Below are 56,769 nucleotides of genomic sequence, written 5' to 3'. Positions count from 1 at the left end.
ACCGACGAGCGCGGCGAGGTCGCGCAGGCGGACCCCGCGCCACCACTGGTCGGAAGTCGACCATCCTTCCACGCAGGCGATCGGCAACGCCGCGCTGTGCTGCGTCATGGCCAGGAGCTCCGCGCGGGACAGGCGGACCTCCCCGGCCGGCCCGACGACGGTGAGCCGCCAGCGTCGCCCTGTCCAGGCCGGGAGGATCCCCGCCTTCGCGGCGGTCTTGTTGATCTGGAAGCCGTTGGGCCCCGGAGCCGGTTCGGCACCGCCGCGCGGGGTCAGCACAGCCGTCCGCCGCAGTCCGCCGTCGAAACTCCGGCCGGCGGAGGTGACCAGGAGGAGCAGCGACCCCGCCCCCACGACGGCCAGGGCGCCACGGCGCGAGACCGTCGGCGCGGCGGGCTCCGGCGAGGCCAGTCCGTCCCTCTCCGCCGTGGGAAGGCCGTGGCGCAGCACCCGTAGCGCCCGGGGGAGTCTGAGGCAGGTGTGGGTGAGGAACGCGGCGAAGAAGACCCACGCCCCGTAGAAGTGCAGCGGATAGAAGGATCCGGGGAACAGGTACTCCAGCTGGATGTTGAGCAGGCCGGTGACGAACTGGAAGAGCGCCCCGCCCACGAGCAGGAGCAGCGAGAGACGCTCCAGGGCGTGTCCGGCCGACCTCACCGGCGGCAGCGCGAAGAGCTTCGGCACCACCGACCACAGCTTGGCCAGCAGGACGGGCACGAGAACGATGCCCAGGGTGACGTGAACCCCCTGGGTCAGCCGGTACAGCCAGTGGGGGTCCGTGGGCCAGTCGAACAGGTAGAAGCCCAGCAGGCCCTTCGCCGGGGTCTTGTCGTTCGCGGCGGTGAGGTCCGGGTTGTACGCCGCGTACGACAGCAGGCCGGTCACGAACAGCAAGGGGATACCGGCGAGGAGGACCAGGCCGAGCACGGCCGTGAAGCGGACCCCGCGCACCGGACTGCGCCAGAAGGCGGGGTCGGTGGGAAGGGGAAGGGAGGTGCGGAGCGCACCGGTTCGCTGACGTCTGTCGCCCATGGGGCGACGTTATGCCGGGGACACCGGTGCGAGGGCGGTACGACTCCTGACGGAAGTCTGACGTGGGCGCCGCCCGTCGGGCGCACAGGTCACCCGACCCGCACACCGGGTGCCTCCGGCCGGGGGATCTGACGGTTGTGTGACGCGGCGGCGTCGCACCGCCCGTGGGAGCCCGCGTATGCGTAGCGTGCCTGCGTGACGACCGAGCAACGCGGATCCCGCGCCCGCACCATCGAACCCGACCCCTCTCGCCGTGCCACCGGGCCGGCCGGCCGCCGGAAGGACCTGACGGCCGCAGGGGCGGGGGTGCTGCTCGTGGCGGTGGCGATGGCGGTCGGATGGGTGATCCAGGAGGGTGACGGCAGCCTGCAGGTCCACTGGCCGCCTCTCCTCGCCTCCTGGGACCCGCATCTCGGTCCGGGCACCCCGGCCGCGGTGGCGGTGGCGGTGGCCGTCGTCGTCCACGGCCCCCGGGCCGCGGCCGCACTCCCCTGGCGGAAGCTGCTCCTCACGTGCTGGGCGGGCTCGGTGGCCTGGATCCTCTCGCTCGCCCTCATCGAGGGCTGGTACCGGGGGGTCGCGCGCAGGCTGACCACCAAGCACGAGTACCTGCGGGTGATCGACCGTTTCGACGACATCGGCGCCGCCCTGCGCGGGTTCACCGACCACATCGTGATCGGTCCGCCGGGCAACTGGCCCGCGCACGTCGCCGGACACCCGCCGGGCGCCACCCTCACCTTCGTCGGCCTGGACCGCGCAGGGCTCCAGGGCGGCGGCTGGGCGGGTATGTGGTGCATCGTGCTCGGCGGCTCCGCCGCGGTGGCCGCCCTGGTCGCACTGCGTGCGCTGACGGATGAGCACCTCGCGCGGCGCGCGGCCCCGTTCCTCGTCCTGGCCCCCTTCGCCGTCTGGACCGGCACCTCGGCCGACGGCTATTTCGCCGCTGTCGCGGCATGGTCCGTGGCGCTGCTGGCTCTCGCCGCGACCCGTACGGCCCGGCGCCCGGCGGCCACCGCGCTGGGTGCCGGGCTGCTGTTCGGGCTGACCTGCTACCTGAGCTACGGCCTGACGCTCGTCGCGGTCATGCTGGCAGCGGTCCTCGTCGCGGCCCGTACGGCACGGCCCCTCGGCCCCCTCGTCATCGGCGCGCTGGCCGTGCCCGTGGCCTTCACCCTGGCGGGCTTCAACTGGTGGGAGGCCTACCACCTGCTGGTGGAGCGCTATCACCAAGGTGCCGGCGGGACCCGCCCCTACTCCTACTGGGTCTGGGCGAACTTCGCCTGCACCACGCTGGCCGCGGGGCTTGCCGCCGTCGCGGGCCTGCGCCGTACGGCGGCCTCCGCCCCCGCCGCCCTGCGCGGACTGCGTTCCGGCACGGCGACCCCCGCTCATCGACTGGCGCTCCTCACCCTGGCCGCCCTCCTGGCGCTCGCCGTCGCGGATCTGTCAGGGATGAGCAAGGCGGAGACGGAGCGCATCTGGCAGCCCTTCGTCGTCTGGCTGATGCCCGCCGCCGCTCTCCTCCCGGACGTGGACCGGCGCGGCTGGCTGGCCGCCCAGGCTGTCGTCGCCCTCCTGGTCAACCACCTGCTGTGGACCGGATGGTGAGCGACCCGAGAGGCGCCCCGCCGCGTCCCGCGTGACGGGCGGGGCCGCCGCCGGGGCGTGGCTTCAGCCGCGTACACAGAGGTCGCGGTCGCTGAGCCACCGGCCGAACCACTCGCCCAGGGGAAGGGTGACGCACCATCCGGGGTCGTTGGTGTCCGGGGCGGGTGCCGACGGCGTGGGCTTGCCGGGCTCGGGCGCCGTCGGAGTCCCGCTCGGGTCGGGAGCGGGCGCGGAGGGCTCCGGCGCGTCCGGCAGACCGCTCAGTGCCTCGCGGAACACCTGGGAGGAACGGGGATTGTCGGCGCACTGCCACACCCCGTGCGGGCAGTAGTCCGTGATCGTCTGGTAGAGCGGCTTGTGCCGCTCGATCCACTCCAGCATCCGGCGCATGTACTCGGGATTGTCACCGTTGCGGAACAGCCCCCACTCCGGGAACGAGATCGGCTTGCCGTGTTCCGCCGCGAAGTCGACCTGCTTCTGCAGGCCGTACGGTTCGGCCACCTGCTCGTCGAAGGTCCGCGCCGGAGGCTGGTCGTAGGAATCCATACCGATGACGTCCACGACGTCGTCGCCCGGATAGCACTCCGTCCACGGCACGGCGTCCCGCCCTCTGCTCGGCGCGAAGTCGAAGCGGAACCGCTGCCCGGACACGGACCGCATCGCGGTGACGATGCGGTTCCAGTACGCCTTCCAGGCGACCGGATCGGGCCCGCACCGGTGCGTGTACGTCGTCCCGTTCATCTCCCAGCCGAGAACGATCACGGTGTCCGGCACGCCCAGCAGGACCAGACGCTCGGCCAGCCTGCGGAAGTGCTCGTCGAACCGGCCCTCGGCGCCGGCCCGCAGCAGCCCGCGCACCTCGTGGTCGGGGACTCGTTCCTCGTTCCGTTCCAGCATGGGCGTGTTGAGCACGAACATCCGGTCCTCGTCCGCTTTCCGCCACGCCGCCCACGCGGCGAGGAAGCCGGGACGGCCCTCGATGTTCTCCCACAGGTCGCCGGGCAGATAGCTGTGGCCGACACGCAGTTCCGTACCGCCCAGCCAGCGCGACAGCTCCTCCATCCGCTGCGCGCCCTGCGGCCCGTAGTCCAGATAGGCGCCGATCGCGGTCGTCCTGACCGGCTCCGGCGCTCCCCGGGCGGCACCCTTGCCGGCCTGCGTGTCCGTGGCGTCGTGGTCGGCGAGGACCGCGCCGCCGACGAGCAGGCAGAGCGCGGTCGCTCCGATGCCGAATTTCATGAGACGGCGCTGTACGGGCACGGCTGCTCCTTGGATTTCGGCCTGTCCGGCCCTGTCGACCCTAAGGAGAAAGACCTGACGACGGGCTGCGGGACCGTCCGTGAATAGCCCATTCGCGACACGCGGAGGTTCAGAGCGGCCCGTTCGGGTGAGGCTTCCCGAAGGTGAAAGGAAGGGAACGTACCCGGTTGTCGAAATTCGAATCGACAAGAACCGCGTCGCCCGAGACCCGGACGCCCCCCAGTCGCGTGAGCATTTCCCTGAAGAGGGCCTTCATCTCCAGTTTCGCCAGATGAGCGCCAAGGCAGTGATGAGGACCCCCGCCGCCGTAGCCGAGGTGCGGATTGGGGGACCGGGTGATGTCGAAGGCGTCGGGGGCGTCGAAGACGGATGCGTCCCGGTTCGCGGAGGCGTAGAGGAGAACGACCTTTTCCCCCGGCAGGAAGGTGGTGCCGCCCAGCGCGCACTCGGCCGCCACCGTCCTGCGGAACTGGATGATGGGCGTCGAGTGCCGGACGATCTCGTCGACCGCCCCGTCGGCGTGACGGTCGAAGTCGGACTCCAGGAGGGCCCTCTGGTCCGGATGCGCTGTCAGCAGGGCCATCCCGTGCGCGATCGCGTTCCGGGTGGTCTCCACACCGGCCACCAGCAGCAGCGAGAAGAAGGCGCCGAGCTGGCGGGAGGAGAGGGACTGTCCGCCGACGTCCGCGCGGACGAGCGCCGAGATGACGTCGTCCGCCGGGACGCGGCGCCGCTCACGGGCGATGCCCGACATCTCCCACTGCATGCGCGCCAGCGAGCGCAGTCCGCGCCCCGGTACCCGCAGCCGGGCGCGGCCGCGTCGCTGTACTCCGACGTACTGCGACGCGTGGTCGATCCGTGCGGCGATCCCGGCCCGGTGGCGAGCGGGAATGCCCATCAGGTCGCAGATGACCTCGAACGGCATGCGGGCCGGGGCCGAGCGCATGAAGTCACCGGGGCCCTCGGTGATCACCTCGTCCACCAGCCGCCGGGCGACCGCGCCGATGTTCTCCTCAGCGGCGGCCAGCAGCCTCGGCGTGAAGGCACGGGAGATGGTCCTGCGCAGTCCCGCGTGCTCGGCGCCGTCCAGGTTGACCATGGAGTTGCCGAAGACCGCCTTGGCCCAGGGAGCCGGTTCCGGAACGGTGACACCGGGGGCGCTGGCGAAGAACTGCGGCTGCCGGCTGGCCGCTTTCACGTCCGCGTACCTGACCAACGCGTGGAACGGCGTCCGCGACCCCGTCCGAGGAGTGAACCGCGCCGGTGCGTCGAGCTCCCTCAGCCGGGCGAACGCGGCCAGCCGCTCGGACCGTGGCAGCCGCCAGAACGCCGGATCGGCCAGGTCGGCGCCTGCGGTCACCTGTACGCGGTCCTGGGGCACCTGGGCCGGCGCTTCCATGCACAACCTCCGGTAGCTCGGGAGACCATGCTGGGCCCGGCGGGAGGTACCCGGCGGCCGACACGACCGGAGGGGCCGGACAATTCCCACCGTCGCGTGATGTCCTCGGACGAGAACCGTTCGCCCCCGGTCTCGTTGCCCACTCGAGCGAGAGACCTCGCTGGAACGGACGAGAGGGAGGTCCACCCACCATGAAGCCCGACACCCGCACCCCGTCGCCGGCCCGCCGCGCGGTCCTGCGCACCGCCTTCACCGCGGCTGTGGTCGCCGGCACCGGCGGCGCGCTCGTCCCGGTCCTCCTCGGCGGGCAGGGGCCCGTAGGCGGTACCCAGGAACGCGACGCCGTGGGACCCGAGCGCTTCTCCGAGCTCTACAGGGGCCGGCGCATCCGGGGCACCTCGACGGCCGTCGTGCAGGCCGGCGCGCGGCCGCACACCGAGGGGGACGGAGCCGTCGCCGGGACGCCCGGCATCGACGTGAGCATCGACGGGAGGGCGCTGCACGTGATGAGGCGCGCCGACGGGAGCTATCTCAGCTCCGTCAACCACTACGAGTCGTTCCCGACACTCGTCGAGACGGCCCGCGCGGCGGTCGACGAACTCGGCACGGCCAGGTTGCCCGCCGTCTCTCCGCACACCATCTGAGGACGGAGCACGGGTGTACAGCCGCAAGAACCAGCGCGACCTCACGCGTACCGAGAAGAAACGACTGGTCGACGCGATCCTCGAGCTCAAACGCTCGGGGCGCTACGACGAGTTCGTCGCCCTGCACCGGCAGTACTACGTCATGGACAGCGAGAACAGGCCACGGCCCGCTCACATGACCCCGTCCTTCTTCCCCTGGCACCGTCAGTACCTGCTGGAGTTCGAGGGGGCGCTGAGGGCCGTCGACTCCCGTGTGTCGCTCCCGTACTGGGACTGGACGCGGGACAACACGGCGACCGCCTCCCTCTGGGCGGACGACTTCCTCGGCGGCAACGGCAGGCCGGGCGACCGGCAGGTCATGACCGGGGCGTTCGCCTACCGGCAGGGGAACTGGCGTATCCGCGCCGGAGTCACCGACGACCCCTTCCTGCGGCGCAATTTCGGCAGGCCCTCCGCGCCGGTCACCCTCCCCGGGCCGGCGGAGGTGGACCGGGCGCTGCGTGATCCGGTGTACGACGCCGCGCCCTGGAACAGCGTCAGCACCACCGGCTTCCGGAACCGGATCGAGGGCTGGGGCATCAGAGGGGGCCGCGGGGTGGCCAACCACAACCGGGTGCACCGCTGGGTCGGCGGGTCCATGGCGGGTGCGGCATCACCCGACGACCCCGTCTTCTGGTTGCACCACGCCTTCATCGACCTGCTCTGGGCCCGCTGGCAGAAGGCACACCCGCGCTCCCGCTACCTGCCCGCCCGAGCGCTCCCCGCCGACGACCCGCAGCGAGGGCGCGTCTTCGCGTCCGGTCAGCCGATGCCGCCGTGGGATGTGGCACCCTCCCGGCTGATGGATCACAGCCGGTACTACCGCTACGTCTGAGCCGCACCGGTCGCCCCGGGACACGGCAGGGCCTCCCCTCCCCGCGTCAGGCGGAGAGGGGAGGCCCTGGGACGCCTTGGATGATCAGTGGCCGTAGCCGCTCTCGCCCTTGGTCTCGTGGTTGTCCGACACGTTCGCGCAGGTGTTGCCGAACGCCGGGTTCAGCAGCGCGATCACGTTCACCGTGTTGCCGCACACGTTGACCGGGATGTTGACGGGCACCTGGACGACGTTGCCCGAAAGGACACCGGGGGAGTGCGCGGCGACGGCCTCCGCACCGGCGTCGGCGACGGCCATGCCGGCACCGCCGGCGATCAGGGCACCGGTACCTGCCATGACGGCGGCCACCTTCGAGATACGCGACATCAGTTCTCCTTGGGAGGGTCGGGACCGGCCGCCGAGCATGCGGCCGGTATGCCCTGACAACGCGGTAGCCGACAGACGGTAACGGATCGGATCAAAACTCATCATCCCGGCTCAACTCCGTCTCAAGACCGCAAGCCCGGCGTCCGGGAGCTCACTCAGCATGCCGCGCCAGTCCCGTGCGGCCGGGAAGCGGGACTTCACCGTCTCCGCCGCACGTTCCCGCGCGGCCAGCTGCGTCTCACGCAGCCGCAGCATCGGCTCCAGCGCCGGACGGGCCAGCAGCAGACGCCGGTTGACGACCGGCACGGGGGCCCAGTGACTCTTGTACTGCTCCGAGCCGCGCAGCAGACTCAGCACACCGCGATCCGGGCCCTCGCTGTCCCGGGCGATCTCGCGCAGCAGCATCGAGGAGACGTCGACCTTCCTCTCCCTCAGCCGGGGGTCGGCGCCGTACAGATAGCCCCCGGTCAGCCGCGCGGAGCGGAACGACAGGTCGGCGGCGACGACCTCCCCGTCGAGCAGGAACTCCCGGACCGAGGCCTCGCCGTCGCGCACCATCCGGCGGGTGGAGCGCACCAGGTGCGCGCAGAAGCGCGGCCGCAGGTGTTCCGGATTGACGCCTCTGCCGAGCCACTGCTGTTCGTGCAGCCGCAGCAGGGTGCCGATCGCGCCCGCCACCCGGTGGACGGGCGCCGTGCGGCACTCGATGCCCAGCGCGTCGATCCTGCGCAGTTTGGCCCGGGCCCGCTGGGCACGCGATCCGGGCATCCGCCCGATGAGGGCCTCGATCGGCTCGGCGGGCAGCTCCATGCAGGTCGAGTCCGTCCGACTGCCCCGGGCGCCGGACCACGCCTCGTACAGCAGGTGGGCGGAGGCGTCGGGCCGTACCTCCCTCAGGTCGAGGACCGTGTGGGAGGCCGCCCGGTGGAGGCCCTGCCGCAGCGCTGTGACGGCAGCCCTGGTGTCCTCGCCGTCCACCAGGATGTCGAAGAAATCGGAGATGGCCCCGCCCATCGGCACGAGCAACGGCATCGGGCGGTGCACGAGCATCAGCGGCGCAGCGCCGATCAGACGTCCGCCCCGGCGTACCAGAACGACCCTGAGCCGACCGGGGATTCCGTAGGAGAGCCACCACGAGTGGAGCCACGCGTGGCTCTGGAACGGCGTGGCGGTGGGGCAGCGGCGGTGGAGCGCGTCCCACTCCACGGCGAGGGCGGCGAAATCGGGCAGGTCGCGGCAGAGGGTGACGGTGAGCCGCCCGTGACGGTCAGGGCTCATCGAACGAGCTCCCGTTCGCCGGACGCGCCGCCCTGGGCGGGGCCCGGTACCTGGGCCGTGGTCCCACGGCGCCCCGGGCGGGGCCGGACGAGCAGGACGAGGCCCCCGGTCAGTCCGCCCGCGGCGGCGCCCACGGCCGTGCCGAGCGGCACGGAGGGGGAGACCGGGTCGACGGGCGGCACCGCGTGGGAGAACTTGATCAGCTTCACTCCGGTGTCCTTCGCCACGTGGCCGCTGCTGACGACCACGGCCTCGGTCACCGCGTTGGCGATGTCCGCGGCGCGGTCCCGGTCGGCCGACGTGCCGGTGACCGCGATCATGGGCGAGTCGGGGGAGGTCTCCGACCGGACATGCGTGCGCAGTTCACTCACGGGCTCCCCGGCGGCCCCCTTGGCGTAGGTGAGGGTGGCGTCACTGGTGGCCAGGCGGCCGTACGACTGCGCGTACCCCAGCGCCGCGGCCGGATCGATGTCCTTGCCGGCGGTGACCACGGCGTAGCTGGTGGCCGCGAACTCGGGCCGGGCGAGCACTCCGTGGAGGAGTCCGCAGACGGCTCCGAGGAGGACGCACGCGGGCAGGGGCCACCAGTCGGGCCTTGCGAATGCGGGGCGCAGCCTGCGGAACCGTCCGGGGACGGCCGGCCGCTGCTCGGGCGAGTCGGTCATGGGTGAGCTCTCTCGGTCGGGGGGAGGGGCGGGGCGCCGACGGCCTGCGCGTAGACGTCCATGAGGCGCCGGCTGCTGAGTCCGATGTCGTAGTGGTCCACGGCGGGAGGCCGCGGCAGCCTGCGGGGGCCGTCCGCCATGTGGTGGCGCAGCGCGGCCGTCAGCTCCCGCGTGGCATCGGCGGCGCCGGGTGCCGAGCCGATACGGGTGGAGCCCGGCACCCGGCCTCCCGGAAGGTCCTCGATGGCGGGGCAGGCCGCGTGCACCACGGGCAGTCCGGCGGCCAGGGCCTCGACGACGGCAAGGCCGAAGGACTCCTCACGGGACGCCGACACGAACGTGTCGACGGCGCTGAGCACCGCCGGGACGCCGGGGGCGCCGCCCGCCGTGCCGCACTCGCCGAGGAACCTCACACGGCCGGCGACACCGAGCCGGGCGGCGAGCGCGCGCAGCGCTCCGGCTTCCGGCCCGTCCCCGGCCAGTACGAGCCAGGCGCCCGGGAGGGCGGCGACGGCGCGGATCAGGAGGTCGAAACGTTTGCCGGGGACCAGCCTGCCCACACCCCCCACCACGAAGGCCGTGTCGGGAAGGCGCAGCAGAGCCCGCGTGACGCGCCGTCGCGTGCCGTCGAAACGGAATGCCGCCGCCTCGATGCCGTTGGGCACGGTGTGGATCCGGGCGGCGGGCACACCCCAGTCGCGCAGTCTGCCCGCCACGGTGTCGGAGACGGCGACCGTCGCCGCCCCGAGCCGCTCGGTGCGCAGGTAGAGCTCCCGGGTGCCACGGGTGAGCGGCCGTCCCTCGATCTCCGCGTGCCCCAGGGAATGCTCCGTCGCCACCACCGTGGTCCCGGCGAGGCGCGCCGCGATCCGGCCGTAGACACAGGCCCGGTAGAGGTGCGTGTGCACGAGGTCGTACGAGCCGCGGCGGATGAGGCGGGCCAGGCGCGCCACGGCGAAGAGGTCCCGGTTGCTCCTCATCCCCAGGTTCCGGACCCGGACGCCGTCGGCGCGCAGGCCGTCGGCGACCGCTCCGGGGTTGGTGAGCGTCACGACGTCGCAGCGCACCGGCAGATGGCGCAGCAGCAGGCGCAGCTGCTGCTCTGCCCCGCCCACGCCGAGGCCGGTGATGACGTGCAGCGCCTTCATGCCGCGTCACCCGGCGCCGCCGTGCCCGTCCGGCGGTGCCGCAGCCGGTGCCGCACCTCCTTGGCCCTCAGGCGGGCCCCCCGGTCGGCGTGGCTGACATGTGTGCGGGGGAGGGCGAGCGGCCCCGCCAGCGGACCGGGTGCCAGGGCGCACCCGTAGGCGTAGCCCGCGTCCCGCACGGACTGGGCCACCCTGCGGTCCGCCGTGCCGTACGGGTAGCAGAAGCCGGACGGAGCCTGCCCGGTGATGCGGTGGAGAGCGTCCCGGCTGCCGTGCGTCTCCCTGTGCAGCTCGTCGTCGGAGAGCGCGGTCAGGTCCCGGTGGAGCATCCCGTGCGACCCGACCTCCATCCCCGCGGCGACGGCGGTGCGGATGCCCTCCTCGGTCAGCAGGGGCCTGCGCGGGCCGAGCGGATCCCAGGCGTTGGACCCCCCGGGACGGCCCGGCAGGACGAACACCGTGGCGCTGCATCCGTGGGCGAGCAGCACGGGCAGGGCCTCGTCGAGGAAGTCGGCGTACCCGTCGTCGAACGTGAGTCCGACCATCCCCCGTTCTCCCGCGGCCCGCGCGCTCAGCAGCGCCGCGATGCCGGTACCGGTCAGTCCCCGGCGTCGCAGCCAGGTCAGCTGCTCGTCGAGACGGTCGGCGGAGACGGCGATTCCGTAGGGGTCGTCCGTGGGATCGCTCACCGAGTGGTAGGTGAGGATCCACGGCAGTGACCGGAGCGGGAGCGTACGGGCGCGGGGTGCTGAGGTGTCAGCGGCCATGCGGGAACCTCCGTCGGACGAGTGCCAGCAGGTGGACGGCTTCGGGGGCTCTGATGACGAGCCCGGTGAGAAGGAACGACAGGGGGACGAGGACACACCCGGCCGCGAGACCCGGCACCGGTCCGGGCACCAGGTCCGTGGCCAGCCGTCCCGTGGCAGCGGCGACCGTCGCCGCGGCCACCGGCCGGGCGAGCGAGAGGGCGACGGCCCTCGCCCGTACGGCGACCGCTCGCGAGCCCAGACCCAGCAGCATGAGTGCGGCGGCCGTGCTGATGCCGACGGCATTGGCGGCCGCGATGCCGCCGACACCGAACGGGCCCGTCAGCAGCAGGCCGGCGGCAGTGGTGACCAGGAGCCCGGCTCCCATCGCGCAGAGCGGGTACCAGGTGGGCCGGCCGACGGCGAAGAACGGCCTGCACAAGGCGCCGACCAGGGTGTGTCCGAGGAGACCGAAGGCGTAGACCCGCATGACACCGGCCGTGGCGGTGGTGTCCGCCGCGTCGAAGGCGCCGCGCTGGAACAGGACTTCCACGATCGCGGGCGCACAGCCGAGCACCATCGCCGTGCCCAGCAGCACCACGGTGCCGGCCAGGGCGAGGTCACGTTCGACCCGCCGCCGTGCGCCTTCCCGGTCCCCGGCCGCCATGGCCCGGGCGACGACGGGGAAGGTCACCGTGCAGATCATCATGGACAGCACCATCGGCAGCTGCGCGACCTTCTGCGCGTAGTTCAGATGGGAGATCGCCCCGTCCGGCAGGGACGAGGCGAGGAACCGCTCGACGAGGACCTGCGACTGGCGGCTCACCACGAACAGGACGACCGGTGCCAGGACCGTGGCGCCGAGCAGAGGGGGACCACCCGGCGGGCGCGCTACCCGGACCCCGCCACGGCCCGGCAGCAGGCGCAGACACGTGGGCAGCAGGGTGATGATCATCAGCAGACTGCCGACGGCGACCCCCGCAGCCGCCGCGCGCACCCCCCACACGGAGTGCAGCGCCAGTGTCATACCGATGATGCCGAGGTTGTACGCGATGTAGACACCGGCCGGCGCCAGGAACCGGCCGTGCGCCCGCAACGCCGCGCTGCAGTACCCGGTGATGCCGAAGGTGAGCACCGTGACCGCCGTCAGACGCGTGCAGTCCACCGCCAGCCGGGGATCGTCGAGTCCGGGCGCGAGCACACCGACGGCCCAGGGGGCGCCCCACACCAGCAGCCCGCCGGCGCACGCGAGCGCGGCGGACAGCCGGGGGAAGGTGTCGGCCACCAGGGCGCGGACCGGGTCCTGCGTGTGGCCGCCGGAAGCCCGCCGGGTCAGGGCCAGGCTGAACGCGGGCACCAGCAGCAGCGCCATGCCGTCCTCGATCAGCAGCGTGGCCGCCATCTCGGGGACGGTCCAGGCGATCAGGAAGGCGTCGCTGGCATGACTGGCACCGAAGAGACGGGCGATGGCCTGGTCCCGTACGAGTCCGAGCAGCGCGGCGATCACGGTCAGGCCCGCGGCGCCGCCCGCCGCGCGGGCCAGGAACCCCCCGGGCCGCGCCTGGGTTCCGTCCGTGGACGGCGCGTCGGCCGTCGGCCCCGCGGCCGGGCCCTTGGCGGTCGCCCTCACGCGGCGTTCGCCTCCTCCGGCCCGGCCAGCGCCCACCACGCGGCGAGACCGAGGACGATCCCGGTCAGGACGGTGGAAGGGCCGCCGATGTCCGCGTACAGGAAATCGACCGTCTGCCAGGTCATCAGCCCGACGGCGACGAGGCCGCAGTCGACGGTCGCGGCCCCCCGGGCCCGTGCGCGCACCAGCCTGCGCACCCCGCCCACCAGGAGTGCCGCCCAGGAGCCCACGAGCGCGGTGCAGCCGATGAGCCCCTGCTCGCTGAGCACCAGGAGATACATGTTGTGAGGGGAGAGGAGCGGCTGCCTGCGGAACTCCTGCCCCGCCCCCGCCGTGTCGCTGCCGGCCGAGAGCCCGATCGAGGCGTGCCCGTCCCGGTGCGCCGGGAAGGCCTTGAGGCCGACACCGGTCGCCGGATGTTCCCGCCACATGCCTGCCGCGGCGGCCCACATGGTGTAGCGGTCGTTGACCGACCGGTCGGGGGCGCCGGCCACCTCGGTGATGCTGGTCAGACGCTGCGAGATCATGTCGGTCCCGACGCCGAGACCGCCGACCAGGACGACGCCGGCCGCGCCCAGCACCGCCAGGACACGGACGGCCTGCCGGAGCCCGGTGAGCGCGGTCACGGCGAGCACCGCCCCCGCCGTCGCGATCCACGCTCCCCGGCTGAAGGACAGAGCGAGCGGGACGGTGAGCAGCGCGGCCGTCGCCGGGGCCCACAGCGCCAGCCGGCGGGATACCCCGGCGGGGGCGCGGAGCGCGAACGCGGCGGCCGCGACGAGGCCGTAGCCGACGACCGTGGCCATGCCCATCACGTCGCCGGGGCCGAACGTACCGACGGCGCGGATGTCCTCCCCCCTGTAGGAGGCACCGGAGCCGGTGAGGTACTGGTGGACGCCCGTGACGCCCTGGACGGCCGCCAGCAGCACGAGCGCACCCGCGACGGCCCGGAATCCCCGGGCGTCCCGCACCAGCAGGAGGACGGCGGCCGGTACGAGGACGAAGACCTGCAGGTACCGCACGGATCCCGGCAGCGCCGCCGACGGGTCCGAGGCGGTCACCGTGGCCACGGCGATGCCCACGACGGGCAGCCCCAGCACCACCGCCGCGGCCGGTGTGAGCGGGCGCCGCCGCAGGAACAGCAGACGGCCCACGCAGACGAGGACGGCCGCACCCGACAGGACGTCGGCCGCCGGCACGCCCGCCACGCCTCCGGCTCCCGGTACGGCCACGAGCAGGACGGTCGCGATCAGAGGCAGCGACAACCACCGGTCGCCCCGTCCGGCGGGGGACGCCTTCTCCTGGGCGGCCGGCACGGCGGGAGCCGCGGTCACGGTGAGCGTCACGGTTCAGCTGCCTCCGAGCCGGAACACCGAGCCGGCGGTGCGCACCAGCACGCACATGTCCTGCCAGAGCGACCAGGTCTCGATGTACCGGTTGTCGAAGCGCGCCCGGTCCTCGATCGAGGTGTCACCGCGCAGGCCGTGCACCTGAGCCAGACCCGTGATGCCGACCGGCATCCGGTGCCTCGCCGGGTAACCGGGGTGGATACGGCTGAACTGCTGGACGAAGTAGGGGCGTTCCGGGCGTGGGCCGACCAGGCTCATGTCCCCGCGCACGACGTTCCACAGCTGCGGCAGCTCGTCGAGCGACGTCCGGCGCAGCATCCTGCCGACGCGGCTCATGCGCCCGTCCGCCGACACGTTCCACCGGGTCGCCGACTCGTGGAGGTCGGCCGGGCGCAAGGTGCGGAACTTCAGCAGGACGAACGGACGTCCGTACCTGCCGATCCGTTCCTGGCGGAACACGACCCCTGGGCCGTCACTCACGCGTACGGCGAGTGCGCAGGCGGCCATCACCGGCGACGCCACGACCAGGGCGGCGGTGGCCAGGACGACGTCCATGGCCCGCTTCACCCGGTGAGCCACCGGCCGGTGCGGGCCGCTGTGCAGCGCGTGGGCCGCGAAGCCCCACACATGGTCCGGGCGGGGCACGGTCCGGAACTGAGCGACCGGCTCCTGATCGGTGATCAGCCACACCCGGCAGCCGTGCCGGGCGAACAGCGCGAAGAGCTCGGCGCCGTCGGACGTCGACTCCGGCGCCACCGTGAAGACGGCGTGCCGTACGGAGTTCTGCACGACCGCCCGGCCGGCGTCCCGCACCGACGAGAGGACGGGCAGCGGAGCTTCACCGGCCGGCGCGGCCGCGTCCGTGCCGGGGCCCACGACCCGGCCGACCGGTCGCATCCCGTACCGCGTGTGCTCCTGCAGGACGGCGATCACCCGGTCGGCGACCGGACCGCCACCCACCACCAGGGTGGACTGCGGACTGCGGCGGGCCGACCGGAGCAGGGACCGGTGCACGACGGCGCGGGCGCCGAAGCTGAGCAGGGTGTGCAGGCCGGCCGCGCAGCCGAGCGCGACCCACCCGGCGGTGTGGCGCGGGTCGTACGCGGACACCGCCTCGGCGACGACGTACCACTGCACCACGGCCAGTCCGGCCACCGCGGGCAGCTCCGCCGCCGCGGACGGGGAGAGCCCGGTCCGGTAGAGGCCCCGGTAGCCGTTCAGCAGCAGCTGGACGGCCACCTGCAGGAGGACGGCGACCGGCGGCCACGGAGCCGGGGCGGCCAGGGCCACGGTCAGGCCGAGCGAGAGGGCGTCGGCGGCCACGAGCGCCGCCGGTGCCCGGCCCCGCGCGGAACGCTCGGCGGTCCACGGGGCCGGCCCGTCCTCCCTGCCGCTGCGCGGGGGGCGGATCGTGGCAGCCGCACGCCGTACGGCGGTTGCCTGGGCGGCTCCGGGGCCAGGTGCACTATCCGTCGTCATCGCTCGGTGCGCCTCCTCGTCGTGGGGCGGGACTGGCCGACAAGTTCCTGGTAGAGGCGCAGGACCGCTCCGGCGGTCTTCGTCACGTCGAAGAGCGACCGGGTGCGGTCCTGCGCCGTACGGCCCAGCTCCACCCGCAGCGCCGGGTCGCCCAGGAGCGTCGTCAGCGCCGCCGCGAGCGCCGCGGGATCCCCCGGCGCGACGAGGCAGTGGGGCAGGTGCCCGGGCGGCAGGCTCTCCCTGGCCCCGTTGACGTCGGTCAGCAGGACCGGTGTGCCGCAGGCCATGGCTTCGAGGGGGGCCAGCGCCATTCCCTCCCAGCGCGAGGGCAGCACCAGGAGATCAGCCGCCTGGATCCAGGGCCGCACGTCCGGGGTGGCCCCCGCGAACACCACGCCGGGCGGTGCGGTGCGCCGCAGCTCGTCCCGGCACGGCCCGTCGCCGACCAGGACCAGCCGCGCACCGCCGACCGCCGCCGTCCGCCAGGCGCGCAGCAGCACGTCCTGGCCCTTCTGCCGGCTGAGGCGGCCCACGCACACGACGACCGGCACGCCGGCCGGGATCCCCTCGGACATCGGCGGCGGCAGCGAGGCGCGGAGGGCGGCGGTGGACTCGCGGGCAGGCCGGAAGCGGCTCAGGTCGATGCCGTTGTGGATCACCGACCAGCACGCCTCGATGCCCGCGCGCTGACCTGCCAGGCGCTCCGACTCGCTGACGCAGAGAATGCGGTCGTTCCACCGGGCCCCGAAACGCTCCCAGGACGCGGCCATGCCGGCGGCCCTGCCCTCCAGCGCCTCGAACGACCAGGCGTGCGGCTGGAACACCGTCGGCACCCGGCCCCGCACGGCCAGGCGGCCGGCCAGTCCCGCCTTGGCGCTGTGGGCATGGACCACATCCGGAGCACACTCCCGGATCAGACGGCCGGCCGTGACCACCTCCCGGCCCAGCCGGGGGCCGGGGGCACGCTCCGCCGGCCAGGCGCGCACCCGGGCCCCGGCGGTGGACGCACCGGCCGCCAGCGGCCCGTCGGGAGGGCACGCCACGACGGTCCGCAGGCCTTCCCGTACCTGCGCCGCCACGAGGTCGGTCACGACCCGCGCGACTCCCCCCTCCACCGGCTGGACCAGGTGAAGGACTGTCAGTCCTCTTTCTTCGGTGCAACTCTTCTGCAGCATTGCACGCTCTCTTTCACATGCCCCCGAAGAGCCGGGTCGGGTGAAACGCCGGCGGCAAGGAATATGGCGGCGGGAATCAAGTAGGTAAAACCGAAATGCACTGTGGCAGACCATGCGTGGGAAAACACGTATGACTCGCGAACGTGTCCACCAGGATTGTCCCCGCCCGGTGCGGTGATCACCTGCTCACCGATCCAGCGGCGTGTCAGACGGCCATCGGCCACCTCGATTCGCGACCGTGCCGCATGATGGCCCGGATGTACGCGTCCGCCTGTGTCCCGGTGGCCCCGGATACGCTGACCGGAATGCGCCGCAATTCGCGTCGGGCCTGGCGCGGCAATTACCCGCGGACCGCGTTCCGGCCGTCCCGGGCTGTATTCTCCGGCCCCACCGCGCCGCGTCGCGCTTTCGCGTGAACCGGCCGGCTGCGAACAGACAGCCCTGCGGTCCGCCACGCGCCGGACGTACCGCTCGCCGGGCCGTGTACCCAGGAGCTCGGCCGACGAGGCAGTATCGGAGACGACTCGTGACGATCGTCCGCCCCGTGGCGGACCGCGAACGGCCGATGAGGACAGAGGAGAAGCGATGGTTCACGAACGGGCCGGCAAGCCGGCGCAGCCCGGAGACCTGGTCGACGTGGCAAAGCTGGTGACGGCCTATTACACGGTACGTCCCGACCCCGCCGAGCCCGGTCAACGCGTGGCCTTCGGCACCTCGGGCCACCGTGGATCCGCGTTCGCGGGGGCGTTCAACGACGACCACATCGCCGCCACGACGCAGGCCATCTGCGACTACCGGGAGCGGCAGGGCACGGACGGGCCCCTGTTCCTCGGCGCCGACACCCACGCGCTCTCCGAACCCGCCCGGATCACGGCCGTCGAGGTGCTGGCCGCCAACGGCGCCACCGTGCTGATCGACAGCGACGACGGCTACACCCCCACCCCCGCCGTCTCGCACGCGATCCTCACGTACAACCGGGGCCGCACCGGCGGCCTCGCCGACGGCATCGTCGTCACGCCCTCCCACAACCCGCCCGCCGACGGCGGCTTCAAGTACAACCCCCCGCACGGCGGGCCGGCCGGCTCGGACGCCACGTCCTGGATCCAGGACCGGGCCAACGCCCTGATCGAGGGCGGCCTGAAGGAGGTCCGGCGGATCCCGTACGCCCGGGCGCTCGCCGCCGGCACCACCGGACGGCACGACTTCCTGACCGCCTACGTCGACGACCTCCCGTCCGTCCTCGACCTCGACGCCGTACGCGACGCCGGCATCCGGATCGGCGCCGACCCGCTGGGCGGCGCCTCGGTCGCGTACTGGGGGCGGATCGCGGAGCGCCACCGGCTCGACCTCACGGTGGTCAATCCGCTCGCCGACCCCACCTGGCGTTTCATGACGCTGGACTGGGACGGGAAGATCCGGATGGACTGCTCCTCGCCGTACGCCATGGCATCCCTGATCGAGCGGCGCGACGCCTACGCCATCGCCACCGGGAACGACGCCGACGCCGACCGGCACGGCATCGTCACGCCCGACGGCGGGCTGATGAACCCCAACCACTATCTGGCCGTCGCGATCCGCTACCTGTACTCCCACCGTGAGGGCTGGCCGGCCGGCACCGGCATCGGCAAGACGCTGGTCTCGTCCTCCATGATCGACCGGGTCGCCGCGGACCTCGGGCGGCAACTCGTCGAGGTCCCGGTGGGCTTCAAGTGGTTCGTCGACGGGCTGTTCGGCGGCACCCTGGGATTCGGGGGCGAGGAGTCCGCCGGAGCGTCCTTCCTGCGCCGTGACGGCAGGGTGTGGACCACCGACAAGGACGGCATCCTGCTCGCCCTGCTGGCGTCGGAGATCACGGCCGTCACCGGCTCCACCCCCTCCCAGCACTACCGTGAACTCACCGCCCGCTTCGGCGATCCGGCCTACGCGCGGGTCGACGCCCCGGCGACCCGTGAACAGAAGGCGGTGCTGGCCAGGCTCTCCCCGGAGCAGGTCGCCGCGGACACACTGGCCGGAGAGCCGATCACCGCCGTGCTCACCGAGGCGCCGGGCAACGGTGCGGCGATCGGAGGGCTCAAGGTCTGCACCGAGAACGCGTGGTTCGCGGCCCGCCCGTCGGGCACGGAAGACGTGTACAAGGTGTACGCGGAGAGCTTCAAGGGTGCCGGACACCTGACCGAGGTCCAGGACGAGGCCCGCGGCCTGGTCTCCGACGCACTGGGCGCGAGGGGCTGAGCCCCAGGCCGTCCGGGGGCGGGAAGCGCTTCCAGGGCCGACCACGGACGGCGCACCCCGCCTGCCGGGGGGAAGGCGGCGTCGCCGGGGGCCGTTCACCTGGCCCGGGCAGCACGTCGAGCACGGCTGGAAAGCCCTTCGACCGCGGGGAGCGCCACGGCCCCGGACGGCGTTCCGTCCGACGGAGGGGACCTGCCGGACACCGCCCGAGCCGCCCTCAGCCATCCCCGCGGAAGGCGCGCAGGATCTGCTCGGCTGCCAGGGTCGCCGTCAGCTCACCCCCGCGCACGCGCTGTTCGAGCTCCGGGGTGAGCGCGCGCACCGCCGGGTGGCCGCGCAGGCTGTCCAGCAGCTCGTCACGGACCATCGTCCAGGTCCAGTTCACCTGCTGCTCGCGGCGCTTGGCCGCCAGCCGCCCGGTGGATTCCAGGAGCGTGCGGTGCTGCTCCAGCCGTTCCCACAGGGCGTCGAGACCGGTGGACTCCCTGGCGCTGCACGTCAGCACCGGGGGAGTCCACGCCGCGTCCACCGGGTGCATGAGCCGCAGGGCGCCCGCCAGTTCCCGTGCGGCGGCGCGCGCGTCACGCTCGTGCGGGCCGTCGGCCTTGTTGACCGCGATGGCGTCGGCCAGCTCCAGGACGCCCTTCTTGATCCCCTGGAGCTGGTCGCCGGTACGGGCCAGGGTGAGCAGCAGGAAGGTGTCGACCATGTCGGCGACCGCCGTCTCCGACTGCCCGACCCCGACCGTCTCCACCAGCACCACGTCGTAACCGGCCGCCTCCATCACCACGATGGACTCACGCGTCGCCTTGGCCACCCCGCCGAGGGTCCCCGCGGTGGGGGAGGGGCGTACGAACGCCCGCGCGTCCACGGCCAGCCGCTCCATCCGGGTCTTGTCACCCAGGATCGAACCGCCGGTGCGGCTGGAGGACGGGTCCACGGCCAGCACGGCGACCCGGTGCCCGAGGCCCGTCAGCAGGGTGCCGAGCGCGTCGATGAACGTGGACTTCCCCACGCCCGGCACTCCGCTGATCCCGATGCGTCTGGCCTGCCCGGTGTGGGGCAGGAGCTCGCTCAGCAACCGCTGGGCCAGCGCCCGGTGGTCGGGGCGTGCCGACTCCACGAGGGTGATCGCACGCGCGACGAACGCCCGCTTCCCGTCGAGCACGCCCTTGACGTAGGCGTCGATGTCGATCGCAGTCGCCGCCACCGTCAGCGGCTCACAGCTCGTGGCCGAGAGCGGCGGCGAGCCGCACGACCAGGTCATGGGCGGCGTCCGGGATGACCGTGCCGGGCGGGAACACCGCCGCGGCACCCGCCTCGTGCAGCGCGTCGATGTCCTGCGGCGGGATCACCCCGCCCACCACGATCATGATGTCCTCCCGGCCCTCGGCCGCGAGCTCCTCGCGCAGTGCGGGCACGAGCGTGAGGTGGCCGGCGGCGAGCGACGAGACGCCCACGATGTGGACGTCCGCCTCGACCGCCTGCCGGGCGACCTCACCCGGCGTCTGGAACAGCGGGCCGACGTCGACGTCGAAGCCCAGGTCGGCGAAGGCCGTCGCGATCACCTTCTGGCCCCGGTCGTGTCCGTCCTGGCCCATCTTGGCGACGAGAATGCGCGGACGCCGTCCCTCCGCCTCCTCGAACTCACCGACCAGGGTGCGAGTGCGGTCCACCGACGGGGATTCTCCTGCCTCTTTCCGGTACACGCCCGAGATCGTACGGATCTGGCCCGCGTGCCTGCCGTACACCTTCTCCAGCGCGTCCGAGATCTCCCCGACCGTCGCCATCGCGCGGGCGGCGTCCACGGCCAGCGCCAGCAGGTTGCCCTCGAGTCCCGGCCCGGGGTCCCGTTCCGCCGCGGCCGTCAGGGCGCGCAGCGCGTCCTGGCACGCGGCCTCGTCGCGTTCCTCGCGCAGCCGGCGGAGCTTCTCGACCTGCTGGGCGCGTACCGAGGAGTTGTCGACCTTGAGCACGTCGATCTTCTCGTCGGTCTCCACCCGGTACTTGTTCACCCCGATGACCGGCTGACGGCCGGCATCGATACGCGCCTGCGTACGGGCCGCGGCCTCCTCGATCCGGAGCTTGGGGATTCCCGCGTCGATGGCCTTCGCCATGCCGCCGGCCGCCTCGACCTCCTCGATGTGCTGCCAGGCCCGCCGCGCCAGGTCGTGCGTCAGCTTCTCCACGTACGCGCTGCCGCCCCACGGGTCGATGACCCGGCAGGTGCCGGACTCCTGCTGGAGCAGCAACTGGGTGTTGCGGGCGATCCGCGCCGAGAAGTCCGTCGGGAGCGCGAGTGCCTCGTCCAGCGCGTTGGTGTGCAGCGACTGGGTGTGCCCCTGGGTGGCGGCCATCGCCTCGACGCAGGTGCGCGTCACGTTGTTGAACACGTCCTGCGCGGTCAGGGACCAGCCGGACGTCTGCGAATGGGTACGCAGGGAGAGGGACTTGGGGTTCTCGGGGGCGAACTCCCCGACCAGCCTCGCCCACAGCAGCCGGGCCGCCCGCAGCTTCGCGATCTCCATGAAGAAGTTCATGCCGATCGCCCAGAAGAACGAGAGGCGCGGGGCGAACGCGTCCACGTCCAGGCCCGCCGCCTGTCCGGCCCGCAGGTACTCCACCCCGTCGGCCAGGGTGTAGGCGAGCTCGAGATCGGCCGTCGCGCCGGCCTCCTGGATGTGGTAGCCGGAGATGGAGATGGAGTTGTAGCGCGGCATCTTCTGCGAGGTGAAGGCGAAGATGTCGGAGATGATCCGCATCGAGGGGCCGGGCGGATAGATGTAGGTGTTGCGGACCATGAACTCCTTGAGGATGTCGTTCTGGATGGTCCCGGCCAGCTTCTCGGGCGCGACGCCCTGCTCCTCCGCGGCGACGATGTACAGGGCGAGTACGGGAAGTACCGCGCCGTTCATCGTCATCGACACGGACATCCTGTCCAGCGGGATGCCGTCGAAGAGCTGGCGCATGTCGTAGATCGAGTCGATCGCCACGCCCGCCATGCCCACATCGCCCGTCACCCGGGGGTGATCACTGTCGTAACCGCGGTGGGTCGGCAGGTCGAACGCGACCGACAGCCCCTTCTGGCCGGCCGCCAGGTTGCGCCGGTAGAAGGCGTTGGACTCCTCGGCCGTGGAGAAGCCGGCGTACTGACGGATCGTCCAGGGCTGGTTGACGTACATCGTCGGGTACGGCCCGCGCACATAGGGAGCGATGCCGGGGTACGTCCCGAGGAAGTCGAGCCCCTCGAGGTCACGCCCGGTGTACAGCGGCTTGACCTCGATGCCCTCGGGCGTCTCCCAGAGCAGCTCGTCCCCGGACAGGCCGGACGACTCCTTCACCGCCGCCTGCCACCGGTCCTCGGAGACCTCGTCGGCCGGCCCGCCTGTCAGTGCCACGCCGGAGAAGTCCGGCACGGGGGACCCGGTGGACACGGAGGTCTCGGGGGTCTCGGGGGTCTGCATCACGCCACTCCCATACGGTCGAGTTCGGACGAGAGGACGGCGACCACATCGCAGCCGGCGAACACATGGACGTCGGCCCCGGCGTACTCGCCCGGACGACCCGCCAGGAAGACCCGTTCGGCGCCCGCCGCCCGGAGGGCGGACGCGACGGCGTCGGCCTGTTCGGCGTAGAGCGTGTCCGTCGAGCACAGGCAGGCGATCGTCGCCCCGCTGGCCGTGAAGGCAGCGGCGGCGGTCGACGCGTCCACGGAAGCCGGTTCGTGCACGGGCTCGATACCACCCGACAGGAAGAGGTTCGCCGCGAAGGAGGCCCGCGCGGTGTGCGCGGACGCGGGACCCAGGGCGGCGAGGAAGACCTTCGGGCGGCTGCCCGTGGCCGCACGGTGCGCGTCCGACCTGGCTCGCAGCGTCTCGAACGCCTCATCGCGCCGGACCTGGGGCAGCCCGCCGCCCGAGTGAGCGGCGGGCGCGGGCTCCCGCTCCACCGGCCGCTCGTCCAGAGCGGGGAACTCGCTGACCCCGGTCACCGGCTCCTTGCGCCGCGCCAGATCCTTGCTCCGGGCCGCCCAGGTGGCGGCGATCCGCTCCTGGACCATGCCGGAGCGGAGGGCGGCGGCCTGACCACCGGCCCGCTCGACCTCCTGGAAGAACGACCAAGCGGCACCGGCGAGTTCCTCGGTCAGCCGCTCGACGTACCAGGAACCGCCGGCCGGGTCGGTCACCCGCGCCAGATGGGACTCCTCCATCAGGATCGTGGAGGTGTTGCGCGCGATCCGCCGGGCGAACGCGTCGGGGAGCCCCAGTGCGTGATCGAACGGAAGTACGGTGACGGCCTCGGCTCCGCCGACGCCCGCGCCCAGACAGGCCAGGGTCGTCCGCAGCATGTTCACCCACGGGTCACGGCGCGTCATCATCACCGACGAGGTCACGGCGTGCTGCCGCTGCGCCCCGGCACCGGGAGAACCGCACACCTCCGCGACTCGGGCCCACAGACGCCGGGCCGCGCGCAGCTTCGCGATCGTCAGGAACTGGTCCGCCGTCGCCGCGTACCGGAACTCCAGCTGTGCGCAGGCCTCCTCGACGGAGAGTCCCGACGCCGTCAGGGTCCGTAGGTAGGCGACACCGGTGGCCAGCGAGAGCCCCAGCTCCTCTGCGGCGGAGCCACCCGCCTCGTGGTACGGAAGGGCATCCACCGTCAGGGAGCGGAGCCCCGGGTACTCGCGGACGCACAGCCGCGCCCAGTGGGCGGCGGCGTCCGTCTCCGGCTCCGCGCCCGTCCGGGCGGCCAGCCCGAGGGGGTCCAGCCCGAGGCTCCCGCGCGCCGCGTGCCTCGCGACCCCCCGGGCCTCGTAGAGCCCGAGCAGCTCCCGGACGGCGGGGCCGGGATCGGCGTCCGCGTCGAGCACGAGGGGTGCCAGGTCGAGGTGGACACCCTCCAGCGCACGGGCGAGACCGGAGACCGGAACGCCGCCCGGCCCGCCCACGGACAGCCAGAGCGACGTGACACCGTTCTCCAGGTCGCCGAGGACGGCCTCGTTCAGACGCACGGGATCCGCCAGGGCGTGGCGCTGGCGCACGTCCCACCCGTCCGTGCTGTTGCCCGTCGCCCTGCTGCCCCGGGTGAAGGGCGCAAAGCCCGGCAGACCGGGGTCCGCAGACGCGTCGATGGAGGTGTACAGAGGGCGGACGGTGAGTCCGTCCCCGAGTGCGGTGGACAGCGCTTCCTCGGCGGCCGTGCCCGTGACTTCCTTGCCCGACCTGCGCAGTACACCTTCGACGAGGCTCTGCCACTGGTCATGGGAAGGGTCGGGGAAATCGGCGGCCGGAGAAAACCCGTCAGCAGGCAGGACCGTCATGCTCAGATGCTAGGTCAGCGCTCCGACGGGCAGCAGGGCCACCGGCTGTGACCTTGCACTCTCCGAAATGTGCCAGATGCTCAGGGTGGAGTGGCCTTGTCCCCGGGTGGGACCGGAGGCGAAGCCCGACGCCGCGCACGGGAGTGGCGTCGGGCCGCTCCGGTCAGTCTCCGACGTAGGCCGCGAGGTGCTCACCGGTGAGGGTGGAACGGCCGGCGACGAGGTCGGCCGGTGTGCCCTCGAAGACGATCCGGCCTCCGTCCTGACCGGCGCCCGGCCCCAGGTCGATGATCCAGTCGGCGTGCGCCATGACCGCCTGGTGGTGCTCCACGACGATGACCGTCTTGCCGGAGTCGACAAGGCGGTCCAGCAGGCCGAGCAACTGCTGGACATCGGCGAGGTGGAGGCCGGCGGTGGGCTCGTCCAGGACGTAGATGCCGCCCTTCTCGGCCATGTGTGTGGCCAGCTTGAGCCGCTGCCGCTCGCCGCCGGACAGTGTGGTGAGCGGCTGTCCGAGGCTGAGGTAGCCGAGTCCCACGTCCGCGAGCCGGCCGAGGACGCGGTGCGCGGCAGGTGTGTGCGCCTCGCCGGCGCCGAAGAACTCAGCGGCCTCGGCCACCGACATCGCGAGCACCTCGCTGATGTCGAGGCCCCCCAGGTGGTATTCGAGGACGGACGAGTCGAACCGCTTGCCCTCGCAGTCCTCGCACGTCGTCGCGACACCGGCCATCATGCCCAGGTCGGTGTAGATGACGCCCGCGCCGTTGCAGGTGGGACAGGCGCCCTCCGAGTTGGCGCTGAACAGTGCCGGCTTCACACCGTTGGCCTTGGCGAACGCCTTGCGGACCGGGTCGAGCAACCCCGTGTACGTGGCCGGGTTGCTGCGCCGCGAGCCCTTGATCGGGCTCTGGTCGACCGACACCACGTCCTCGCCGGCGGCTCCCGGCCGGCGCGCCAGCGACCCGTGCACGAGCGAACTCTTTCCCGAACCGGCGACGCCGGTGACGACGGTCAGCACCCCGAGAGGGATGTCGACGTCGACATCCCTCAGGTTGTGCGCCGACGCCCCGCGGATCTTCAGTGCGCCGGTGGGTTCGCGCACCGACTCCTTGACGGAGGCCCGGTCGTCGAAATGGCGGCCGGTGACGGTGTCGCCCGCACGCAGCCCTTCGACGGAGCCCTCGAAACAGACGGTGCCGCCCGCGCTGCCGGCTCCGGGCCCGAGGTCGACGATGTGGTCGGCGATCACGATCGTCTCGGGCTTGTGCTCCACGACGAGAACGGTGTTGCCCTTGTCCCGGAGCCGGAGCAGCAGGCTGTTCATCCGCTGGATGTCATGAGGGTGCAGGCCGATGGTGGGCTCGTCGAAGACGTAGGTGACGTCGGTGAGCGAGGAGCCCAGGTGACGGATCATCTTGACGCGCTGCGCCTCGCCGCCCGACAGCGTGCCCGCCGGCCGGTCGAGCGAGAGATAGCCGAGGCCGATCTCCTCGAACGAGTCGAGGGTCCGCTGCAACGCGGCCAGCAGTGGCGCCACCGACGGCTCATCGAGGCCGCGCACCCATTCGGCCAGGTTGCGGATCTCCATCGCGCAGGCGTCGGCGATGCTGATCCCGCCGACCTTGGAGGAGCGCGCGCCTTCGCTGAGGCGGGTGCCGTCGCACTCGGGGCAGGTGGTGAAGGTGACCGCACGCTCCACGAACGCCCGGATGTGCGGCTGCATCGCCTCCTTGTCCTTGGACAGGAACGACTTCTGGATCTTGGGAATCAGCCCCTCGTAGGTGAGGTTGACGCCGTTGACCTTGACCTTGACCGGCTCCCCGTAGAGGAAGGCCTGCAGTTCCTTCTTGGTGTACCTGCGGATCGGCTTGTGCGGGTCGACGAAGCCCGACTGGGCGTAGACCTGCACGGTCCACTGGCTGTCCGACTTCCAGCCGGGGATGGTGAACGCGCCCTCGGCGAGCGACTTGGAGTCGTCGTACAGCTGGGTGAGGTCGATGTCGGAGACCGATCCGCGGCCCTCGCAGCGCGTGCACATCCCGCCGGTGCGGTTGAAGGTCGCCTTGACGGTCTTGGTCCTGGCGGCGCCGCGTTCGACGGTGATACCGCCGCTCGCGCTGACCGAGGCGGTGTTGAAGGAGTACGCGCCGGGCGGGCCGATGTGCGGCTCACCGAGCCGGCTGAAGAGGATGCGCAGCATGGCGTTGGCGTCGGTGGCGGTGCCGACCGTGGAACGGGGGTCGGCACCCATCCGCTGCTGGTCGACGGTGATCGCCGTCGTCAGCCCGTCGAGGACGTCGACGTCGGGCCGGGCCAGTGTCGGCATGAATCCCTGGACGAACGTGCTGTACGTCTCGTTGATCATCCGCTGTGACTCGGCGGCGATGGTGCTGAACACCAGGGAGCTCTTGCCCGAGCCGGAGACGCCGGTGAACACCGTCAGGCGGCGCTTCGGGATCTCGACGCTGACGTCCTTGAGGTTGTTCACGCGTGCGCCGTGCACGCGGATCAGATCGTGGCTGTCGGAGACATGCGGTGCGGGCGACCGCGTGCTCTTCCTCGTGGCCATGCTTGTCGTTTCTCCATCTGTCACGCGGAGCCGCCTGCGCGGCCGCAGTCGGTGTCGCCGGCGCGTCGCGGCGACGGTCGTTGTCTATCAGGCCGGCGGTGCCGTCCGGGGCGGAATCACCTGCGGGGCTGGTTGAAGCGCAGCATGTTGCCGGACGGGTCGCGGAAGGCGCAGTCCCGGACGCCGTACGGCTGGTCGGCCGGTTCCTGCAGCACCTCGCCACCGGCGGCGCGGATGCGCTCGAACGTCGCGTCGCAGTCGTCCGTCATGAAGATGACGCCGCGCAGCAGCCCCTTGGCCAGCAGTTCCGCCATGATCGCCCTGTCGGCGGGGGAGGCGTCCGGGTCCGCGAGCGGCGGCTCGAGGACGATCTCCACATCCGGTTGGGACGGCGCCGCGACGGTCACCCAGCGCATGCCCTCGAACCCGACGTCGTTGCGCACTTCCAGGCCCAGGACGTCCCGGTAGAAGACCAGCGCCTTGTCGTGGTCGTCGACGGCGATGAAGCACTGGGAGAGTTTGATGTCCATGCGCCTCACGCTACGGGCGGCCGGAGAGTTCGGCTTCTTCATTCCTGACCGGTCGTGTGCGGGTCCTGGCGACGCGGGCGGGGATTGTCGCGCCCGCGTCATGAGGCCGGGCCCGGTAGGCGCTCGGGCTCTCGCCGACCGGTTCGGCGCAGCGTGTGCTGAGCGGCCCCCGGCGACGTACAGCCGACCCGGAAGCAGGACTCCGTCACCGTGAGGCCACCCGTCCCGGCGGGGACTCGGCCCGCTCGATCCGGCGCGTCGTGCGGGAGAAGTGGCCCGGTCGCATCGGAGGCGGCACGCGTGAGCGCCGGGACGGGCGAGGGCACCCCGTGGCGTACGGATCCCGGTTTCTGCACGTTCTGTACCTGAATCGCACAGTGCGTAACTGATTGCCCGAAGTTAAGCTGCTGTCGATCCACAAACGCAGGGGAAGGACGCACCGTGGCCGTGGGACCCGTGGAGTACCTCGTCGTCACCTTTCCCGGCGGCCGGTTCGCCGACGCCATCGCGCCCGCCCTGGCGGACGCCGTCGCGTCCGAGGCGGTACGCATCCTGGATCTGGCCTTCGCCCGCAGGGCTCCGGGCGGATCCGTCGAGCGTGTCGGACTGCGGGACATGGACCCCCAGGGGCTGGTGCCGTTCGCCCCGCCGGACGCCCCGTCGGCCGGGCTGCCGCAGATCACGGACCTCGACGTCCTCGGTGGTGTGCCGGAGGAGAGCTCTGCCGCACTGATCGTGTGGGAGGACCTCTGGTCGGTGCCTCTCACCCGGGTGGTCCAGGACGCGGGCGGCAGGATCCTCGCGCACGAACGGGTCCCGGCGGACGGCGGGGACGATGTCATCACGCTGCTCGAGAGGCTCGCCGACCTGAGGCAGCGCGGTGTCCTCACCGAGGCGGAGTTCGCGGAGCAGAAGACGAGGATCCTCGCCGACTGAAGTCCTTGCCGCCCGCCACCCGGGTACCCCACGTTCCCTTTGTCGATATCCGCACGCCGTGCGACGTTGATTCCGACCTGCAGTCTGTCGGGAAAGAGGCAGTTCATCGTGCAGACCGCCCGGGCCGTCCCCGCTTCGACCGTCCTCAACCTGCGCGATCTGGGCGGCATCGCCCTGGGGCGCCACCACCGCCTGCGGCAGGGGATCCTGCTGCGCTCGGGCCAGCTGAGCGACTTCGAGAAGCACGACATGGCGGTGGCCGCGCTCGGCATTCGCACCGTCGTCGATCTGCGTACCGCCGACGAGCGCCGATGGGCGCCCGACCGCCTCCCGACGGGCGCGAGGCTCTTCGTCGCCGACGTCCTCGGCGACGACCCGGGTGTGTCGCCCGCCCGGATCAAGGCGCTGCTCGGGGACCCGGACGGAGCAGCCGTCCTGCTCGGCGGGGGGCGGGCCGAGGAACTGTTCGCGCAGACCTACCGGAAGATGGTGCTCTCCCCGGGGGCGGCAGCCGCCTACCGCGCTCTCCTGGACACCGTCGTGGATCCTCGGGCCAGACCGCTGCTCTTCCACTGCGCGACCGGGAAGGCCCGGACGGGCTGGGCCACCGCTCTCCTCCTGATGATGGCGGGAGCCTCGCGCGACGTCGTACGGGCCGAGTTCCTCGCGGTGAACCGAGCGGTGCGCGCCGCCTTCGGGCCGGCGGTGCGGCACTTCCTCGACGAGGGCGGGGATCCGGAGATCGCGTCGGCGGTCATCGAGGCCCGCCCGCGCTATCTCGAGGCGGCCCTGGACGCGATGGACGAGCGCTGGGGCGGACTCGACGGCTATCTGAGCAAGGCGCTGCGCCTTCCCCCGGCAGCGGCCGAGCGTCTGCGCACCGAACTCGCCGTGCCGGTCTGACGCGGGCCGGCCCGGCACCGCGTCGGGGGACGCGGGACCGGGCCGGTGGGAGCGGCCGTGCCGCTCAGATCCTCAACAACTGCTCGCTGATGTCGCGGTAGCGCTGGAGCGCCAGGCGCAGCTCCTCGGTCTGGGCGTCGGTGTCCTGCTCCTGCCAGCTCGCGCGCAGGACGCGACTGCGTTCCGCGAGGGCTTCGGTCAGGCTCGAGACGATCCTGTCGAACGTGTTGTCAGCCGACTCCACCGCCCGGCGGGGGTCCTCGACGAAGTCGGTCACCGCCTGCTGCATGCGGAGTGACAGCGCGTCCTGTTCGTCCCGGGGGATCAGGGGCCGGTCGGTGCCGGCGGCCCCGTGGCGTCCGGCGGGCTCCGTCGACGGAGCGGCGGGAGCCGTCCGCGGGGCGGGCGGGACGCTGAGATCACCGGGCCCCGCGCTCTTCGGCCCGAGGCCCTTGCCGGCCGGCGTCCCCGCCCCCGGGCCCTCCACGGGAGTGCGGACGGGCGTTGTGCCGGCTGCGGCTTCCGGGGTGCCGTCGAGCCGGGGCTGCGGGGTGGAAGCGGTCTCCGTCGTGTGTCCGATGCGGTTCGTCATGCTGCTGCACTGCCCTTCGCCTCGTGCCGGTCCGTCCGGGCCGGCTCCTGCGGTGCGTCCGAGAGGAGTACGTCGAAGAGTGCCCGGGATTCCACCAGGGCCTTCCGCATCTCCTCCGTGCCACCCTGGCCGCGCACGGCTGTGTGCACCCTGCGGTAGCCGTCGACCTGCTCGGCGTGATGGACCGAGAGGGCGTCCGTCTGCTCCTGGAAGCTGTCGCCGTCCGGGAAGCCCCGGTCACGCGCCAGCTGCGCGAGAAGGGCGTCGGCTTCGACGACCGCCTCCCTGGGCGAGTCGATGAACCGTTCCTGAACCTCGGCCCAGCGGCGGGTGTAGGCCTCGCGGGCCTCCGGCCGCAGCGGGCGCTCCGACAGGGAGCCGTGCAGCCTCACGCGTTCGGAGAGCTCTTGTTCGGCCGCCTTCGTGTCGCCGTCGTGGCGGGCGACGGTCCGGTCGTACTCGGGGCCGAAGCGGCGCCGCAGCCCACGCCCACCGGTCCCGCGGCCGCGGACGAGGAAGAAGGCCAGCGCTGCCAGGAGGACGACGGCAACGATGATCACCACGGTCGTCATGGCCGACGCTCCCGTCGGTTCGCGGTCGGTGCGTCGTGCTGTTCCACTCTCGTCAACCCCTTCCGGTTCGGGCCCGGTCCGGTGTGCCGGCCGGGCGGTGTGCATCAGCCGTGTACCCGCTGCACACCGTTCATGCGGAAATGCTCCCGGTATCCTCGAAGGCGTCGGCTCGGACGTGCGCGGCCGAGCGCGGCACCGGCCGGTACGAGTGGCGAGAGGGGCAGGCGGTGACCGAGCGCAAACCTGCGGGGGTCAGCTTCGAGACCTGGGTGGACCGCCAGATCCGGGAGGCCGGGGAGCGTGGCGCCTTCGCCGACCTGCCGGGTGCCGGAAAGCCGATTCCCGGCCTCGACAGGCCCTACGACCCGATGTGGTGGATCAAGGCCAAGATGGAGCGCGAGGGGCTGTCGGCACTCCCGCCCTCGCTGGCGCTGCGGAAGGCCGCCGAGGACGCCCGGTCCGAGGCGTGCCGGGCGCGGTCGGAGGCGGAGGTCCGGCGCATCCTGACCGAGGTGAACGAAAGGATCCGCGAGGCGCTGGCCAGGCCGCCGGAGGGCCCGCCGGCGAACCTGCAGCCGTTCGACATCGACGCGGTCGTGGGGGAGTGGCGAGCCGAGCGGCACCGGCGCTGAACGCGCGCGCCCGGAGTGCGTGATACTCGCTTCATGAGATCGAGCGTCACGGACCGGTGCGAGGGCGTCCGGATCAGGCGGGCCGTCGCGCGGGATGCCAGGCGGCTCACCCGCCTGGTCACCACGTCACGTGCCTACGAAGGCCCCTACGCGCCCATGGTCGCGGGCTACAAGCTCGGCCCGGACTACATCGAGGCGAACGCCGTCCACGTGGCGGTCGACGACGGCGGCCGGGTGGTCGGTTTCTACGCACTGGTCCTCTCCCCGCCGGAGCTCGACCTGATGTTCGTCGCCGACGACGCACAGGGGCGGGGCATCGGGCGGCTCCTCGTCGACCACCTGCGCGAGGAGGCACGCCGCGCCGGCCTGGCCACCGTGCGGGTGGTCGCACACCCGCCGGCCGAGGGCTTCTACCGCAGTGTCGGTGCCGAACGCACGGGCACGGTCGAGGCCCGCCCGCCCGCGGTGATGTGGGACCGGCCCGATCTGGTGCTCACGGTCGGCACCCCCTGAGCCGGACGGCCCCCCGTGATCCCGAGCACCCGGGCCGGGTGATCGCGGCGGGCCGTCCGTCGGTGCCTGGGCGGAGACCCTTACGACCAGCCGCCGTAAGGACGGGTGATGAGTTCCATCCCGTGCCCGCTCGGATCGGGGAAGTACACCCCGCGTCCGCCGTCGTTGCGATTGATCTCGCCGGGCTGCTTCCGGTGGGGATCGGCGTAGTACGTGATCCCCCGCGCCCTGATGCGGTCGAAGGCCGTGTCGAACTCGGCCTCCGAGACGAGGAACGCGTAGTGCTGCACGGTGATCGATTCGGCGGGGACGGTCGCGAAGTCCAGGGTGACGCCGTTCGCGAGGACCACCGGGATGAAGGGCCCCCACTCGGTTCCGGTGGTGAGACCCAGGATGTGCGCCAGGAAGTCCGCCGATTCGCGGTTGTCCTGGCTGTGAACGATGGTGTGGTTCAGCTCGACTGACACTGTGGAATGCCTCCAGCGGGCATCTCACGGGCTACCTCCACGCCTCACCCGGCCGGTGACCGACGCGCGATGCCGTACGACGATCTTAAGGGAGTCGTGACGGTGCGTCGAGGTCTGGCCCTCACCGGCCGCCTGTCCGGCCTCCGCGCCGCCGGTGTGGTGGATTTCCCGCCTCCTGCCACCATGGGAAGCGTCGGCAGGCGTAGGTCCCAGCGGCTGCCGGGCCCGGTCGGCAGCGCGGGTCGCAGGGTTCGCAACGGCTTCGCGGGGCACCAGTACCACCTCTACGAGGTGGGGGAGGCATCGATGGGACAGACACCGGCCGGCAGTGATGCGAACGGAAGAGACGAGGCGGGACTGAACCCGCGCAGCGGACGGCACGAGACCGAGGAGGAGCGGGCGGACAGACAGTGGGGCGATCTGCTCCAGGAGCTCCGGGTGGCACAGACCGGGGTGCAGATCCTGTTCGGCTTCCTGCTCGCGGTGGTCTTCCAGCCCCGCTTCGCCGACCTCTCCACGCTCGACCGGAACATCTACGTCGTCACCGTCATGCTGGGATCGGCGACCGCCGCGGCACTGATAGGACCCGTCTCGTACCACCGGCTGCTCACCGGCCGCCGGCTGAAGCCGCAGACGGTCGTCTGGGCCTCCCGGGTGACGAAACTGGGACTCGGTCTGCTCTTCTGCACGATGTGCAGCACCCTGCTGCTCATACTGCGGGTCGCGCTCCACAACGTCGTGGCACTCTGGCTGGTGGGCGGGATGGCCCTGTGGTTCCTGGTCTGCTGGTTCGTGTTCCCGCTCCGGGCGATCGCCCGGGACAACGGCCGTCGGCAGGCCGACGGGTCGAAGGCCCCGGACGCCGGGGACTCCGGCCGGCGCCCCTGACGCGTCAGTCCTCGTCCGCGTCCGCGGGGCTGCGCACGTCCGTCACGGTGAAGAGCGCGCCGTCCGGATCCCTGAGCGTCGCCTCGCTGCCGTGCTGCACCCCCCGCCGCTCCACGAGGGTCCCGCCGTTCCGCTCGGCGGCGAGGACCGTCGTCCCGACATCGGCCACCGGGAACTGCACCTGCCAGTGAGGGCGCACCTGCGGGTCGGGTGCCGACTCCACGGCACCCGAGCTGATCCGGGCCAGCGGGCGTCCGTTGCAGCGCACGAGCACCTCCTCCTTCACGTACGCCACGTCGCAGCCGCCGGGCTCGCCGCTCTCCCAGCCGAGGACCTCGCCGTAGAAGATCGCGGCGTCGAAGGCGTCCCTGGTGCGCAGCCGGAGCCAGGCGTGTGCCCGGTTCCCGGACGGCGCGAGCGTGGCCGCACGCCCCGTCCACTCCCAGACGCCGAAGGACGCGCCGTCCCGGTCCGCCGCCAGGACCGCACGCCCCTGCCCGACCGTCAGCGGGCCCACGCCCACGGTGCCGCTGCGTTCGCGGATGCGCCCGGCGACGACGCCGGCGTCCCGGACCGAGAAGTACGGCATCCAGGCCACGCCCACCTGATAGGCCGACGCGACCGCGCCGATGCCCGCCACCGGTTCACCGCCGGAGCGCGCCATCAGGAAGTTTCTGCCCAGCGGCCCCGGGCGGAACGTCCAGCCGAGGACTTCGCCGTAGAAGCGCTGGGCGGCCCCCAGCTCGCGGGTCACCAGATGGACCCAGCACGGAGCGCTCGCGCCGCTCAGCACCGCCGGTTCCGGGGCGGTCCGCGGATCGCTTGGAGTCATGGTCCCCCTGCCTTCGGTTCTGCGGCATGACTTCTTCGGTGCCGCGGGGCCAGGACCAGCCTCATCCGCCTCGGCGACTCCCGCAACACGCGGCGATCACACCCCGCCCCGGGGCGGGGCGTTCGTGATGTCGAGGAAGATGTGCTCGGCCTCCGGCCAGGTGCCCGCTATCGCCCGCTTGATCCGGACGGCTACCCGTTCGACCTCCTCGCTGTCGATGCCCGGGGCCAGGTCGATCCTCGCCGCCACCATCACCGAGTCGAGACCGAGCCCCATGGTGAACAGGGCCGCGACGTTGTCGACCTCGTCCTGGGACGCGAGGAAGTCCTCCACACCCCTGCGCAGCCCGGGATCTGCGGACTCGCCGATCAGCCGGTCGCGGGCGTCCCTGCCGAGTCGGAAGGCGACGTAGACGAGAAGGACTCCGATGCCCAGGGAGGCCGACGCCTCCCACACGACGTCTCCCGTGACCAGGTGCAGCACCATCCCCGCCATGGCGAGCAGCACACCCAGCACCGCCGTGCTGTCCTCTGCGATCACCGTCCTCAACGCGGGGTCGCGGGCGGCGCCCTTCCCGCCCCGGAGCTGCACCAGGGCGCGGACCAGCGAGCTGCCTTCCGCGACGAGGGCCAGGCCCAGGACGACCAGCCCCGCCGTGTATCCGCCGGGCGACTCCTGCTCGTCGCGGCCCAGGGCCTGGAAGCCCTGGAAGAACGAGAAGCAGCCCCCCACGACGAAGATCCCGACGGCCGCGAGCAGCGACCAGAAGTAGCGTTCCTTGCCGTACCCGAAGGGGTGGCGGGCGTCAGGAGGGCGGCGGCTGCGTCTGAGCGCGGCCAGCAGGAAGACCTCGTTCACACTGTCCGCCACAGAGTGTGCGGCTTCGGACAGGAGGGCGGGGGAGCCCGAGAGGAGTCCCCCCGCCCCTTTGGCCACGGCGATGACGACGTTCGCGGCGAGCGCCACCAGGACGGTGACGCGGGTCTCGCGGTCCGACTCGGGCCGCTTCATATCCCCCCCGGTTTCATGATCCTCCGACAGACGTGAAAGGTGGCGGGCCCGGGCACAGCTGTGTCCGGGCCCGCTCCTGGACGGGCCCGGACGGCTGTTCCCGGCCGGTGCGCTCCTGTGTCAGTCCCGCCGCTGCTCGTCCTCCGGCGGGATCACCTCGTTGCCGCGGTCGCTGAGCTCGTACGGGGTGAGGGCGTGGCCGTTCTCGGGGAAGCGGTCCGAGCCGTGGGGCCCGCTCTCCTGGATCTCCGTCCGGTGCTCAGGACGCGGCGGCTGTTCGTCGGGGCGCGGTGGCCGTGATTCCTTGTCGCGGCGCCTCATCCCGAACCAGAAGCCTCCGATCAGCAGAAGCACCACGAACAGGCCGACGATGCCGATGATCACGCCTACTGCTCCCGGCCCGTTGGCTCCGCCGGTGGTGGCGAGCGATTCCCATGCTCCGTTCGTTACGTCCATGCATGGCGCATACCCCGGGACGCCGATCACAGACAGCCATTGACATGAATTCATGTTTTATGGCGATGTCACGGTAAATGTGTTTCGTATGGTTCAAATCGGCTACACGATGATGACTGAGCAAACAGGCCCCCTCGCCCTCGTCGAGGACGTGGTGGCGGCGGAGGAAGCCGGCTTCGACTTCTCCGTCATCTCCGATCACTACTTCCCCTGGTTGGCTTCCCAGGGACACGCGCCCTATGCGTGGTCGGTCCTGGGAGCCGCCGCGCAGGCCACGTCCAGGATCCCGCTGATGACCTACGTGACCTGCCCGACCACCCGCTACCACCCGGCTGTGGTGGCGCAGAAGGCGGCGACGCTCCAGCTGCTGTCGGGGGGCCGGTTCCGGCTCGGCCTCGGTTCCGGCGAGAACCTCAACGAGCACGTCGTGGGTGCGGGCTGGCCCTCGGCCCACGTCCGCCTGGAGATGCTCGAAGAGGCCCTGCACATCATCCGGGCGCTCTTCGACGGGGGCTACGTCAACCACCACGGCACCCACTTCGACGTGGAGAACGCCAAGCTGTGGGACCTGCCCGACCTGCGGGTGCCCATCGGCGTCGCCGTCTCGGGGGAGCGGTCCTGCGAACTCGCCGGCACTCTGGGCGACCTCGTCATCGCCACGGAACCCAGAAGCGAGCTGCTGAGCGGGTTCGACCGGCACGGCGGAACGGGCAAGCCCCGCGTGGGACAGGTGCCCGTCTGCTACGACACCGACCGGGACGCCGCGGTCGCCCGCGCCCACGACCAGTTCCGCTGGTCGCTCGGCGGCTGGAAGGTCAACTCGGAGCTGCCGGGCCCCTCCGCGTTCGAGCAGGGGACCCAGTTCGTCCGCACGGATGACATCGCCGAAGCGATCCCGTGCGGATCGGACGTCGACGCGTTCGTCGAGGCCGTCCGGCCCTACGCCGAGGCGGGTTTCACCGAGGTGGCCCTCGTCCAGATCGGCGGGGCGCAGCAGCGGCCCTTCATCGACTGGGCGCGGAGCACGCTGCTGCCCGCGCTGCGGGCCCTTTAGGCGGCGGCCGGGAGTACCACGTTTCCCCGCCGCAGACCGGGTACGAGATCTTCCGCGGCCCCCACGTCCGCGCCGTCGCTCGTGTCGCCGACACGGAGCCGTGGGGTCAGCCTGGAGTGAGTCCCGAGACGGCTGGAGGAAACGCGATGGCAGCAGGCGATCCGCTCGGCCGCCGGCCCGTGTACCGGAAGCTGACCGGCGGTGACCCCCTGGGCCGAGGACGGGCCGTGGTGTCGCGGAAGACGGAGGAGGCCAGGTTCCGGACCTCCACAGCGGGCCCTGTGGTCCAGCCGGCCCGCCCGTGCCGCGCGGTCGGACGCGGTCAGCAGGCGTACGTCAAGGACGACCGGGTCGTCCGGATCGAGGGCGACCCGGACTCGCCGGTGAGCATGGGCTCCTGGCTGCTCTGCGGCGGGCCGTGCCGGCCTGCTCATGCGCGCGGGCTGACGGAGACCGGAGCGGCGGCCCCTTCCCTTCTCGGACACCGCAGCCGTCCCGTCGCCGCCGGCGCGGGTCTCGCGCGGCACGCGGGCTCGGCCCGCACGCATTTAGGGGTCCTCGCGGCGGGAACCGCCTCCGCCGAGGACCCCGCCCACACCGTCGTCCCCCGGCGTGAGGCCGTGGGACGACGCACCGCACCCAGCAAGTGAAAGGACCCATGGTGAACAATCCGGACGCACAGACGCGGGACCATCAGGAAAGCGGCGACGTCGTCGTCGAGATGACGGGGTGCCCGGCACAGGACGCACGGACCGTGTTCGACGTACTGGGCCGCTCCTTCGCCTCCGACCGGACGGCGGACGACACCCCCGAGGACGCCTCGTCGACCCGGCCGACGGTATGGACGGCGACGGTCGACGTCACCGACATGCGCGGGGGCGCCCACACGGCACAGCTCTCCGGGCCGGTGACCGTGGAGGCACAGGGCGGCTACTGGGCGGTCGACCGGCTCCGCCGGTGCCTGGCGGACACGTTCGCGGTCAAGGTCGTGGGTACGGCATCGGGGGACCAGGAACAGGAAGTCAGGCTCCGGCTGGAAAGCCGCGAGGCCGCCTGAGCAACCCCGTGCGACCCAGCTCCGGAAGGCACCCACCCACATGGACACCACCCCCGTGCACGACGACACCGACGGCCGCTCGACCTTCACCCTGCACGTCAACGGCACCGAACGGACGCTGACGCTCGACCACCGCACCACCGTGCTGGACACCCTGCGGGAGCACCTCGGGCTCACCGGCGCCAAGAAGGGCTGCGACCACGGCCAGTGCGGCGCATGCACCGTGCTCGTCGACGGCCGGCGCGCCAACAGCTGCCTCCTGCTGGCAGTCGCCCAGCAGGACGCACAGATCACCACCGTCGAAGGGCTGGCCGACGGAGACCGGCTCCATCCCCTTCAGGCCGCCTTCCTGGAGCGGGACGCCCTCCAGTGCGGATACTGCACCCCGGGGCAGATCTGCTCGGCGGCCGGCATGCTCGGTGAGGCCGAGGAAGGCTTCCCCTCCCACGTCACCCCGTCGGCGGCGCTCACCGCCGGCGGGCCGGTCACGCTCGACGCGGACGAGATCCGCGAGCGGATGAGCGGCAACCTCTGCCGGTGTGGCGCCTACCCGCACATCGTCGAAGCGATCGAGGACGTGGCCCCGTGAAACCCTTCGCCTACCTGCGCCCCGCCTCCGTGGCCGAAGCCGTCCGCGCGAGCGCGGGGCACCCCGGTGCACGCTTCCTCGGTGGCGGCACCAACCTCGTCGACCTGATGAAACTCGGGGTGGAGTCGCCCGGCCTGCTCATCGACGTGAGCCGGCTGCCGCTCGGCCGGGTGACCCGGACGGACGACGGCGGCCTGCGGATCGGCGCCACCGTACGCAACAGCGACCTCGCCGCCCACCCCGACGTGCGGAGCGGCTATCCCGCACTGTCGCAGGCGCTCCTTTCCGGTGCGTCCGGGCAGTTGCGTAACGCCGCCACCACCGGCGGCAATCTGCTCCAGCGCACCCGCTGCCCGTACTTCCAGGACGTCTCCAAGCCCTGCAACAAGCGGTCTCCCGGCTCTGGCTGCCCGGCCCGGGAGGGGGCGCACCGGGATCTCGCGGTGCTGGGCCACTCGCCGGACTGCGTCGCCACCCACCCCTCGGACATGGCGGTCGCCCTCGCCGCCCTGGACGCCACCGTGTCGCTGCACGGCCCCGAGGGGGAGCGGACCGTGTCCCTGACCGACTTCCACAGGCTGCCGGGAGACAACCCGGACCAGGACACGGTGATCCGGCCGGGCGAGCTGATCACCGACGTGGTTCTGCCGCCGCCGTCCGCCGGCGCCGTATCCCTCTACCGCAAGGCGAGGGACCGCGCCTCGTACGCGTTCGCGCTGGCGTCGGTGGCCGCCGTGGTGCGGGTGCGCGACGGCCGCCTGGACCGTGCCTCGCTCGCCTTCGGAGGGCTCGCGCACCGGCCGTGGCGTGCCCGGGTGGCCGAGGACGTGCTGCGCGGGGCTCCCGCCACCACGGACACCTTCACACGCGCGGTGGACGCCGAACTCGCAGCCGCCAGACCCTTGCGGGACAACGGCTTCAAGGTGGACCTGGCCCGCAGACTGGCTGTCGGCGCCCTCGCCGAACTCACCACCCGGGCCGCGTCCGCCTGACCGCCGGCCCGCACACCCCGACGAACCGAGGACTTCCGTCATGAGCGACTCCCCCCAGGCGCTGGGCGCGCCCGCAGTCCGCCGCGAGGGCCGGGACAAGGTCACCGGCGCCGCCCGCTACGCCGCGGAGCACACCGCGCCAGGTCTTCTCCACGGCTGGATCGTCCACGCGACGGTCCCGAGCGGGCGCGTCACGGCGATCCGGACCGCCGACGCCCTGGCCGTGCCCGGGGTGCACACGGTCCTGACCCACGACAACGCGCCGCGGCTCGAGGAGCCCGACGACCCGATCCTCGCCGTGCTCCAGGACACCCGGGTGCCGCACCGGGGGTGGCCCGTCGCCCTCGTCGTGGCCGAGAGCCTGGAATCCGCGCGGGCCGGCGCGGACGCCGTACACGTCGAGTACGCCACCACCGGGCACGACGTCGTCCTCACCGCCGACCACCCCGGCCTCCACACCCCCGAAGAGGCGAACGGAGGCTACCCGGCCCTGCGTGAACGCGGCGACGCGGTGCGCGCGTTCGAGGCCGCGCCCGTGAGGATCGACGCGACCTACACCCTGCGGGGGTTGCACAACCACCCCATGGAACCGCACGCCTCCACCGCCAGGTGGGCCGACGGACACCTGACCGTCCACGACTCCAGCCAGGGATCGACCGCCGTGCGCGACAGCCTCGCCGCGGCCCTCGGGCTCGACCGGGACCGCATCACCGTCATCTCCGAACACGTCGGTGGCGGCTTCGGCTCCAAAGGCACTCCGCGCCCTCAGGCCGTCCTCGCCGCCATGGCGGCGAGGCACACCGGGCTCCCCGTCCAGCTCGCCGTGCCCCGGCGGCACATGGCGGCGATCGTCGGACACCGCGCACCCACCCTGCAACGGGTACGCCTCGGCGCCGACCGCGACGGCGTGCTCACCAGCGTCTCCCACGAGGTCGTCACGCACACCTCGCGTATCAAGGAGTTCGTCGAGCAGGCAGCCGTCCCCGCCCGCGTCATGTACGCCTCAGCCCACAGCCGCACGGAGCACCGGGTGACCGCACTCGACGTGCCCAGTCCGTCCTGGATGCGCGCCCCGGGAGAGGCCTCGGGCATGTACGCACTCGAGTCGGCCATGGACGAACTGGCATGCGCCCTCGGGATCGATCCGGTCGAGCTGCGGCTGCGCAACGAACCGCGGGCCGAACCCGACACGGGGCGTCCGTTCAGCAGCCGCAACCTCGCGGCCTGCCTGAGGGAGGGGGCCCGGCACTTCGGCTGGCACGAGCGGGACCCGCAGCCCGCCGCCCGTGAGGAGGGGCCCTGGCTGCTCGGCACCGGAGTCGCCTCGGCGACGTACCCCGTGCTCGTCTCGAAGTCGGCCGCCTCCGCGCGGGCCCTGCCGGACGGCTCCTACCGCATCGCTGTCAACGCCACCGACATCGGCACCGGTGCCCGCACCGTCCTGGCCCAGATCGCGGCGTCGGCCCTGGACACGCCCCCGGAGAAGGTGTCGATCGACATCGGCAGCAGCGATCTGCCCAGCGCGTCCGTCGCGGGCGGCTCCTCGGGGACCGCCTCCTGGGGCTCGGCCGTCCACAAGGCGGCCACCGCCCTGGTGCGCCGGCTCGCCGAGCGCACCGGGCCGCTCCCCCCGGAAGGCATCACGGTCACCGCCGATACCGGCGAGGAGACGGCGCAGGAGTCGCCGTACGCACGGCACGCCTTCGGAGCCCACTTCGCCGAGGTGGCGGTCGACTCCCTCACCGGCGAGGTGCGGACGCGCCGCCTGCTCGGCGTGTTCGCGGCCGGGCGCATCCTCAACCCCCGTACGGCGCGCTCCCAGTTCATCGGCGGCATGGTCATGGGCCTCGGCATGGCCCTCACCGAGGGCAGCACCATGGACCCGGTCTTCGGTGACTTCACGGAGCGGGACCTCGCCTCCTACCACGTGCCGTCCTGCGCGGACGTCCCGGACATCCAGGCCCACTGGATCGACGAGGACGACCCGCACCTCAACCCCATGGGCAGCAAGGGCATCGGGGAGATCGGCATCGTCGGAACGGCGGCCGCGATCGGGAACGCCGTGAGGCACGCCACCGGTGCCCGGCTGCGCGAACTCCCCCTCACCCCCGACAGGCTGCTGCCCTACCTGCCGTGACAGCCGGCTCGCGGTCCCTTCGGTTGCGCAACCGGCCCCTCCGGGTCACCCTGATGAGTGACCCAGAAGTGATCAGTGCTCACGCTTCGTGTTCGGGGGTCTTTGGTTCAACGGGGTGAAGCACGTGAGCCTCGCGATGAGGAGCCTCGACGATGACCGTTCCACTCGACCGGCACTATCTGGTCGAACTGCAGGTGTCGGCAGAGCGCATTTCCCAGTTGCGGCGCATAGTCGCCGCCCACCTCCGTCACTGGAGTCTCGATCTGCACGTCCGGCCGGTGTGCCGGGCCGCGCAGGAGCTCCTGACGAACGTCCAGCGACATGTCGGCGACGACGCCCTGTGCGTCGTCGAACTCCGCTGGACGGGCCGGCACCTGACGGTGTCGGTCGCGGACGACGATTCCCGGATGCCCCGGCTGCTCGACGGTGGCGGCGGCGGCCTCAGCCGCGTCATGGCGCTGAGCGACAGCTGGGGCACCTGCCGCACCGGCGACGGCAAGGTCGTCTGGTTCACGCGCTACGCCGAGACACCGCACACCACCGACCTGCTGCCGGACGCCCCTCTCCCCGGCGGCCGTACGTCCCTCGGCGACCCTGTGGCCGAGCTCGTGTGACGAACGGCCCGGTCCCGGCCCGGCCGGCGCGACGGCGTGCCCGCGGCACGCATGATCCGCGCCGGCCGGGTACGTGTGCGTGAGGGCCGCGTTGCGCGCCGCGGTGCGGCGCGGCACGGTCGAAGAACAACGCAAGGAGGCACTGCCATGCCCATCGCGACGGTCAATCCCGCGAACGGCGAGACGCTCAGGACATTCGACGCACTGGACGAGCAGGAGACCGAGCGCAGGCTCGCCACAGCGCACCGCGCGTTCCGCAGCTACCGCACCACCGCGTTCGCCGAGCGGGCCCGTCTGCTGAACAGGGCCGCCGACCTCCTGGACGAGGACCAGCAGGACATCGCCCGCACGATGACCACCGAGATGGGCAAGCCGGTCAAGGCCGCCCGTGCCGAGGCGGCCAAGTGCGCCAAGGCGATGCGCTGGTACGCGGCCAACGCGGAACGCCTGCTCGCCGACGAACACCCGGACGAGGCGGACGTCAAGGACTCCGGGGCCACCCGCGCCCGGGTGCACTACCGGCCGATGGGCGTCGTGCTCGCCGTGATGCCGTGGAACTTCCCGCTCTGGCAGGTCATGCGCTTCGCCGCACCCGCGCTCATGGCCGGCAACACCGGCCTGCTCAAGCACGCCTCGAACGTGCCGCAGACCGCCCTGTACATCGAGGACCTGTTCACCAGGGCCGGCTTCCCGGCCGGCTGCTTCCAGACCCTCCTCATCGGCTCGGGCGCCGTCGAGGCGCTCCTGCGCGACCCGAGGGTCGCCGCGGCGACCCTCACCGGCAGCGAACCGGCCGGCCGCGCGGTCGCCTCCGTCGCGGGCGACGAGGTGAAGCGGACGGTACTGGAGCTGGGCGGCAGCGACCCGTACATCGTCCTGCCCTCCGCGGACGTCGGGAAGGCCGCCGAGACCGCGGTCACCGCCCGCGTCCAGAACAACGGCCAGTCCTGTATCGCCGCCAAACGCTTCATCGTCCACACGGACGTCTACGACGCGTTCGCCGAGCGCTTCACCGCCGGCATGAGCGCCCTGACCGTCGGCGACCCCATGGACGAGACGACCGACGTCGGGCCGCTCTCCAGCGAACAGGGCCGCACCGACCTGGAGGAACTCGTCGGGGACGCCCTCGACCGGGGTGCCACCGCGGTGTGCGGCGGACGGCGACCCGACGGCCTGGCCCGCGGCTGGTACTACGAGCCCACCGTCCTCACCGGGGTCACCCCGGACATGCGCGTCCACCGAGAGGAGACGTTCGGTCCGGTGGCGACGCTCTACCGGGTGGCGGACCTCGACGAGGCGTTGGAACTGGCCAACGACACCCGGTTCGGACTCAGCTCCAACGTCTGGACGCGTGACGAGGCGGAGATGAGCCGCTGTGTGCGCGACCTCGAGGCCGGCGGCGTCTTCTTCAACGGCATGACGGCTTCCCACCCCGCTCTGCCGTTCGGTGGCGTGAAGCGCTCCGGCTACGGACGCGAGCTGGCAGGACACGGCATCCGCGAGTTCTGCAACGCCACCACCGTCTGGTACGGACCCGGCCCGGACGCCCGATAGTCACGCCCCTGGGAGACCCTTCATGACCGACGCCCCAACTCCGTCCGGGGCTTCCGCCCTCTCCGACACCGAGCTCGCGGCGCTCGACGCGCACTGGCGCGCGGCCAACTACCTGGCGGTCGGCCAGATCTACCTGATGGCCAACCCCCTGCTGGAGGAGCCGCTGGCCCCCGAGCACATCAAACCGCGCCTGCTCGGCCACTGGGGGACCTCGCCCGGGCTGAACCTCGTCCACACGCATCTCAACCGGATCGTCAAGGCACAGAAGCGGGAGGTGCTCTGCGTCTGGGGGCCCGGCCACGGCGGCCCCGCTGTCCTCGCCAACTCCTGGCTGGAGGGCAGCTATTCGGAGACCTATCCCGATATCAGCCGTGACCGGGCCGGCATGGGAGCCCTGTTCAAGCAGTTCTCCTTCCCCGGCGGTGTGCCCAGCCATGTGGCGCCGGAGACCCCGGGCTCCATCCATGAGGGCGGCGAGCTGGGATACGCCCTCACCCACGCCTACGGAGCGGCCTTCGACCACCCGGATCTGCTGGTCGCCTGTGTCGTGGGGGACGGCGAGGCGGAGACGGGGCCGCTCGCCGCGTCCTGGCACTCCAACAAGTTCCTCGACCCCGTGCACGACGGGGCCGTCCTCCCCATCCTGCATCTCAACGGATACAAGATCGCGAATCCGACGGTGCTCGCCCGGCTGCCCGAGGACGAACTCGACGCGCTGCTCCGCGGATACGGCCACGATCCCCTCTACGTCGAAGGGGACGAGCCGGCCGCGGTCCATCGCGCACTCGCCGCCGCCATGGACCGTGCCGTCGACCGCATCGGCGCATACCAGCGCGCCGCCCGTACCGGGGAGACCTCCGCGCGTCCCCGCTGGCCGATGATCGTGCTGCGCACGCCGAAGGGGTGGACCGGTCCGAAGGAGGTCGACGGACTCCCGGTCGAGAACACCTGGCGGGCCCACCAGGTCCCGCTGGCCGGGGTCCGGGACAACGCCGACCACCTGCGCCGCCTCGAGGAGTGGATGCGCTCGTACCGGCCCCGGGAACTCTTCGACTCCGAGGGCAGGCCCACCGCGCAGGTCCTCGACTGCGTCCCGGAGGGGGCCGCCCGGCTCGGCTCGACGCCGTACGCCAACGGCGGGCTGCTCCTGCGGGACCTGCCCCTGCCTCCTCTGGAGGACCACGCCGTGCGGGTCGACAAGCCGGGGACCGGCCTGCACGAGCCCACCCGGATCCTGGGCGGCCTGCTCGAGGACGTCATGGCGGCCACGGCCGGCCGCAGGGACTTCCGGGTGGTGGGCCCCGACGAGACCGAGTCGAACCGGCTGGGTGCCCTCTACGGGACCACCGGAAAGGCGTGGCAGGCGGAGGTCCTGCCGACCGACGAGCATCTGGCCCACGACGGCCGGGTGATGGAGGTGCTCTCGGAACACCTCTGTCAGGGCTGGCTGGAGGGGTACCTCCTCACCGGGCGGCACGGCTTGTTCTCCTCGTACGAGGCGTTCGCGCACATCGTCGACTCCATGGTCAACCAGCACATCAAGTGGCTGCGCACCTCACGGCGGCTGCACTGGCGCGCGCCCGTCGCCTCTCTGAACTACCTGCTCACCTCGCACGTCTGGCGTCAGGACCACAACGGCTTCTCGCACCAGGATCCCGGCTTCGTCGACCACATCCTCAACAAGAGTCCCGAGGTGGTCCGGGTGTACCTGCCGCCGGACGCCAACACCCTGCTGTCCACCGCCGACCACGTGCTGCGCAGCCGCGACTACGTCAACGTGATCGTCGCGGGCAAGCAGCCCGGCTTCGACTGGCTCACCCTCGACGAGGCCCGCGCGCACTGTGCCCGAGGTGCCGGGGTGTGGGAATGGGCCGGCACCGAGGACGGCAGCCGGGAACCGGACGTCGTCCTCGCCTGCGCCGGAGACGTGCCCACCCTGGAGACGATGGCCGCGGCCCAGCTGCTGAGGCGTCACCTTCCGGAACTCGCCGTCCGCGTGGTGAACGTGGTCGACATGACCAGGCTGCTGCCGCACGAGGAGCACCCGCACGGGATGCCGGACGCGGAGTACGACGCGCTCTTCACCCGGGACAAGCCGGTGATCTTCGCTTACCACGGCTACCCCTGGCTGGTGCACCGTCTCGCGTACCGGCGCGCCGGACACGCACATCTGCATGTCCGGGGCTACAAGGAGGAGGGGACCACCACCACGCCGTTCGACATGGTGGTCCGCAACGACCTCGACCGCTATCGGCTCGTCATGGACGTGGTCGACCGGGTGCCCGGCCTGGGAGTCCGCGCCGTCGCCGTCCGGCAGGCGATGGCGGACGCCCGCACACGCCACCACGACTGGATCCGGGAACACGGCACGGACCTGCCCGAGGTCGCCGACTGGTCCTGGGAGGGCTGAGGACCGGCGGGTCCACTCCTGCGGCGCGCTCCGGCCGGCCCGCTCCCGCGGGCCGGCCGGAGCGCGCCGGGCTGACGTGCGTGGTGCGAGCGCTCAGCTCACGGTCGTCCGGAGGACCGGTGAGACCGCGCCGCCGCCGACGATCCTGAGGGAGTTCTCGCCCCTCATGCCCAGCTTCACCCGCAGGCTGTACTCGCCGGAGCGGGCGGTCCTCATCGTGGCGGGCAGGGTCACCCAGCGTTCGCCCTGCTTCTGCTGCAGGGAGACCGGAGTGCCGGAGCCGACGTTGCGGGCGGCGCCGTGGATGCGGAACTCCTCCCAGGCCGCCACGTGGCGCGCGGTCGCGTGCGCGGAGAGGGCGGGCCGCTCGGCCAGGTCCCGGGCGCGTTCTCCTGAGGGCGGTGCGGGGACACCGGATGACGCCGAGGCCCCGCCCACCGCGCCGGCCAGTGCCGTCGCCGTCAGCAGGACTGCGGCCGACGCGCGCCTGAATCGGTCCATGAATGGCTCTCCTTCGTGCACGCCGTGGTCACCGGGATCCACGCGTGTGATCGAGTTCGGAGCGCCAAACCTAGACAATATTCACATAATATCCACGCAGGGACACGCGGTCAGAAGCGCAGAGCCGCCGCGATCCGGCCGTTGCCGACGAGGGAGTCGTCCGCGACGAACACGACTTCGCCACCGTTGTCCAGAACCGTCTCGATGAGCTCGTCCACGATGTCCTCGCGGATCCCGCTGTCCTCCGGTGTCACGTCGGCCGGGTCCACGGCCTTCAGGTGGTTGTCGGTGAGTCTGACCGTCTGCTGGAAGTGCTCCTCGACCGCGACGAGGGCGACACGGCTCTCCCGGGCGGCAGTCCAGACCTCGTCGAGGCCGCCCGTGAAGGACTTGGCGCCACGTGCGGTGTCCAGCCTCGCCCGGACGGCGGCGTCCTTCTGATCACGCCAGTCGTCCAGTGCGGCCTTCAGCTCCCTGGCCAGCTCGGGCGCGGTCGTCTCCGCGGTGGTTCCCTTCGGGACCTTGCAGGCGGCCGACTTGGCGCACTCCCCGACGTCCTCGAGCAGGGAGAGGGCCTGCGGCAGTCCCACCAGGAACAGTGGCCGGGGGTCGGCGCTCAGGACGCCTCGCAGCTTGCCGTCCACCGTGCGGAAGAAGCTGCGGGTGTCCTCGCTGGAGTAGATGCTCGGAGCGCCTCCGCTCCGCGCCTGACGCTCCGGGTCGAAGTTCTCGTGCGGAGGGCTCAGCGGGAAACCGCGCCGGTCCTCCGCGCGCAGTGCCTCGTCCGTGCCCGACCAGAGCGCCGCGTGTTCGGCCGAGACGCTGAGCACCCAGAACAGGTGGGCCCCGGCTTTGGCCGCGACCAGGTTGCGCGTGAGGTAGGAGTCGCTCAGGACGACGCGCTCGGGGGCCGTGCGGGGCAACTGCCAGATCTGGTACTCGTCCGCGTCGGCCAGGATGACCAGCGAATCCAGGGTGCGTCGCTGATCGATGTCGGCGACCGCGCGGTCCAACTGCGCCTTCACGGCCTTCTGTGCCTCATGGGTCACCCGGGGATCGGCTTCCAGCCGGTTGCCGGCCTCGGCCACGAGGTTCCGCAGCCGTACGGCGTCCTGGGCGTTGTCCGGCGCCCGGCGGTGGGTCGGCATCGTCAGGGACAGGGCCGGGTACGGCCTGGTCGCGCGAAGTTCCTGCAGCAGGCCGGGCGTCAGGGCGTCCGTATCCATCGTTCCCTCCCGGAGGGTTCGGGGTCCGCGGTGCTGGAGCCGCCCCTGAGAGCGGGACGGGTCGTTCGACGAGTCAATTCATACCTTTTGATCCTAATATGGGCGAATTATTGCCTGGCTCTCCCGGAGGTGCATGAGATGTCCACGCTCACTGTGTGGAAGTTCCAGACGGCCGAGGGTGCGGAGAACGTGGAGGCGGCCCTGAAATCCCTCCAGAAGGAAGGACTGGTCAGGATCCTCGACGCCGCCGTCGTGACCTGGCCGGCCGAGCGCTCGAAGCCGAAGACCAAGCAACTGATCAACCTCGTCGGCGCGGGCGCGCTGAGCGGGACCTTCTGGGGCATGCTCTTCGGCCTCATCTTCCTGATGCCGCTGCTGGGCGCGGCCATCGGCGCCGCGGCCGGGGCGCTGGGCGGAAGGCTCGCCGACGTGGGCATCGACGACGACTTCATCGCCGAGGTGAAGCAGAAGGTGACCCCCGGGACGTCGGCGCTCTTCCTGCTCACCCTCGCCGAGGTGCCGAGTCGTATCAGTGAGTCGCTGCCCGGCGGAGGCGCCGAGCTGCTGCACAGCAACCTCGACACGGAGCGTGAGGCCAGACTGCGCGAGATCTTCGGCGACGAGGCGGAATGACGGGGGAGGGGCCGCCCGGCGAGGGGCGTACCGGCGGGCCCGCACGGTATCCGGCAGGGGCCGGGTGAGCGCGGCCGAGGCCGTCACGGACGCGCTGCGCGATCTGCACGGGCGCTTCGTCGGCGTACGCGAGGGCAGGCGAGCCGACTACATCCCGGAGTTGGCCCGGTCCGACCCCGACGACTTCGGTCTCGCCCTCGTCAGCATGGACGGGCACGCCTACAGCGCGGGCGCGGCGGACACCCCCTTCACCGTGCAGTCGGTGTCCAAACCGTTCGTCTACGCACTCGCGCTCGCCTCGCTCGGTCTGGAGGAGGTGAGCCGCTGGGTGGGCGCCGAACCGAGCGGTGAGGCCTTCAACGCCATCAGCCTGGAGCCCGGCACCGGGAGGCCGGCCAACGCGATGGTCAACGCCGGCGCCATCGTCACCACAGCCCTGGTCCCCGACAGCCGCGAGGCGCCCGCCTTCGACCGCATCCTGACCTGCCTGAGCCGGTTCGCCGGGCGTCGACTGGATGTCGACGAGGACGTGTACGGCTCCGAGGCCGCCACCGGGGACCGCAACCGGGCGCTCGCCTATCTGATCCGCAGTGCGGGGTCCCTGCCCGTCGACCCGGTGGCCGCCGTGGACACCTACTTCCGGCAGTGCGCGGTGCGGGCCACCGCCGTCGACCTGGCCGTGATGGCCGCCACCCTGGCGCACGGCGGGGTCAATCCGGTGACCGGGGAGCGGGTCGTCTCCCCGGAGGTCGCCGCCCAGGTCCTCGCGGTCATGGCGACCTGCGGGATGTACGACGCCTCCGGCGACTGGCTGCTGAGGGTGGGCCTGCCCGCCAAGAGCGGTGTCTCGGGCGGTCTGATCGCCGCCGGCCCGGCCCGCTTCGGCCTGGCCGCCTACAGTCCGCTGCTGGACGCCGCGGGCACGTCGGTGCGCGGCCACGCCGCGCTGGGCGCGCTCTCGGAGCGTCTCGGCCTCCACCTGATGAGGAACCCGGCGCTGCCCGGCTCCACCGTCACCCTCGTCACCACCGCGGACGTGCTGCCCTCGGCACCGTCCGCGCGGCGGGAGCGCGCACTGCACGAACGTGTGGGTGTCGTCGCCGCCCAGGGGGCCCTCGACTTCACCGCCGCCGAACGGGTCCTGTACGCACTGGACGAGTCGGGCCCGGAGCGGGCCGGTCCGGTCGTCCTCGACCTGCGTGAGGTGACCGGCGCCGACTCGGTCGCCCTCGCCCTGCTGCACGCCGGCCTGTCGCGCCTCGCCCGGGACGGCAGGCGCGCGGCCGTCGTCGACCCGGGCGACCGGCTCGGCCCGCCGGACCTGGTCCGCGAGCGCACCGGCCAGGACCTGCCGCGCTTCGGCTCCCGGAAGGAGGCCGCCGAGCACTGCGCGCAGGCCGTGGCCGCAGAGGGCTGACCCCTACCAGATGGCCTCGACCCACTCGGGGTGGTCGATGAACGGGTTCCGGTTGTGCTGGTAGCGGTCGAATATGACCTGGTTGCGGTTCTGTTCGAAGCTGTCCGGCGGGTCTTCCTGGTTCCACTGCTTCAGCACGGAGATCCGCCCGATGTTCGGGGCGGACCCGTTGCTCACGCTGTCGTTCGGCTCCAGGTCGGCGAAGGAGTCCTCGCCCTCGTACCGCACCGCCATGTAGAGGATCATGCGGGCCACATCGCCCTTGACCGCGTCGCGCGGTTCGAAGGAGTCGCCGTCGGTGTAGTTGCCGGGCGCCCCCGGGACGGTGCCGCCACCGTTGTCGAAGTCCTTGTTGCCCCGGATGGAGTTGACCTGGACGTCCTCCGGGCGCAGGTGGTGGATGTCGGTCCCCGGGCCGGTCGCGGTGCCGAAGTCGCCATGGGACTTGGCCCAGACGTGCTCCCGGTTCCAGTCGCCGGTATCGCCGCCGTTGTCGCTCTTGGACTGGGAGCGGCCGGTGTAGAGCAGGATGACGTTGGACGGATCGGCGGGGTCCTCGTCCGTCGCCTTGAGCGCGTCCCAGACCTGGCTGTAGGAAAGGGCCGTCTGCTCGCTGATGATCGTGTGCAGGGAACTCTTGAGCGCCGCGCCCGTCCTGCCCAGGGCGTCCTTGTAGTAGGTGTCGTCGGGAGCGGCGGCCGGGGACGCCGCGGGGGTGACGGCGGGCGCGGTGGACGCGACGCCGGTGAGAAGGGCGATCGAAGCGGCTGTCGCGAGTAGTGGACGCGCGTAGAAACGGCGACGACTGGACATGTGGGGTTGTCCTCTCCGGGGTGCGGAACGGTGTCGTGGTGGCCGGACGTTGTCTGCTCGGTCGAGAGGCTTCCACACGCACGGTGCCGGTCGCGTGAACGTTGCGTATTCATCATGTGCAGGTCAAGTGACGGGCTCGTCCGCCGTCTCCGGGGCATCGGATGCGCGGATGCCGCCCCGGCGCGAGAATTGCCGCAAGGACGAGGAGGCGGCATGAGCGAAGAGTCCGAATCCGTATCCGTATCCGTGCCGGAAGTGCGGGGGGTGACCCCTGACCGCCTGCTGCACACCGGCGGCAACGACCAGCCCACCGCGGAGGACCTGGTGCTCGCCTCCGGGCGGGATCTGACCCCCGAGAGTCTGCAGTGGGCAGAGCGCCGACTGTCCGAGGAGGGCCGGTCGGCCATGGACAAGCGGCTCCCGTAGTGCCTGCGGGACACCCCCGGGGCGGGGAGCGTGCGGGGCGCTCCCCGCCACTCGGTTAGCCTGAACGGAATATGAACCGTTTGACGACGTCACAGGGCGAATTCGACCTCGCTCGCTTTCCCGAGAACCCCCGCGACCCGCTCCGTGCGTGGGACGCCGCCGACGAGTACCTGCTGCGGAGGCTGGACGGGGCGGAGGGGAGCGAGCCGGTCCGTCCCGCCGGCACCGTGGCCGTGGTGGGTGACCGCTGGGGTGCCCTCACCACCGCGCTGGCGGCGCACAGCCCGGTCCAGATCACCGATTCGTATCTGGCCCGGCGCGCCACCCTCGCGAATCTGGCCCGGAACGGTGCCGCGCCTGACTCGGTGCGCGTGTTGTCGGTACGTGACGCACCGCCGGAGCGGGTGGACCTGCTGCTCGTGCGGGTACCCAAGAGCCTCGCGCTCCTGGAGGACCAGCTCCACAGGCTCGCGCCCGCCGTGCACGCCGGGACCGTCGTCATCGGTACCGGCATGGTGAAGGAGATCCACACCTCCACGCTCAAGCTCTTCGAGCGGATCATCGGGCCGACCCGGACGTCCCTCGCGGTGAAGAAGGCGCGGCTCATCTTCTGCACCCCGGACCCGGCCCTGCCCAGGACCCCGAGCCCTTGGCCGTACCGCTACGACCTGCCCGCCGACGTCGGCGCGGTCTCCGGCTGTACCGTGACCAACCACGCCGGGATCTTCTGCGCCGAACGCCTGGACATCGGCACCCGCTTCTTCCTGAAGCACCTGCCGGAGCGGACGGGGCCCGACCGCGTCGTCGACCTCGGATGCGGGAACGGCGTCGTGGGGACGTCGGCGGCGCTGGCCAACCCCGACGCCACGGTCACCTTCATCGACGAGTCCTACCAGGCCGTCGCCTCCGCCGAAGCGACCTTCCGCGACAACACCGGGCCGGATGCCGAGGCGGAGTTCCTGGTCGCCGACGGGATGGCGGACACGCCCCCGGGGAGCGTGGACCTGGTCCTCAGCAACCCGCCGTTCCACTCGCACCAGGCGGTCACCGACGCCACGGCCCGCACCATGTTCCACGGAGCACGAGCCGCGCTGCGCCAGGGCGGGGAGCTGTGGGTCGTCGGCAACCGGCACCTCGGGTACCACACCCAGCTGCGCAGGATCTTCGGCAACTGCGTCACCGTCGCCGGTGACCCGAAGTTCGTGGTCCTGCGAGCCGTCAAACGCTGACCCCGCACCGGAGGAGGCCCCGGCCCGGCCGGCCGTGCAGCCGGTCCGCCCCGTACGGACTCCGCGGTCAGGCAGCCATACTGGACGGGCCGGGGAGGGCGCAGCAGAAGCAGCGAGCAGTCAGACTTACGGGGGCGACAACAGTCGATGGCGGACACCACGCTGATCCAGAGCCGGTACCGGCTGCTCGACCTGATCGGGCGCGGAGGCATGGGCGAGGTGTGGCGTGCGCGCGACGAATCGCTGGGCAGGCAGGTGGCCGTCAAGTGTCTGAAACCCATGGGGCCGCAGCACGATCAGGCCTTCACGCGCATACTGCGCGAGCGTTTCCGCAGAGAGGCACGGGTGGCCGCGGCGCTCCAGCACCGCGGTGTCACCGTCGTCCACGACTTCGGTGAGTCGGACGGTGTCCTCTACCTCGTGATGGAACTCCTGGAGGGACGCAACCTCAGCCAGCTCCTGGAGGACAACAAGCAGCACCCGCTCCCGGTGGCCGACGTCGTCGACATAGCCGAGCAGGTCGCCGACGCCCTCGGTTACACCCACCAGCAGGGGATCGTCCATCGTGACCTCAAGCCCGCCAACATCATGCGGCTCCACGACGGCGCCGTGAAGATCTGCGACTTCGGGATCGCCAGGCTCGGCCGCGACGTCGGCGCCAGCTCCCGCCTCACCGGGACCGGCATCGCCATGGGAACCCCCCACTACATGTCGCCCGAGCAGATCAGCGGAGGGGAGGTCGACCACCGCAGCGATCTCTACTCCCTGGGTTGTGTGCTGTACGAGATCGCCACGGGAGTACCGCCGTTCGACATGGACGATTCCTGGGCCGTGCTCGTCGGACACCGCGACACCGTTCCCGAGCCGCCGCGCACCCACCGCGCCGAACTCCCGGGCTTCTTCGACGAGGTCGTCCTGGAACTGCTGGCGAAGTCGCCCGGTGAGCGCCCGGCCGACGCCGGCGACCTGCGCCGTCGCATCTCGCTCGGGCGCACGGGGGAGCAGTCGGCAACCGGACGGGTCCGGCTCGTCCCACCCGTGCCCGTCCAGCGTCCTGGCACCGGAGAACTCCCCTCCTGGACGCGCGACATGACCATCGGTCACCGGGCCGCCGGCGCCCGGCACCCCGGGACAGCCGCCATCGACCAGGCGGCGGCGCTGACCGGCGCGTGGACCACCGGTGCCGGCCAGGTGCTCACCGGCGGAGTCCCTCCCACGGGTCCGGGCCTCCGCCCCACCCCCTCGCCCGACCTGTTGGGCACCCTGGCAGGCCGTCACAGCGCCGGACTCGACCTCGGGCGCCTCGGCCACTGGGAGGAGGCGGGCGAGGTGCACCGCGCGGTGGCCGCCGAACGCGCACGCGCGCTCGGCCCCGGTCACCCCGACACCCTCGCCAGCAGGTACGAGGTCGCGTTCACCCTCAGCCGCACCGGACGCGCGGCGGAGGCGCTGCAGGAGTTCGCGCAGGTCGCCGACGGTCGCGAACGCGCCCTGGGCCCCGACCACCCCGAGACGCTGGCGGCCCGGCAGGAGACGGCGTACGTCCTCGGCCAGCTCGACCGCCACTTCGAGGCCCACCAGGTCTACGCCGCGGTGCTCGCCTCGCGGGAGCGCTCGATGGGGCCCGACCACCCCGACACCCTGCGCTGCCGCCACAACCTCGCCTTCAACCTCAGCAGACTCGGCCGCCTCGAGGACTCCTACCGCGTGGCCCGGGAGGTGGCGGACGCCCGAGGCCGGCTGCTCGGCGCGACGCATCCGGACACGCTGGTCACGCTGTACGAAGTGGCCTACGCGCTGGGCCGGCTCGACCGCTGGGCCGAGGCCCTGCAGACCTACCGCGAAGTGGCGCAGGCCCGCGCCGCCGTGCTGGGCCCCGACCACCCCGACACGCTGTCCGCACGGTACGAGGTGGGCATCAGCCTCGGCAGACTCGGACGCAGCGCCGAGGCCCTCGAGCTCTATCGCGCCCTGGCCGAGGACCGCGCCCGGGTCAGCGGGCCCTCCGCCCCCGAGACGCTGCGCGCCCGGCACGGGCTCGGCGTCAACCTGGGGCGGATGGCGCGCTGGGACGAGGCGCTCGCCGAGTCGCGCGAGGTGTGCGCACTGCGGGAACGCGTCCTGGGGCCCGACCACCCCGACACCCTCGTCAGCCGCCGCGAGGTCGCCGTCGGGCTGGGCTGGCTCGGCCGCTGGGATGATGCGCTCACCGAGTACCGCGCGGTCGCCGTCACCCGCGAACGGGTCCTGGGGCCCGGCCATCCCGACACCCTCGCGAGCCGCAACGACGAGGCGCACTGCCTGGAACAGCTCGGACGCGGCACGGAGGCGGTGGACCTCTACCGGCGCGTCGCCGACCTGCGCCGACGACGCGGGATCCCTCCGGACCAGGAGCGGGACGGGGCCGTGTGAGCCCACGGGCCGTCAGGCCAGGCCGGCCCTGACGCGGTAGAGGTCACGCAGCAACGCGATCTCCGCTCCGTGGTGCAGCAGTTCCTGGTTGACCCACCAGACGGTGACCAGGAAGGGGTCCTCCGGGTCACTGCCGTACGGATAGGTGCTGTAGCCGACCGTGTCGAGCGCGGCGTCGTCGGCCCCGGCCAGCGCCGCACGCCAGGAGGCCGCCGAGGCGTCGAAGTCCGCGAGCGCCGCCGCCGCGTCCCCCGCCACGCGGTAGTCGTCCCGGGTCAGGCTATGGGTCCCCGCCGTGTGATCGGCGCGCAGGGTCAGCAGCTCGCTGAGATGGCTCAGCCGCCACGCGAGGGTGGTGAAGGGAGGAGGCGAGGGATGCGGGAACGGTGCCGTGTCGCGCCCCCACGTCCCCGCGCCCGTCAGCCCCGCCGCACCGCGTCCGGGTCCCGAACCGTGCGGACGGACCGACCAGCAACCCGGCACCGGCTCCCACAGGTATTCCTCGTCGGTCAGCGGGAGCACCTCCACGTCCGTGCCGTTGCCGCTGTCCACGAACGGACCCCCGAGCCGTCGGGTGAGCCGTTCACGCGCCCAGTCGAACTGTTCCAGCAAAGGGATCATGCGTGCCGGGGTGTCCATGGATGCTCCTGTGACAGGCGTGAAAAGACGCGGTCTCGGCCAACACCCTGCCACAGCCGTCACCGGGCACCCCAGCGGTTTCCGGCGGCCACCACCCCGTGAGCGTGAGCCGCGCCCCCTGTCCGGCAGCGAGGATCCCGTGTTACGAAGGGGCATGCCCGCTGACGAGACGTCCTCACCCGGCGCCCCCGCGCGCGCCGCCTACGACACGGTGATCGTCGGCGGCGGCCACAACGGCCTGGTCGCCGCCGCCTACCTCGCCCGAGCCGGCCGGTCCGTACTCGTCCTGGAACGACTCGGCGGCACCGGGGGAGCGGCGGTGTCGACCCGGCCCTTCGACGGGATCGACGCCAGGCTCTCCCGTTACTCCTACCTCGTCTCACTCCTCCCGCAGAAGATCGTCCGCGAGCTGGGTCTCGACTTCGCCGTACGCAGGCGCACGATCTCCTCGTACACGCCCGCCGTACGCGGCGGGCGGCCCACCGGGCTGCTCGTCGGCGGCGACGGCACCCGGGAGTCCTTCGCCGCGCTCACCGGGGACAGCCGGGAGTACGACGCCTGGCAGCGGTTCTACGGGATGACGGGCGCAGTGGCCGAGCGGGTGTTCCCCACCCTCACCGAACCCCTGCCCGCCCGCGAGGAACTACGGGCGCGGGTCGACGACGCGGACGCCTGGCGCATGCTGTTCGAGGAACCCATCGGCGTCGCCGTCGAGGAGAACTTCGCCGACGACCTCGTGCGCGGAGTCGTGCTCACCGACGCGCTCATCGGCACCTTCGCCGACGCCCACGAACCGTCCCTGATCCAGAACCGCTGCTTCCTCTACCACGTGATCGGCAACTCCACGGGAGACTGGGACGTCCCGGTCGGCGGCATGGGCGCGCTCACCGACGCCCTGGCCGACGCGGCCCGCGCCGCCGGTGCCGAGATCCGGGTCCTGCACGAGGCCACCCGCATCGAGACCGACGGCACCCGCGCCGAGGTCACCGTCCGCACATCCGAAGGCGAACGTGTCGTCGGCGCGGGCCAAGTGCTCGTCAACGCCTCGCCGCAGACACTGGCCGCGCTCCTCGGGGAGGAGCCGCCCACCCCGGCCGAGGGCGCCCAGCTGAAGGTGAACATGCTGCTCACCCGGCTGCCGAGGCTCCGCGACCGTTCCGTCGACCCGCGCCAGGCGTTCGCCGGAACCTTTCACATCGCCGAGGGTTACGAACAACTGGCCGTGGCCCATCGCGAGGCGGCTGCAGGACGACTACCGGGCGCCCCGCCCTCCGAGATCTACTGCCACTCCCTGACCGATCCGTCGATCCTCGGTCCCGGTCTCGCCGCCCGCGGCTACCAGACCCTCACCCTCTTCGGCCTCCACACCCCCGCCCGGCTCTTCACGACGGACAACGAGACCACCCGCACCACGCTGCTCGCGGCCACCCTGGCCGAACTCGACGCCCATCTCGAGGAGCCGGTCACCGAGTGCCTGGCCCTCGACGCCGACGGCCGGCCGTGCATCGAGGCCAGGACGCCCCTCGATCTCGAGCGTGACCTGGGGCTTCCCGGCGGCCACATCTTCCACCGGGACCTCGCCTTCCCCTACGCCACCGCGGAGACGGGCCGCTGGGGCGTAGAGACCGCTCACGCCAACGTCCTGCTCTGCGGGGCGGGCGCGGTGCGCGGTGGCGGGGTCAGCGGTGTTCCCGGCCACAACGCCGCCATGGCGGCGCTGGGCCGGTGACCACCGTTCCTGCCGGCCGAACACCTCGCTCAGCGCACTGAGCGCGCGCGGGACGGAACCTCCCGGGTACCTCGACGACGACCTGCTGACGGATCTCCTCGCCCGCCCGCCCACCCCGGCCCGTCAGTCGCCCGCCCGGCCCGTCGGCCGCTCGCGTACATGGCGGCGAGGACGTTCCGGCACCGGCGAATGCGCCGGGAGCGGCTTCCGTCCCGGCCGGGTCCACCGCTT

At 72.2% G+C, this 56,769-nt stretch carries 50 protein-coding genes and 2 pseudogenes (1 of these 52 cut by a window edge); 24 read left to right on the top strand and 28 right to left on the bottom strand.

From position 1 onward, the window contains the following. Positions 1-1,032, bottom strand: the 5' portion of a protein-coding gene (locus tag ACHFIV_RS16950) for a molybdopterin-dependent oxidoreductase (protein WP_398969124.1). 234 nt of this gene lie to the left of the window's left edge; 1,032 of the gene's 1,266 nt are visible here — the first part of the coding sequence; it begins with the start codon at positions 1,030-1,032; its stop codon lies beyond the left edge, outside the window. 195 nt (positions 1,033-1,227) lie between these two features. Here ACHFIV_RS16950 and ACHFIV_RS16945 point away from each other — a divergent pair, with 195 nt between their 5' ends. Then, positions 1,228-2,640 (top strand): hypothetical protein, encoded by a 1,413-nt coding sequence (locus ACHFIV_RS16945; protein WP_398969121.1) that lies wholly within the window; start codon positions 1,228-1,230, stop codon positions 2,638-2,640. Between the two features lie 63 nt (positions 2,641-2,703). Here ACHFIV_RS16945 and ACHFIV_RS16940 read toward each other — a convergent pair whose 3' ends face one another. After that, positions 2,704-3,900: a glycosyl hydrolase gene (locus tag ACHFIV_RS16940; protein ID WP_398969118.1), complete on the bottom strand. Its 1,197-nt coding sequence runs from the start codon at positions 3,898-3,900 to the stop codon at positions 2,704-2,706. Between the two features lie 109 nt (positions 3,901-4,009). After that, a complete protein-coding gene (locus ACHFIV_RS16935) occupies positions 4,010-5,299 on the bottom strand; it encodes a cytochrome P450 (protein WP_398969116.1) in 1,290 nt (429 codons plus the stop codon). A gap of 191 nt (positions 5,300-5,490) precedes the next feature. On the opposite strand from ACHFIV_RS16935, the gene ACHFIV_RS16930 reads away from it, so the two are divergent. Both ACHFIV_RS16930 and ACHFIV_RS16925 read left to right on the top strand, forming a co-directional pair. Beyond that, a complete protein-coding gene (locus tag ACHFIV_RS16930) occupies positions 5,491-5,943 on the top strand; it encodes a tyrosinase family oxidase copper chaperone (RefSeq protein WP_398969114.1) in 453 nt (150 codons plus the stop codon). Between the two features lie 13 nt (positions 5,944-5,956). After that, positions 5,957-6,817, top strand: coding sequence for a tyrosinase family protein (locus ACHFIV_RS16925; RefSeq protein WP_398969111.1), 861 nt, complete (start codon positions 5,957-5,959; stop codon positions 6,815-6,817). A gap of 84 nt (positions 6,818-6,901) precedes the next feature. Here ACHFIV_RS16925 and ACHFIV_RS16920 read toward each other — a convergent pair whose 3' ends face one another. The 9 genes from ACHFIV_RS16920 to ACHFIV_RS16880 all read right to left on the bottom strand — a co-directional run bounded on the left by ACHFIV_RS16920 (position 6,902) and on the right by ACHFIV_RS16880 (position 16,653). After that, the gene (locus tag ACHFIV_RS16920; protein ID WP_398969109.1) at positions 6,902-7,183 is read right to left on the bottom strand and encodes a chaplin; all 282 of its coding nucleotides are present in this window, start codon (positions 7,181-7,183) and stop codon (positions 6,902-6,904) included. Between the two features lie 111 nt (positions 7,184-7,294). Next, positions 7,295-8,461, bottom strand: a complete 1,167-nt coding sequence (locus ACHFIV_RS16915; RefSeq protein ID WP_398969106.1) for a GNAT family N-acetyltransferase — start codon at positions 8,459-8,461, stop codon at positions 7,295-7,297. Further along, positions 8,458-9,126 carry a lipopolysaccharide biosynthesis protein gene (locus ACHFIV_RS16910; RefSeq protein ID WP_398969104.1) on the bottom strand — a complete coding sequence of 223 codons (669 nt, stop codon included), beginning with the start codon at positions 9,124-9,126 and terminating at the stop codon, positions 8,458-8,460. The genes ACHFIV_RS16915 and ACHFIV_RS16910 overlap by 4 nt, the downstream gene beginning before the upstream one ends. Continuing rightward, positions 9,123-10,274 (bottom strand): glycosyltransferase, encoded by a 1,152-nt coding sequence (locus tag ACHFIV_RS16905; RefSeq protein ID WP_398969101.1) that lies wholly within the window; start codon positions 10,272-10,274, stop codon positions 9,123-9,125. The genes ACHFIV_RS16910 and ACHFIV_RS16905 overlap by 4 nt, the downstream gene beginning before the upstream one ends. Then, positions 10,271-11,041 (bottom strand): polysaccharide deacetylase family protein, encoded by a 771-nt coding sequence (locus ACHFIV_RS16900; protein WP_398969098.1) that lies wholly within the window; start codon positions 11,039-11,041, stop codon positions 10,271-10,273. Before ACHFIV_RS16900 ends, ACHFIV_RS16905 begins: the two co-directional genes overlap by 4 nt. After that, positions 11,031-12,650 (bottom strand): lipid II flippase MurJ, encoded by a 1,620-nt coding sequence (locus tag ACHFIV_RS16895; protein WP_398969095.1) that lies wholly within the window; start codon positions 12,648-12,650, stop codon positions 11,031-11,033. Before ACHFIV_RS16895 ends, ACHFIV_RS16900 begins: the two co-directional genes overlap by 11 nt. Then, complete coding sequence (locus ACHFIV_RS16890; RefSeq protein WP_398969092.1) at positions 12,647-13,996, bottom strand: O-antigen ligase family protein; 1,350 nt, start codon at positions 13,994-13,996, stop codon at positions 12,647-12,649. The genes ACHFIV_RS16895 and ACHFIV_RS16890 overlap by 4 nt, the downstream gene beginning before the upstream one ends. A gap of 3 nt (positions 13,997-13,999) precedes the next feature. After that, on the bottom strand, positions 14,000-15,478 hold the full coding sequence (locus ACHFIV_RS16885; RefSeq protein ID WP_398969089.1) for a sugar transferase: 1,479 nt from the start codon (positions 15,476-15,478) through the stop codon (positions 14,000-14,002). Beyond that, positions 15,475-16,653: a glycosyltransferase family 4 protein gene (locus ACHFIV_RS16880; protein WP_398969087.1), complete on the bottom strand. Its 1,179-nt coding sequence runs from the start codon at positions 16,651-16,653 to the stop codon at positions 15,475-15,477. Before ACHFIV_RS16880 ends, ACHFIV_RS16885 begins: the two co-directional genes overlap by 4 nt. A 585-nt stretch (positions 16,654-17,238) precedes the next feature. Here ACHFIV_RS16880 and pgm point away from each other — a divergent pair. Further along, the gene (gene pgm / locus ACHFIV_RS16875; RefSeq protein WP_398969084.1) at positions 17,239-18,885 is read left to right on the top strand and encodes a phosphoglucomutase (alpha-D-glucose-1,6-bisphosphate-dependent); all 1,647 of its coding nucleotides are present in this window, start codon (positions 17,239-17,241) and stop codon (positions 18,883-18,885) included. 217 nt (positions 18,886-19,102) lie between these two features. Here the strand turns inward: pgm and meaB are convergent, their stop codons facing one another. From meaB to ACHFIV_RS16845, 6 genes and pseudogenes are all read right to left on the bottom strand, one after another. Continuing rightward, a complete protein-coding gene (meaB, locus tag ACHFIV_RS16870; protein ID WP_398969082.1) occupies positions 19,103-20,152 on the bottom strand; it encodes a methylmalonyl Co-A mutase-associated GTPase MeaB in 1,050 nt (349 codons plus the stop codon). Next, complete coding sequence (scpA, locus tag ACHFIV_RS16865) at positions 20,106-22,349, bottom strand: methylmalonyl-CoA mutase (protein WP_398969080.1); 2,244 nt, start codon at positions 22,347-22,349, stop codon at positions 20,106-20,108. The genes meaB and scpA overlap by 47 nt, the downstream gene beginning before the upstream one ends. Then, the gene (gene mutA, locus ACHFIV_RS16860; protein WP_398969077.1) at positions 22,349-24,205 is read right to left on the bottom strand and encodes a methylmalonyl-CoA mutase small subunit; all 1,857 of its coding nucleotides are present in this window, start codon (positions 24,203-24,205) and stop codon (positions 22,349-22,351) included. Before mutA ends, scpA begins: the two co-directional genes overlap by 1 nt. 163 nt (positions 24,206-24,368) lie before the next feature. Then, the gene (locus tag ACHFIV_RS16855; RefSeq protein ID WP_398969075.1) at positions 24,369-26,774 is read right to left on the bottom strand and encodes an ATP-binding cassette domain-containing protein; all 2,406 of its coding nucleotides are present in this window, start codon (positions 26,772-26,774) and stop codon (positions 24,369-24,371) included. Between the two features lie 116 nt (positions 26,775-26,890). After that, entirely contained in the window at positions 26,891-27,304 is a 414-nt protein-coding gene (locus ACHFIV_RS16850; protein ID WP_398969072.1) for a VOC family protein, read from the bottom strand. A 10-nt stretch (positions 27,305-27,314) separates the two neighbouring features. Further along, positions 27,315-27,627, bottom strand: a pseudogene (locus tag ACHFIV_RS16845) (helix-turn-helix transcriptional regulator); the annotation flags it as partial. 118 nt (positions 27,628-27,745) lie between these two features. On the opposite strand from ACHFIV_RS16845, the gene ACHFIV_RS16840 reads away from it, so the two are divergent. Both ACHFIV_RS16840 and ACHFIV_RS16835 read left to right on the top strand, forming a co-directional pair. Then, positions 27,746-28,240 carry an SHOCT domain-containing protein gene (locus ACHFIV_RS16840; RefSeq protein WP_398969069.1) on the top strand — a complete coding sequence of 165 codons (495 nt, stop codon included), beginning with the start codon at positions 27,746-27,748 and terminating at the stop codon, positions 28,238-28,240. Positions 28,241-28,348: 108 nt separating this feature from the next. Then, on the top strand, positions 28,349-29,143 hold the full coding sequence (locus ACHFIV_RS16835) for a tyrosine-protein phosphatase (RefSeq protein WP_398969066.1): 795 nt from the start codon (positions 28,349-28,351) through the stop codon (positions 29,141-29,143). Positions 29,144-29,207: 64 nt separating this feature from the next. Here ACHFIV_RS16835 and ACHFIV_RS16830 read toward each other — a convergent pair whose 3' ends face one another. Both ACHFIV_RS16830 and ACHFIV_RS16825 read right to left on the bottom strand, forming a co-directional pair. Beyond that, complete coding sequence (locus ACHFIV_RS16830; RefSeq protein ID WP_398969064.1) at positions 29,208-29,735, bottom strand: hypothetical protein; 528 nt, start codon at positions 29,733-29,735, stop codon at positions 29,208-29,210. Then, the gene (locus ACHFIV_RS16825) at positions 29,732-30,307 is read right to left on the bottom strand and encodes a hypothetical protein (RefSeq protein WP_398969062.1); all 576 of its coding nucleotides are present in this window, start codon (positions 30,305-30,307) and stop codon (positions 29,732-29,734) included. The genes ACHFIV_RS16830 and ACHFIV_RS16825 overlap by 4 nt, the downstream gene beginning before the upstream one ends. A 227-nt stretch (positions 30,308-30,534) precedes the next feature. Here ACHFIV_RS16825 and ACHFIV_RS16820 point away from each other — a divergent pair, with 227 nt between their 5' ends. Both ACHFIV_RS16820 and ACHFIV_RS16815 read left to right on the top strand, forming a co-directional pair. Continuing rightward, entirely contained in the window at positions 30,535-30,939 is a 405-nt protein-coding gene (locus tag ACHFIV_RS16820) for a DUF1992 domain-containing protein (RefSeq protein WP_398969060.1), read from the top strand. Positions 30,940-30,972: 33 nt separating this feature from the next. Continuing rightward, positions 30,973-31,452 carry a GNAT family N-acetyltransferase gene (locus ACHFIV_RS16815; protein WP_398969057.1) on the top strand — a complete coding sequence of 160 codons (480 nt, stop codon included), beginning with the start codon at positions 30,973-30,975 and terminating at the stop codon, positions 31,450-31,452. An 80-nt stretch (positions 31,453-31,532) separates the two neighbouring features. Here the strand turns inward: ACHFIV_RS16815 and ACHFIV_RS16810 are convergent, their stop codons facing one another. Further along, on the bottom strand, positions 31,533-31,919 hold the full coding sequence (locus ACHFIV_RS16810) for a VOC family protein (RefSeq protein WP_398969055.1): 387 nt from the start codon (positions 31,917-31,919) through the stop codon (positions 31,533-31,535). A gap of 306 nt (positions 31,920-32,225) precedes the next feature. Between ACHFIV_RS16810 and ACHFIV_RS16805 the strand changes: the two genes are divergently transcribed. Further along, entirely contained in the window at positions 32,226-32,807 is a 582-nt protein-coding gene (locus ACHFIV_RS16805; RefSeq protein ID WP_398969713.1) for a DUF6328 family protein, read from the top strand. 4 nt (positions 32,808-32,811) lie between these two features. Here ACHFIV_RS16805 and ACHFIV_RS16800 read toward each other — a convergent pair whose 3' ends face one another. The 3 genes from ACHFIV_RS16800 to ACHFIV_RS16790 all read right to left on the bottom strand — a co-directional run bounded on the left by ACHFIV_RS16800 (position 32,812) and on the right by ACHFIV_RS16790 (position 35,106). After that, positions 32,812-33,639, bottom strand: coding sequence for a VOC family protein (locus ACHFIV_RS16800; protein WP_398969052.1), 828 nt, complete (start codon positions 33,637-33,639; stop codon positions 32,812-32,814). A 96-nt stretch (positions 33,640-33,735) separates the two neighbouring features. Further along, positions 33,736-34,650 (bottom strand): cation diffusion facilitator family transporter, encoded by a 915-nt coding sequence (locus ACHFIV_RS16795; RefSeq protein ID WP_398969049.1) that lies wholly within the window; start codon positions 34,648-34,650, stop codon positions 33,736-33,738. A gap of 120 nt (positions 34,651-34,770) precedes the next feature. Next, entirely contained in the window at positions 34,771-35,106 is a 336-nt protein-coding gene (locus tag ACHFIV_RS16790; protein WP_398969048.1) for a DUF6479 family protein, read from the bottom strand. 88 nt (positions 35,107-35,194) lie between these two features. On the opposite strand from ACHFIV_RS16790, the gene ACHFIV_RS16785 reads away from it, so the two are divergent. From ACHFIV_RS16785 to ACHFIV_RS16745, 9 genes and pseudogenes are all read left to right on the top strand, one after another. Then, positions 35,195-36,160 (top strand): LLM class F420-dependent oxidoreductase, encoded by a 966-nt coding sequence (locus ACHFIV_RS16785; RefSeq protein WP_398969045.1) that lies wholly within the window; start codon positions 35,195-35,197, stop codon positions 36,158-36,160. Positions 36,161-36,306: 146 nt separating this feature from the next. Then, a pseudogene (locus ACHFIV_RS16780) lies at positions 36,307-36,555 on the top strand (hypothetical protein); the annotation flags it as partial. Between the two features lie 263 nt (positions 36,556-36,818). After that, complete coding sequence (locus ACHFIV_RS16775; protein ID WP_398969043.1) at positions 36,819-37,217, top strand: hypothetical protein; 399 nt, start codon at positions 36,819-36,821, stop codon at positions 37,215-37,217. A gap of 40 nt (positions 37,218-37,257) precedes the next feature. Then, the gene (locus ACHFIV_RS16770) at positions 37,258-37,806 is read left to right on the top strand and encodes a 2Fe-2S iron-sulfur cluster-binding protein (RefSeq protein ID WP_398969040.1); all 549 of its coding nucleotides are present in this window, start codon (positions 37,258-37,260) and stop codon (positions 37,804-37,806) included. Beyond that, positions 37,803-38,798: an FAD binding domain-containing protein gene (locus ACHFIV_RS16765; protein ID WP_398969038.1), complete on the top strand. Its 996-nt coding sequence runs from the start codon at positions 37,803-37,805 to the stop codon at positions 38,796-38,798. The genes ACHFIV_RS16770 and ACHFIV_RS16765 overlap by 4 nt, the downstream gene beginning before the upstream one ends. 40 nt (positions 38,799-38,838) lie before the next feature. Continuing rightward, positions 38,839-40,935: a xanthine dehydrogenase family protein molybdopterin-binding subunit gene (locus tag ACHFIV_RS16760; RefSeq protein WP_398969035.1), complete on the top strand. Its 2,097-nt coding sequence runs from the start codon at positions 38,839-38,841 to the stop codon at positions 40,933-40,935. 152 nt (positions 40,936-41,087) lie between these two features. Then, a complete protein-coding gene (locus ACHFIV_RS16755) occupies positions 41,088-41,549 on the top strand; it encodes an ATP-binding protein (protein WP_398969033.1) in 462 nt (153 codons plus the stop codon). A gap of 147 nt (positions 41,550-41,696) precedes the next feature. Then, positions 41,697-43,103: an NADP-dependent succinic semialdehyde dehydrogenase gene (locus tag ACHFIV_RS16750; RefSeq protein ID WP_398969030.1), complete on the top strand. Its 1,407-nt coding sequence runs from the start codon at positions 41,697-41,699 to the stop codon at positions 43,101-43,103. A 22-nt stretch (positions 43,104-43,125) separates the two neighbouring features. Continuing rightward, positions 43,126-45,513 (top strand): phosphoketolase, encoded by a 2,388-nt coding sequence (locus ACHFIV_RS16745; RefSeq protein WP_398969028.1) that lies wholly within the window; start codon positions 43,126-43,128, stop codon positions 45,511-45,513. Between the two features lie 93 nt (positions 45,514-45,606). Here the strand turns inward: ACHFIV_RS16745 and ACHFIV_RS16740 are convergent, their stop codons facing one another. Both ACHFIV_RS16740 and ACHFIV_RS16735 read right to left on the bottom strand, forming a co-directional pair. Beyond that, positions 45,607-46,014, bottom strand: a complete 408-nt coding sequence (locus tag ACHFIV_RS16740; RefSeq protein ID WP_398969025.1) for a hypothetical protein — start codon at positions 46,012-46,014, stop codon at positions 45,607-45,609. 110 nt (positions 46,015-46,124) lie between these two features. Beyond that, a complete protein-coding gene (locus ACHFIV_RS16735) occupies positions 46,125-47,240 on the bottom strand; it encodes a baeRF3 domain-containing protein (protein WP_398969023.1) in 1,116 nt (371 codons plus the stop codon). 138 nt (positions 47,241-47,378) lie between these two features. On the opposite strand from ACHFIV_RS16735, the gene ACHFIV_RS16730 reads away from it, so the two are divergent. Both ACHFIV_RS16730 and glsA read left to right on the top strand, forming a co-directional pair. Further along, positions 47,379-47,873 (top strand): DUF1269 domain-containing protein, encoded by a 495-nt coding sequence (locus ACHFIV_RS16730; protein WP_398969021.1) that lies wholly within the window; start codon positions 47,379-47,381, stop codon positions 47,871-47,873. A gap of 64 nt (positions 47,874-47,937) precedes the next feature. Next, positions 47,938-49,290, top strand: a complete 1,353-nt coding sequence (gene glsA / locus ACHFIV_RS16725) for a glutaminase A (RefSeq protein WP_398969019.1) — start codon at positions 47,938-47,940, stop codon at positions 49,288-49,290. Positions 49,291-49,293: 3 nt separating this feature from the next. On the opposite strand, the gene ACHFIV_RS16720 is transcribed toward glsA, so the two are convergent. Beyond that, positions 49,294-50,103, bottom strand: a complete 810-nt coding sequence (locus ACHFIV_RS16720; RefSeq protein WP_398969016.1) for an endonuclease I family protein — start codon at positions 50,101-50,103, stop codon at positions 49,294-49,296. A 213-nt stretch (positions 50,104-50,316) separates the two neighbouring features. Between ACHFIV_RS16720 and ACHFIV_RS16715 the strand changes: the two genes are divergently transcribed. The 3 genes from ACHFIV_RS16715 (at position 50,317) to ACHFIV_RS16705 (ending at position 54,170) form a co-directional block, all read left to right on the top strand. Then, positions 50,317-50,529: a hypothetical protein gene (locus tag ACHFIV_RS16715; RefSeq protein ID WP_398969013.1), complete on the top strand. Its 213-nt coding sequence runs from the start codon at positions 50,317-50,319 to the stop codon at positions 50,527-50,529. Between the two features lie 71 nt (positions 50,530-50,600). Next, a complete protein-coding gene (locus ACHFIV_RS16710) occupies positions 50,601-51,758 on the top strand; it encodes a methyltransferase (RefSeq protein ID WP_398969010.1) in 1,158 nt (385 codons plus the stop codon). A gap of 147 nt (positions 51,759-51,905) precedes the next feature. After that, on the top strand, positions 51,906-54,170 hold the full coding sequence (locus ACHFIV_RS16705) for a serine/threonine-protein kinase (RefSeq protein ID WP_398969007.1): 2,265 nt from the start codon (positions 51,906-51,908) through the stop codon (positions 54,168-54,170). 12 nt (positions 54,171-54,182) lie between these two features. On the opposite strand, the gene ACHFIV_RS16700 is transcribed toward ACHFIV_RS16705, so the two are convergent. Next, complete coding sequence (locus ACHFIV_RS16700; RefSeq protein ID WP_398969005.1) at positions 54,183-54,809, bottom strand: DinB family protein; 627 nt, start codon at positions 54,807-54,809, stop codon at positions 54,183-54,185. 154 nt (positions 54,810-54,963) lie between these two features. Between ACHFIV_RS16700 and ACHFIV_RS16695 the strand changes: the two genes are divergently transcribed. Next, positions 54,964-56,538 (top strand): phytoene desaturase family protein, encoded by a 1,575-nt coding sequence (locus ACHFIV_RS16695; protein WP_398969002.1) that lies wholly within the window; start codon positions 54,964-54,966, stop codon positions 56,536-56,538. Positions 56,539-56,769: the final 231 nt, after the last annotated feature.

Source organism: Streptomyces sp. ALB3 (assembly GCF_044385685.1).
In the GTDB taxonomy this organism is placed as follows: domain Bacteria; phylum Actinomycetota; class Actinomycetes; order Streptomycetales; family Streptomycetaceae; genus Streptomyces.
The sequence above is the reverse complement of the archived record's forward strand: the minus strand, read 5'-3'. Positions and strand labels throughout refer to the sequence as shown.

Coding starts and splice junctions, on each gene's coding strand:
- ACHFIV_RS16760 (WP_398969035.1), top strand. CDS start 38,839: ATGAGCGACTCCCCCCAGGCGCTGGGCGCGCCCGCAGTCCGCCGCGAG.
- ACHFIV_RS16935 (WP_398969116.1), bottom strand. CDS start 5,299: ATGGAAGCGCCGGCCCAGGTGCCCCAGGACCGCGTACAGGTGACCGCA.
- ACHFIV_RS16910 (WP_398969104.1), bottom strand. CDS start 9,126: ATGACCGACTCGCCCGAGCAGCGGCCGGCCGTCCCCGGACGGTTCCGC.
- meaB (WP_398969082.1), bottom strand. CDS start 20,152: ATGACCTGGTCGTGCGGCTCGCCGCCGCTCTCGGCCACGAGCTGTGAG.
- ACHFIV_RS16710 (WP_398969010.1), top strand. CDS start 50,601: ATGAACCGTTTGACGACGTCACAGGGCGAATTCGACCTCGCTCGCTTT.
- ACHFIV_RS16830 (WP_398969064.1), bottom strand. CDS start 29,735: ATGACGAACCGCATCGGACACACGACGGAGACCGCTTCCACCCCGCAG.
- ACHFIV_RS16815 (WP_398969057.1), top strand. CDS start 30,973: ATGAGATCGAGCGTCACGGACCGGTGCGAGGGCGTCCGGATCAGGCGG.
- ACHFIV_RS16915 (WP_398969106.1), bottom strand. CDS start 8,461: ATGAGCCCTGACCGTCACGGGCGGCTCACCGTCACCCTCTGCCGCGAC.
- ACHFIV_RS16855 (WP_398969075.1), bottom strand. CDS start 26,774: ATGGCCACGAGGAAGAGCACGCGGTCGCCCGCACCGCATGTCTCCGAC.
- ACHFIV_RS16825 (WP_398969062.1), bottom strand. CDS start 30,307: ATGACGACCGTGGTGATCATCGTTGCCGTCGTCCTCCTGGCAGCGCTG.
- ACHFIV_RS16930 (WP_398969114.1), top strand. CDS start 5,491: ATGAAGCCCGACACCCGCACCCCGTCGCCGGCCCGCCGCGCGGTCCTG.
- ACHFIV_RS16880 (WP_398969087.1), bottom strand. CDS start 16,653: ATGCTGCAGAAGAGTTGCACCGAAGAAAGAGGACTGACAGTCCTTCAC.
- ACHFIV_RS16885 (WP_398969089.1), bottom strand. CDS start 15,478: ATGACGACGGATAGTGCACCTGGCCCCGGAGCCGCCCAGGCAACCGCC.
- ACHFIV_RS16905 (WP_398969101.1), bottom strand. CDS start 10,274: ATGAAGGCGCTGCACGTCATCACCGGCCTCGGCGTGGGCGGGGCAGAG.
- mutA (WP_398969077.1), bottom strand. CDS start 24,205: ATGACGGTCCTGCCTGCTGACGGGTTTTCTCCGGCCGCCGATTTCCCC.
- ACHFIV_RS16750 (WP_398969030.1), top strand. CDS start 41,697: ATGCCCATCGCGACGGTCAATCCCGCGAACGGCGAGACGCTCAGGACA.
- pgm (WP_398969084.1), top strand. CDS start 17,239: ATGGTTCACGAACGGGCCGGCAAGCCGGCGCAGCCCGGAGACCTGGTC.
- ACHFIV_RS16850 (WP_398969072.1), bottom strand. CDS start 27,304: ATGGACATCAAACTCTCCCAGTGCTTCATCGCCGTCGACGACCACGAC.
- scpA (WP_398969080.1), bottom strand. CDS start 22,349: ATGCAGACCCCCGAGACCCCCGAGACCTCCGTGTCCACCGGGTCCCCC.
- ACHFIV_RS16740 (WP_398969025.1), bottom strand. CDS start 46,014: ATGGACCGATTCAGGCGCGCGTCGGCCGCAGTCCTGCTGACGGCGACG.
- ACHFIV_RS16800 (WP_398969052.1), bottom strand. CDS start 33,639: ATGACTCCAAGCGATCCGCGGACCGCCCCGGAACCGGCGGTGCTGAGC.
- ACHFIV_RS16790 (WP_398969048.1), bottom strand. CDS start 35,106: ATGGACGTAACGAACGGAGCATGGGAATCGCTCGCCACCACCGGCGGA.
- ACHFIV_RS16795 (WP_398969049.1), bottom strand. CDS start 34,650: ATGAAGCGGCCCGAGTCGGACCGCGAGACCCGCGTCACCGTCCTGGTG.
- ACHFIV_RS16775 (WP_398969043.1), top strand. CDS start 36,819: ATGGTGAACAATCCGGACGCACAGACGCGGGACCATCAGGAAAGCGGC.
- ACHFIV_RS16705 (WP_398969007.1), top strand. CDS start 51,906: ATGGCGGACACCACGCTGATCCAGAGCCGGTACCGGCTGCTCGACCTG.
- ACHFIV_RS16770 (WP_398969040.1), top strand. CDS start 37,258: ATGGACACCACCCCCGTGCACGACGACACCGACGGCCGCTCGACCTTC.
- ACHFIV_RS16785 (WP_398969045.1), top strand. CDS start 35,195: ATGGTTCAAATCGGCTACACGATGATGACTGAGCAAACAGGCCCCCTC.
- ACHFIV_RS16730 (WP_398969021.1), top strand. CDS start 47,379: ATGTCCACGCTCACTGTGTGGAAGTTCCAGACGGCCGAGGGTGCGGAG.
- ACHFIV_RS16900 (WP_398969098.1), bottom strand. CDS start 11,041: ATGGCCGCTGACACCTCAGCACCCCGCGCCCGTACGCTCCCGCTCCGG.
- ACHFIV_RS16735 (WP_398969023.1), bottom strand. CDS start 47,240: ATGGATACGGACGCCCTGACGCCCGGCCTGCTGCAGGAACTTCGCGCG.
- ACHFIV_RS16745 (WP_398969028.1), top strand. CDS start 43,126: ATGACCGACGCCCCAACTCCGTCCGGGGCTTCCGCCCTCTCCGACACC.
- ACHFIV_RS16920 (WP_398969109.1), bottom strand. CDS start 7,183: ATGTCGCGTATCTCGAAGGTGGCCGCCGTCATGGCAGGTACCGGTGCC.
- ACHFIV_RS16805 (WP_398969713.1), top strand. CDS start 32,226: ATGGGACAGACACCGGCCGGCAGTGATGCGAACGGAAGAGACGAGGCG.
- ACHFIV_RS16755 (WP_398969033.1), top strand. CDS start 41,088: ATGACCGTTCCACTCGACCGGCACTATCTGGTCGAACTGCAGGTGTCG.
- ACHFIV_RS16720 (WP_398969016.1), bottom strand. CDS start 50,103: ATGTCCAGTCGTCGCCGTTTCTACGCGCGTCCACTACTCGCGACAGCC.
- ACHFIV_RS16695 (WP_398969002.1), top strand. CDS start 54,964: ATGCCCGCTGACGAGACGTCCTCACCCGGCGCCCCCGCGCGCGCCGCC.
- ACHFIV_RS16715 (WP_398969013.1), top strand. CDS start 50,317: ATGAGCGAAGAGTCCGAATCCGTATCCGTATCCGTGCCGGAAGTGCGG.
- ACHFIV_RS16700 (WP_398969005.1), bottom strand. CDS start 54,809: ATGGACACCCCGGCACGCATGATCCCTTTGCTGGAACAGTTCGACTGG.